Origin of the sequence: Butyricimonas sp. Marseille-P2440, from assembly GCF_900091675.1 — a bacterium.
In the GTDB taxonomy this organism is placed as follows: Bacteria; Bacteroidota; Bacteroidia; order Bacteroidales; family Marinifilaceae; genus Butyricimonas; species Butyricimonas synergistica.
In genome coordinates, this window is the sequence record NZ_LT594610.1 from 2035508 (window position 1) to 2093178 (window position 57671).

The 57671-nt window shown below is 46.4% G+C and carries 39 protein-coding genes (2 of these 39 running past the window's edge); 22 read left to right on the top strand and 17 right to left on the bottom strand.

The window, feature by feature from the left end; translation table 11 throughout:
- Together BN8899_RS19615 and BN8899_RS19620 are read left to right on the top strand one after the other, a co-directional pair.
- On the top strand, positions 1 to 940 hold the 3' portion of the coding sequence (locus tag BN8899_RS19615; protein ID WP_018339041.1) for a sensor histidine kinase. 167 nt of this gene lie to the left of the window's left edge; 940 of the gene's 1107 nt are visible here — the last part of the coding sequence; the start codon falls outside the window, past its left edge; it ends in the stop codon at positions 938 to 940.
- Complete coding sequence (locus tag BN8899_RS19620; protein WP_018339042.1) at positions 937 to 1662, top strand: LytR/AlgR family response regulator transcription factor; 726 nt, start codon at positions 937 to 939, stop codon at positions 1660 to 1662. Before BN8899_RS19615 ends, BN8899_RS19620 begins: the two co-directional genes overlap by 4 nt.
- A gap of 128 nt (positions 1663 to 1790) precedes the next feature.
- Here BN8899_RS19620 and BN8899_RS19625 read toward each other — a convergent pair whose 3' ends face one another.
- The 3 genes from BN8899_RS19625 to BN8899_RS19635 form a co-directional block, all read right to left on the bottom strand.
- A complete protein-coding gene (locus BN8899_RS19625) occupies positions 1791 to 2873 on the bottom strand; it encodes a trypsin-like peptidase domain-containing protein (RefSeq protein WP_018339043.1) in 1083 nt (360 codons plus the stop codon).
- A gap of 22 nt (positions 2874 to 2895) precedes the next feature.
- A complete protein-coding gene (locus BN8899_RS19630) occupies positions 2896 to 4230 on the bottom strand; it encodes a type III secretion system chaperone family protein (protein WP_065220611.1) in 1335 nt (444 codons plus the stop codon).
- Positions 4231 to 4348: 118 nt separating this feature from the next.
- Entirely contained in the window at positions 4349 to 6610 is a 2262-nt protein-coding gene (locus BN8899_RS19635; protein WP_065220612.1) for a monovalent cation:proton antiporter family protein, read from the bottom strand.
- Between the two features lie 315 nt (positions 6611 to 6925).
- Here BN8899_RS19635 and BN8899_RS19640 point away from each other — a divergent pair, with 315 nt between their 5' ends.
- The 3 genes from BN8899_RS19640 to BN8899_RS19655 all read left to right on the top strand — a co-directional run bounded on the left by BN8899_RS19640 (position 6926) and on the right by BN8899_RS19655 (position 9845).
- A complete protein-coding gene (locus tag BN8899_RS19640; protein WP_018339046.1) occupies positions 6926 to 7192 on the top strand; it encodes a GNAT family N-acetyltransferase in 267 nt (88 codons plus the stop codon).
- Positions 7193 to 7480: 288 nt separating this feature from the next.
- Positions 7481 to 8704, top strand: coding sequence for a sensor histidine kinase (locus BN8899_RS19645; protein ID WP_187376964.1), 1224 nt, complete (start codon positions 7481 to 7483; stop codon positions 8702 to 8704).
- A 220-nt stretch (positions 8705 to 8924) separates the two neighbouring features.
- Complete coding sequence (locus BN8899_RS19655; protein ID WP_082987182.1) at positions 8925 to 9845, top strand: DMT family transporter; 921 nt, start codon at positions 8925 to 8927, stop codon at positions 9843 to 9845.
- Positions 9846 to 9921: 76 nt separating this feature from the next.
- On the opposite strand, the gene BN8899_RS19660 is transcribed toward BN8899_RS19655, so the two are convergent.
- From BN8899_RS19660 to BN8899_RS19670, 3 genes are all read right to left on the bottom strand, one after another.
- Positions 9922 to 10194, bottom strand: coding sequence for a hypothetical protein (locus BN8899_RS19660; RefSeq protein WP_018339050.1), 273 nt, complete (start codon positions 10192 to 10194; stop codon positions 9922 to 9924).
- A gap of 107 nt (positions 10195 to 10301) precedes the next feature.
- Complete coding sequence (locus BN8899_RS19665; protein ID WP_018339051.1) at positions 10302 to 10640, bottom strand: putative signal transducing protein; 339 nt, start codon at positions 10638 to 10640, stop codon at positions 10302 to 10304.
- 78 nt (positions 10641 to 10718) lie between these two features.
- Positions 10719 to 11666: a transporter gene (locus BN8899_RS19670; protein ID WP_231932464.1), complete on the bottom strand. Its 948-nt coding sequence runs from the start codon at positions 11664 to 11666 to the stop codon at positions 10719 to 10721.
- A gap of 159 nt (positions 11667 to 11825) precedes the next feature.
- On the opposite strand from BN8899_RS19670, the gene BN8899_RS19675 reads away from it, so the two are divergent.
- The 6 genes from BN8899_RS19675 to BN8899_RS19700 all read left to right on the top strand — a co-directional run bounded on the left by BN8899_RS19675 (position 11826) and on the right by BN8899_RS19700 (position 20165).
- Positions 11826 to 14090, top strand: coding sequence for a sensor histidine kinase (locus tag BN8899_RS19675; RefSeq protein ID WP_065220615.1), 2265 nt, complete (start codon positions 11826 to 11828; stop codon positions 14088 to 14090).
- 41 nt (positions 14091 to 14131) lie between these two features.
- Positions 14132 to 15316, top strand: coding sequence for a class I SAM-dependent methyltransferase (locus BN8899_RS19680; RefSeq protein ID WP_065220616.1), 1185 nt, complete (start codon positions 14132 to 14134; stop codon positions 15314 to 15316).
- An 83-nt stretch (positions 15317 to 15399) separates the two neighbouring features.
- Complete coding sequence (locus tag BN8899_RS19685; RefSeq protein ID WP_065220617.1) at positions 15400 to 16599, top strand: MFS transporter; 1200 nt, start codon at positions 15400 to 15402, stop codon at positions 16597 to 16599.
- 109 nt (positions 16600 to 16708) lie between these two features.
- Positions 16709 to 18235: a putative glutamine/gamma-aminobutyrate antiporter GadC gene (gene gadC, locus BN8899_RS19690; protein WP_065220618.1), complete on the top strand. Its 1527-nt coding sequence runs from the start codon at positions 16709 to 16711 to the stop codon at positions 18233 to 18235.
- A 143-nt stretch (positions 18236 to 18378) separates the two neighbouring features.
- Entirely contained in the window at positions 18379 to 19341 is a 963-nt protein-coding gene (gene glsA, locus BN8899_RS19695) for a glutaminase A (RefSeq protein WP_065220619.1), read from the top strand.
- Between the two features lie 155 nt (positions 19342 to 19496).
- Complete coding sequence (locus BN8899_RS19700; protein WP_018339058.1) at positions 19497 to 20165, top strand: ion transporter; 669 nt, start codon at positions 19497 to 19499, stop codon at positions 20163 to 20165.
- Between the two features lie 229 nt (positions 20166 to 20394).
- On the opposite strand, the gene BN8899_RS19705 is transcribed toward BN8899_RS19700, so the two are convergent.
- Together BN8899_RS19705 and BN8899_RS19710 are read right to left on the bottom strand one after the other, a co-directional pair.
- Positions 20395 to 21792 carry a glutamate decarboxylase gene (locus BN8899_RS19705; RefSeq protein WP_018339059.1) on the bottom strand — a complete coding sequence of 466 codons (1398 nt, stop codon included), beginning with the start codon at positions 21790 to 21792 and terminating at the stop codon, positions 20395 to 20397.
- A gap of 180 nt (positions 21793 to 21972) precedes the next feature.
- A complete protein-coding gene (locus BN8899_RS19710) occupies positions 21973 to 22659 on the bottom strand; it encodes a pentapeptide repeat-containing protein (RefSeq protein WP_018339061.1) in 687 nt (228 codons plus the stop codon).
- 129 nt (positions 22660 to 22788) lie between these two features.
- Here BN8899_RS19710 and BN8899_RS19715 point away from each other — a divergent pair, with 129 nt between their 5' ends.
- From BN8899_RS19715 to BN8899_RS19725, 3 genes are all read left to right on the top strand, one after another.
- On the top strand, positions 22789 to 24435 hold the full coding sequence (locus BN8899_RS19715) for an AMP-binding protein (protein WP_018339062.1): 1647 nt from the start codon (positions 22789 to 22791) through the stop codon (positions 24433 to 24435).
- 194 nt (positions 24436 to 24629) lie between these two features.
- A complete protein-coding gene (locus BN8899_RS19720) occupies positions 24630 to 25211 on the top strand; it encodes a DUF4251 domain-containing protein (RefSeq protein ID WP_169503692.1) in 582 nt (193 codons plus the stop codon).
- A gap of 212 nt (positions 25212 to 25423) precedes the next feature.
- Positions 25424 to 27073 carry an AMP-binding protein gene (locus BN8899_RS19725; protein WP_018339064.1) on the top strand — a complete coding sequence of 550 codons (1650 nt, stop codon included), beginning with the start codon at positions 25424 to 25426 and terminating at the stop codon, positions 27071 to 27073.
- 9 nt (positions 27074 to 27082) lie between these two features.
- Here the strand turns inward: BN8899_RS19725 and BN8899_RS19730 are convergent, their stop codons facing one another.
- Positions 27083 to 28012: a calcium/sodium antiporter gene (locus BN8899_RS19730; protein WP_065220620.1), complete on the bottom strand. Its 930-nt coding sequence runs from the start codon at positions 28010 to 28012 to the stop codon at positions 27083 to 27085.
- 109 nt (positions 28013 to 28121) lie between these two features.
- Between BN8899_RS19730 and BN8899_RS19735 the strand changes: the two genes are divergently transcribed.
- Positions 28122 to 29384, top strand: a complete 1263-nt coding sequence (locus BN8899_RS19735) for an Nramp family divalent metal transporter (protein WP_065220621.1) — start codon at positions 28122 to 28124, stop codon at positions 29382 to 29384.
- A 5-nt stretch (positions 29385 to 29389) separates the two neighbouring features.
- On the opposite strand, the gene BN8899_RS19740 is transcribed toward BN8899_RS19735, so the two are convergent.
- The 8 genes from BN8899_RS19740 to BN8899_RS19775 form a co-directional block, all read right to left on the bottom strand.
- On the bottom strand, positions 29390 to 29947 hold the full coding sequence (locus tag BN8899_RS19740; protein ID WP_026207785.1) for an RNA polymerase sigma factor: 558 nt from the start codon (positions 29945 to 29947) through the stop codon (positions 29390 to 29392).
- 171 nt (positions 29948 to 30118) lie between these two features.
- Positions 30119 to 32794, bottom strand: coding sequence for a zinc-dependent metalloprotease (locus BN8899_RS19745; RefSeq protein ID WP_065220622.1), 2676 nt, complete (start codon positions 32792 to 32794; stop codon positions 30119 to 30121).
- A gap of 62 nt (positions 32795 to 32856) precedes the next feature.
- Positions 32857 to 33711, bottom strand: coding sequence for a putative zinc-binding metallopeptidase (locus tag BN8899_RS19750; protein ID WP_065220623.1), 855 nt, complete (start codon positions 33709 to 33711; stop codon positions 32857 to 32859).
- A gap of 19 nt (positions 33712 to 33730) precedes the next feature.
- Positions 33731 to 35116 (bottom strand): RagB/SusD family nutrient uptake outer membrane protein, encoded by a 1386-nt coding sequence (locus BN8899_RS19755; protein WP_187376965.1) that lies wholly within the window; start codon positions 35114 to 35116, stop codon positions 33731 to 33733.
- A 28-nt stretch (positions 35117 to 35144) separates the two neighbouring features.
- Entirely contained in the window at positions 35145 to 38771 is a 3627-nt protein-coding gene (locus BN8899_RS19760; protein WP_231932441.1) for a SusC/RagA family TonB-linked outer membrane protein, read from the bottom strand.
- An 82-nt stretch (positions 38772 to 38853) separates the two neighbouring features.
- A complete protein-coding gene (locus BN8899_RS19765) occupies positions 38854 to 39993 on the bottom strand; it encodes a FecR family protein (RefSeq protein ID WP_065220626.1) in 1140 nt (379 codons plus the stop codon).
- Positions 39994 to 40192: 199 nt separating this feature from the next.
- Positions 40193 to 41404: an ornithine--oxo-acid transaminase gene (gene rocD / locus BN8899_RS19770; RefSeq protein WP_065220829.1), complete on the bottom strand. Its 1212-nt coding sequence runs from the start codon at positions 41402 to 41404 to the stop codon at positions 40193 to 40195.
- A gap of 128 nt (positions 41405 to 41532) precedes the next feature.
- A complete protein-coding gene (locus tag BN8899_RS19775; RefSeq protein ID WP_065220627.1) occupies positions 41533 to 45969 on the bottom strand; it encodes a translocation/assembly module TamB domain-containing protein in 4437 nt (1478 codons plus the stop codon).
- A gap of 151 nt (positions 45970 to 46120) precedes the next feature.
- On the opposite strand from BN8899_RS19775, the gene tsaD reads away from it, so the two are divergent.
- The 7 genes from tsaD to BN8899_RS19815 all read left to right on the top strand — a co-directional run.
- A complete protein-coding gene (gene tsaD, locus BN8899_RS19780; protein WP_065220628.1) occupies positions 46121 to 47161 on the top strand; it encodes a tRNA (adenosine(37)-N6)-threonylcarbamoyltransferase complex transferase subunit TsaD in 1041 nt (346 codons plus the stop codon).
- A 21-nt stretch (positions 47162 to 47182) separates the two neighbouring features.
- Positions 47183 to 48115 (top strand): NAD(P)-dependent oxidoreductase, encoded by a 933-nt coding sequence (locus tag BN8899_RS19785; RefSeq protein WP_065220629.1) that lies wholly within the window; start codon positions 47183 to 47185, stop codon positions 48113 to 48115.
- Positions 48112 to 48741 carry a SagB/ThcOx family dehydrogenase gene (locus BN8899_RS19790; protein WP_065220630.1) on the top strand — a complete coding sequence of 210 codons (630 nt, stop codon included), beginning with the start codon at positions 48112 to 48114 and terminating at the stop codon, positions 48739 to 48741. Before BN8899_RS19785 ends, BN8899_RS19790 begins: the two co-directional genes overlap by 4 nt.
- Before the next feature lie 279 nt (positions 48742 to 49020).
- Positions 49021 to 49659, top strand: coding sequence for a DUF6266 family protein (locus BN8899_RS19795; RefSeq protein WP_018339080.1), 639 nt, complete (start codon positions 49021 to 49023; stop codon positions 49657 to 49659).
- Between the two features lie 606 nt (positions 49660 to 50265).
- Complete coding sequence (locus tag BN8899_RS19805) at positions 50266 to 53247, top strand: hypothetical protein (RefSeq protein WP_148375554.1); 2982 nt, start codon at positions 50266 to 50268, stop codon at positions 53245 to 53247.
- Between the two features lie 1067 nt (positions 53248 to 54314).
- The gene (locus BN8899_RS19810) at positions 54315 to 57041 is read left to right on the top strand and encodes a DUF6443 domain-containing protein (RefSeq protein ID WP_231932443.1); all 2727 of its coding nucleotides are present in this window, start codon (positions 54315 to 54317) and stop codon (positions 57039 to 57041) included.
- Positions 57042 to 57110: 69 nt separating this feature from the next.
- Positions 57111 to 57671: the 5' portion of a hypothetical protein gene (locus BN8899_RS19815; RefSeq protein WP_065220632.1), read on the top strand. 156 nt of this gene lie beyond the right edge of the window; 561 of the gene's 717 nt are visible here — the first part of the coding sequence; it begins with the start codon at positions 57111 to 57113; its stop codon lies beyond the right edge, outside the window.

Genomic DNA, 57671 nt, shown 5'->3' on the forward strand with positions numbered 1-57671 from the left:
CTGCATCAACAACTACGTGCTTATTCCCTACCTGCTGACCCGCAAGCGGATGTTGTGGTATTTTCTGATTACAGCTGGGATGGTTTTTGTGATCTTCACAACTCTACCTCACCCAAGACATCATAATAACCCTCCCCACCACACGTTCACGGCAAACACAACAACCGGAAAACGTGTCGACAGACCGGAAAACGTACAATTTCGGAAGAAAGGCAACGAGCCACCCCCGTTCAAAATCCCGTTCGGGAGGATACGATTCTTCAACGGCATACTGATAGTCATATTCGTTATCGGTATCAACATCGCCATCAAGTTGCTGTTCAAGAGCATACGTGACGAACGGCAAATGAAGGAACTAGAGAAGCAGAACCTGCAAACAGAATTAGAATATCTCAAGCACCAGATCAACCCGCATTTCTTCATGAACACACTGAACAATATTCATGCGCTCATTGATATCGACGCGGAAAAAGCGAAAGAAACGGTGATCGAGTTATCAAAGATCATGCGGTATATCCTTTACGATTCAAGCCAGCCATTGATCTCCTTGCAGAAAGAAATCACACTAATAAACAACTACATAGCCTTGATGCGAATCCGTTATACCGATTCCATCGACATTACCATGAGCGTGCCGGAACGTTTGCCGGATGTACAATTACCTCCTTTACTATTTATTACTTTCATAGAAAACGCCTTCAAGCACGGCATCAGTTACCGGCACGCATCATTCGTCCATGTGTCTATCGAGATACAGGAAAAGGAATTATCGTTCTACGTCATGAACAGCAGCAACAACACAACATCACACGACACAGGCATCGGGCTGGAAAACGTAACGAAACGCCTCAACCTGCTCTACGGCAACAAGTACACGCTATCCACCCGTGAGGAGGAAAACGTGTATAGTGTCACACTCGTTATTCCCCTGCAATCATGATCCGGTGTATCGCTATCGACGACGAACCTCTGGCACTGAGGAAACTCACAGATTACATCCGGAAGACGCCCTTCCTTGAACTCGTGCAGGATTGCCCCGACGCCTTGAGTGCCATGCAAGTGCTAGGAGAAAAGACGGTAGACCTGATGTTCGTCGACATTAATATGCCCGACCTGAACGGCATGGACTTCGTGAAATTACTTACCGACAAGCCCATGATCGTTTTCACCACGGCGTACTCCGAGTTCGCCATCGAAGGATTCAAAGTGGACGCCACGGACTACCTACTGAAACCATTCAGCTACAAGGATTTTTTGCAAGCCGCGGAAAAAGCCCGCAGTCGCTATAAGCTATTTCGTCAAGCCAAAGTTCCCGCCGGGGAAGAAACGGAAGCAACCCATCTGTTCGTGAAAGCGGACTACAAAATGGTACGAGTGGCAATCGATGACATCCTGTACATAGAAGGACAAAGCGAATACATCCGGATATACACCGACACGGGCAAACCACTAATGACCTACCTCAGCATGAAAGCCATCGAGGAACGCCTGCCCGCCAACCGCTTCATGCGGATACACCGTTCATACATCGTGAACCTCGGCAAAGTAAAAGAAGTTTCCCGTGACCGCATCGTATACAACGGAAGCATCTATATTCCCGTAGGCGACCAATACAAGAAGAAATTCCACGAGTACTTGAATTCCCATTCGCTGACGAGGTGAAATCCCCTTATTAGATTCTAGATTTGATGATTTTAGATTTAAAACAACCTCCTCCGGCATCCTCTGTATAGGGGGAGCCGGAGGAGGTTGTTTATATTAACTTCTAGCCAATCACTCGCCCAAAGCGATTAGATCGCATCTTTTTTAGCATACTCGGAGAACTCGCAGCCGAAGGTGTCGGACAGGTAGTTATCCAAATCGTCAGCCTTGAACGCCATATTCGTGAGATTCTTCTGAACTTCCTCGCCATACTCGGAGAAGACATCGGAGATGTGTACGCGGTAAGAGAGGTAAATCTGGTTACCGTCCAAGCCCAGCTGGTAAGGTTTCACGTCAGCGGAAAGCAAATAAGAAAGCACAGGTTCGAGGTTCTTCTTCGGCAACACGTTGATCGGCGAAGTGCAGAACAAGTACTGCCGCTGGTAAACGAACATACGAATCTCGGAACTTCCCTTGTGGAATACCCAGCTCTCGTAACCTACACGGGCGAGCACGGGGTTGATTCCCATTGCCTCGATCGCTTGCTCGCAGAAAACGGCAAGGTCAGTCAACGACCGTTCTTGGAACACGTTCTCCGGCAGTTTGTCACCGCACGAGGGGCAATATTCGTCCTCCTCGGAGATCAGCTCATCGCAACTGTCACATTGCACGTTAAACGTCGTGGTATCGAGTTCGCCGATTTGGTTGAGCAACTCGCGCAAAGATGCCGAAGGGATACCGAATCCCATATTATCGGCATTAGTGAGCTTGCTCGCGGTGATAGCCACCAGCTCGTTGCTGTCATTGAACATCGGTCCTCCGCTGTTACCGGGATTAACAGCCGCATCGGTCTGTATGTAATAACTGTCGTTTATCAACTGCCGGGGGGACGATACGGTACCCTCGGTCACCGTGAACGGCATCCCGAACGGATACCCCGCCACGTTGATTTTTTGCCCGATAGCAACCCCATCAAGCGCACCCAACGTGATCTCGGGAAGAGCCGAGAAATCCCCTTCTGCTTTCAACAAGGCAATGTCACGAGAGGGATTTACCAACACCACGCGAGCGTAAAACCTGTTCTTATCGTTATCTTGGAGGGCCACCTCGCGGAAACCTTCTACCACATGGTAATTGGTTACAAATAGATCATAGTTTTTCAGGTAAAAACAACTGCCTGATCCGCCGGCATGGTTTACTTTATAGACGGCATTAAATATATTCTGTTCCATAATGTCAAAATTTCATCCCTGTTTATTGATTGTTTCCCAACCCGGCTGCCAGCTCCTGCACTTGGCGCGTGTAATCTTCCATGCTGATCTGCCCTTGCATCATCTGCATCTGCAATGCCTGCACCTTGGCAAGGTATTCCTGCATACCGCCGCCCTGCATCATTTGTTGCATTGCCTGCTGCATATTCTGGGCAATTTGCGTCATGTCTACATTACCGAAGTCCATGTTATCATCGTCATCCGCATCAAGCTCGCCTTCCATAATGTTATCCATCGCCTCGTGGAGGATGGGAGCAGCCTCATCCCACGGCATAGCGGAAGTTTTCACCAGCGCACGTGTCACGACGGCGTTCACGTCATCCTGCACGTCGTTGTAGAAATACATCTCGTAGAACTTGTAGACAATCATAAGGCAGCACGTCATGTAATCGCGTGACTCGAACGCCTGCGTTGCCCGATCGTAAGTATTTTCGAAATTCTCCTGTATGTTCTTGAGGTTAGAACGGCGTTTCGGGGAGATAAAGGTTTCCACGAAATAAAGATCTTCCGCCAATTCCTCTTTCGTCATCGCCTGCAAGCGGGCAACCACGGATTTCCCGGCAATTACCACCTCGGGCAGCGGAATATCCTCACGATCCATCTCGGCAACCGCTTTGTTGAGGTCGTTGAGCAATTGTCCTTGCGGGTGGGCGTAATAAAGTATTTTTAAAAGAGTGGAATCGAGCACGTTCCATGCGAAACCGAACTTCCGGTCAGCCTCGAAGCCCTTCACGGCATCCATGCACTCGCGGCAACTCAACTGAATCACCTCGTACACGTTATCTAACGTTTCGGCATCGAAAGGAGTTACTTTAGGTTCATAAATTCGCTGCGCACCAAACTTGGTTTCGAACTCGTCATCATACTTGTCACCCGTGCGGCATATCTCTTCCAGCACGTAATACATCTTGTAAGGTTGTGCCAAAGCGAGCGGGCAACTGTACTCGAAATAAAGCCGCTCGTCATGTAACTCGATGCGTGCCAAATCCATATCGTTAAAGTTCAAGCCCGCCACTTGCCGAAGCAAAGGCACTCTTCCCTTTTCAGGTAAAGCGAGGAATGGCGCGGTGACGTACAACTGCCCGTCCTCTATCTTGATCGTTACCACGATAGAACCGTGCGGCACGTTGAACTCTGTCCCTGCCGGATTACCGTGTTTCTCCCGCAAATCCGGGTCCACGTAATCGAGGAGGGTATGGAATGCTTTCAAGTACTCCCCGTTCTCGAAGGCTTCCATGCTTTCGTCAAAGGCATCGACGTTAATCTTACTTTCCGTCGACGCTATCGTGGAAAGGTTGAATGTCAAGGTTTGTTTCATGACTTATAAGGAATTAAATAATTAATAACAATTCACGCGCCCATCCACGCCACATCACGTAGAGGCGGTTATAAAGGTGAGAAAAACAATCGAATATTAAAAGTGAAAAGTTGAAAAATTATTCACTACCCCGTATCATTCGCCGAATGTTATCCTTCTCTCCCACGACCCAAACGAGGTCACCATCCTGAAACACCGTATGTTTCGTCGGGTTCATAATCTCGTCGTCGTCCCGTTCAATACCCACGATCAAACAATTGTAGCGGTTACCCACGTTCGATTCGGCAAGGGTTTGTCCCCGGAAAGCGAAAGCCTCGTCCACAGTAAACGATTGCAAGGACACCTCCTCCGTCGTGATCCCGTCCTTGTTTTCCGCCTGTATCCGCTCCATGTCGGTCGAGAAATGCTGTATCTGCTCGTCCGTTCCCACGACCACCATCCGGTCTTGTGGATAAATCCGCTCCATCCTGTCGGGAATATTGATACGATGGTCGCCGCGAATAATCTCCACCACGCTCACCCCATAGCGCTCGCGGAAAGCAAGCTCGTCGAGAGGAAGCCCCGCGTAGGCGGAATTCGGAGAAACGGTGATTGCCGCCAAATGAATATCCTTGTCACTGAGATCACGGTGAAAACTCGATTTCAACGGATTTTTCCGCCGAGCCGCTTCCTCCCGCTGGTTCAAGTTCGTCATGAAACGCCGTTCCAGTTTCATGTAATGATTCAAATCCCGCCGGAAAAGCGTAATCAAAGCCACGATAGCCGCCGCAATGATAATCAGTACCCCATACTGGATATGGAAATAGCGAATCAACACCAGTGACACGAATAATATCGCCACGAATACCCGGAAAAGCACCAGCGGCACCAACCGTCCCCGGTTGTACTTGCTGTCGTTCCACAGGCTCATGAACAACTCCGGTGTGTTATTCTTGTTCGAAATCAAGGCGATCAGGAAAGGTGTCATCAACAACAACGTAACCACGGTAGTAACCACGTTATCGAGCACCACCGAATCCGGGAACTGTTCGATCATAAAAGGATGTATCACGTGCGTTGAAAGCAGAAATATTGCCGTCAACAATATACTATATATGGATACCCGTCCCAGGAAACTCTTCAGCAACCGTTTCCAGTCGCTCTCGTGATTGATCGTCTTCGCCCCCGAGGCGTAACGATCGAGGAAAAGGCACACCCGGTCGGGCAACACCCGGTACAGCCATCCGGCAAAAGGATCGGCAAGACGGATAAAATAAGGAGTCGTGAATGTCGTGATAACCGACACGGCAACGATAATCGGGTAAACAAAGTCATCAAGCACCTTCAGCGACACCCCCAGTGAGGCGATGATAAAAGCAAACTCCCCGATCTGCGCCAGGCTGAACCCAGACTTGACCGAAGTCTTCAACGTCTGTCCCGACAACAACACCCCGAGCGTCGAAAAGCAGGCTTTGCCCACGATAGTCACCAGCGTGATTACCGCCACTGGTAGGGCGTACTCCACGAGTACCGCCGGATCGACCAGCATCCCCACCGACACGAAAAAAATAGCCCCGAACAAATCTTTCACGGGCTTGATAATATGCTCGATATGTTCCGCCTCCACCGTTTCGGCAAGGATAGACCCCATGATGAATGCCCCGAGAGCCGCCGAGAATCCGGTTTCCGTCGCCAGCACCACCATACCGAGGCACAGCCCGAGAGCTATAATCAACAGCGTTTCGTCGTTCATCAGTCGCTTTACCTTCTTCAAAAACAGGGGAATAATGAATATTCCTATCAAGAACCAAAGCACAAGAAAGAAAACAACCTTCAACACGCTCATTGCCAGTTCCTCCCCGGCGAATTGCTGGCTGACCGCCATCGTGGAAAGCAATACCATCATCAATATCGCCACCAAATCCTCCACAACCAGCGTCCCGAAGACTATCCCCGTGAAACATTGACCACGCAGCCCCATATCATCAAACGCTTTTATAATAATAGTCGTCGACGACATAGAAAGCATTCCACCGAGGAAAATGCAGTTCATCGTTGACCACCCCATCGCGTACCCCACGAGATACCCGACGATCAGCATCGTCACCACCTCCGTGATTGCCGTGATAAACGCCGTCGATCCCACGTTCACCAGCTTTTTGAAACTGAACTCCAACCCCAGCGCAAAAAGCAGGAAGACTACCCCGATCTCCGCCCACGTGTTGATATTCCCGATGTCCCCCACCGTCGGAAATACCTGCACGTAAGGTCCCGCCAGCAACCCCGCCACAATATATCCCAGCACGAGGGGTTGCTTAAGCCATTTAAACAAAAGTGTAATAATCCCGGCGGATACTAAAATAAGTGCCAGGTCAGTAATCAAAGTCGGTAAATGAGACATGATCTATTCGTTTATGATTAGATTAATGAAGATTACAAATATATTCATAAAATAAATACGATAAAAGTACTTTCGACGTTACAAGAAACAATTGAAAATTAAATATGCAGAATTGCGGTTCATACACGGCATAAATTGTTGAAAAATCACGCAGGAATATAATGATAAACTCCCCCCTCCGGCTGACATTCGACAATTATAATTTCATATTCACCCTATATAGAGATCAGCCATGTAAAAAAAACGAACAAGATTGAAACTGCACATGGTAAAAAAACGTACACCAAGTAGAAATAAACTCAAAACACTCAAAATATGGAAATCACTCATAATGAACAAAAACATATGTTCGAAATTCAAGACGGCGGACAGGCAGCCGTTGTTGAATACAAGCCTTTTGATGGAGGCATCAACATTATCCACACGTTCGTGCCGAAATCCTTGCAAAGCAAAGGCTACGGGTCGGCACTCGTCAAACGTACCCTAGAATATGCAAAAGAAAAGAATTGGAAAGTGATTATCACTTGCCCCTTCGCCCGAGCCTACGTTGCCCGTCACAAAGAGTACGAGAGTGTGCTCTGAATCAAGTGTGTCGGGAATAACTTATCCCGAGCTCGGTTATGACTCAAAAACCGGATATAATAAATGTGCCGCATTGTCTCTGAATCACTGGCAATCAACACATAGAGTCACAAATCAAGCTACTATGGGACTTTTTCGTCAGAACGATTTCTTCAAAAAGATTGAAAATTTTAAAACGATCTTTTGGAACATCGGTAAATTATAACAAACTTTGTGGTGAATTTAGAAGCGTGTAGCATGAATGATTATATTATCATTACAATATTAATCGGCATTATTTTAATACTTATGAGCTTGTACTTACAAGCGAAGCAGGCAGTCTGCAAAAAAGGAAAAGAAGTAAAAGTATCAGGAGCATTATTTGATTTTATCCTGCAACACATCAAAGCGTATATTCTGGTAATCGACCGGGATTTTATTGTAGAAAGGACGAATTATTATACTATAACTAATACCCAAGACGATAAGCTGGAAAAACGGGTAGGCGAACTTCTCCGGTGCGTGAATTCTTTCCAAAAAGGATGCGGCAACGGGGAACTCTGTCAAACGTGCCCCATACGGGCTGCCATCACCGATGCTTTCCACGAGAAAAGAGATTTCACGAACTTGGAAGCCATTGTCAGCCTACGCATTTCCGAGAAAAAGTCGTTGAAATGCAACGTTTCCGTCTCGGGCTCCTACATGGACGTTAATCACCGTCCCCAAATGTTAATAACCATCCACGATATTACCGAGTTGAAACAAGCCCAAATCAGGCTACAAGACGCCCTGGACAAGACGGAACGCATCGAGAAATCGAAATTCTCGTTCCTTGAAAAACTAGGCAACGACATCAACGATCAGCTGAATTGCATCCTGGGATGGGCGAACCTCGTCAGCTCCGACAAGACGCTGACCGACAACCAGCGCAACGAGTACATGAATCTGATATACGAACATTCCGACCTGTTGTCGCATATGGCAAACGACGTGTTAAGGCTCGCCAAAATAGACGCACACAAGATAGACTTGCAAATGAGCACATTCTGCTTGTATGAATTCTGCCAAGACATTCTGCTGATACGCATGAACAATACCCACCCGAACGTGGAATTGTACATGGAGTGCGATACCCCTAAACTGCTCGTCTATACCGACCAGCAGAAACTCTTTCAAGTGATCGTCAACCTCTTGTCGAACGCACAAAAATTCACGAACCGGGGACACATCAGACTGGAATATTCCTTGAGCAAGGAACAGGACATGATAAACTTCGTTGTCGAAGATACCGGAAAGGGTATGCCGACAAGGATTCACGCCCACCTCTTCGAGCGATTCTACAAGGCAAACACCTTCACGGAAGGACCGGGACTCGGGTTAGCCATCTGTAAAGCTTACATCGAAGCCATGGGCGGCACCATCCAGTTTACCTCTGCCGAGGGACGCGGTACACGTTTCCATTTCTCCATCAAGAGGGAACCCATTCCCGCCGGAGATGCGGCTCTTGATATGTGTAAGGGACAAACGAATTAATCCGCAAGACTACGTTTTGTCATACTGAGCTTGTGAAAGATTTCCTGCAACAAAATTGTAAATCACGACAATTATCCCCGATCGATTTTAGATTTAATGATTGAGTCCTAGACGCAGGGAGATAGTTCAATCTAAAATCAAGAAATCTAAAATTATATAGAATCTCCAAATCAGTAAACCTTTTCTTCCTCGTTTCCGTTTACCCGAAAAATAGATGAAAATGGAAACAACCCGAAAACCGAAAGAGATCATAGGACATCTTATGGTCTTGTCCACGATAATCATATACAGTTTCAACACGAACTTCATGAAGATTCTCATGCCCACGTGGATAGGACCCCACGGGCTCGTGTTGCTCCGATGTGCAGTTATGGCGGCGGGATTCTGGTTGATCTCATGTTTTATCCCCATGAAAGGCAAAACCCAACCAACAAGGAAAGACATTTTGATGATGATGCTCGGGGGCGTACTCGGTATCGGGGGCAATCTACTACTCTATATCAACGGTTTGAACATGACCGGACCCGTCGACGCTTTCGTTATTCGTACCACACAACCGATCATCGTGATAGCCTTGGCTGTACTCCTGCTACACGCCTCTTTCAACTGGTACAAGGCAATCGGTATTGCCCTCGGGCTTGCCGGGACAATATACGTTTCCATCTCTCCCCATGCCGGAGCCGTCAAGGATTCAATCACGGGAGATGTTCTCATCTTCGTTTCGTCCGTGTTCAATGCCCTTTATCTCATCTTGATAAAACCTTATACTCAAAAATTCAACTCCGTCATTGTCATGCGGTGGATGAGTCTAGCGGCATTGATTATCACCCTGCCATTCGGTATCCATCAAGCCCTCACCGCACCGATATTCACTACCGCCGCACCGATACACGTGTGGCTCCAACTGGGCTTCGTGCTCGTGTTCGCCACCATGATTGCTTACTTCCTTAACCTGAAAGCACTCGTATACATCACTCCCTTCGTAGAAAGCGTGTACATCTACCTGCTCCCCATCACCGGAGCCACCGTTTCCATCCTCCTCGGGTTGCAGAAATTCTCGTGGCATGATCCAGTATCTCTTGTACTTATCATCGTCGGATTCATCCTGATAAACAAAAAGACTCGGACAGTTAAAAATTAAAAATTTAGTTATTGACGATTAAAATGATTTAGCAACAAAAAAATACCGGACTTTAACACTCCAACGAGATATGTGGCTATTTCAGATGCTTGATTTTCTCGTTCAACTCGTCCATTTGCAGGCGATGAGACTCCAAAGTTTCATGCATCTTTCTACGTGATTCGGGGTCATGCACGATTTCCGGGAACTCCACCAATAACGCCACAAGATTGGTCAAAGCGTTCGCTTCCTGCACGCTTGTGGTCAATATCTCTATATACAATTTTTTCTTTTCCTCGTCCGAGAACAACTCGTCCACTTCTTTTTTCAATTTCTCACTATCAATTTCCGGTAATTCCACTTCTTTCATAATTCCTTATCTTTTATATTTCCATTCCTTACCACAATCAAAACATTTGCGCAGGGTTCTGAACATCGGGAACACACCCCCTAATAAAGCATACACAGCTCTAATAATCACGTCCGGATCTTCTGCTTGCCGATATTTTCAGAATGACAAAACGGACAAGTATCAAGGCTTATCGCCATCACACGATCCACCAGCTGCACCTCATCCTCCGGTACCAAGTCTGCCGGATGAATATATCCGCCCTCCGACAAAAAAAGCACACCCGCTTCCCAATCCTGATCGCAGATCAGCAACTTGACACCTCCCGCCGAATGCAGCGCAAAGTTATACATTTGCACCAGCTCGTCTTCGATCATGGCATTTATCCCTAGCGACTCAAGATAAGCCTTTGCCATATGGGCATCTTGGGGATTGGTAAAAGTCCGTATTACATTCCAATTATCCATTATATCGTGTATTAATCCACAAAACGACAACATGGACGCAAGTTAGTATAATTTAACGAGAATACAAAACTTTAGATATTACAATCGCCCGTCCCCAACGCTATTTACAGCCTTTCTCTTCCGGTATAACTGATAGGCATTAATACTATTTTGCCATAGGACGTATGCCGCCGGACCAATAGAAGAAAGAGGCGACAGGTAAACTTGTGCCATCCAAATAGCTAGGATTGTATTCTTTTGTCCCAATCCCTGTCCTCCGGCAATCGTCTCTCCATATTTTTTCCCGATCCAGCGACCGAGAGCGAACTGCACGGCACAAAGCAACAGCGCAGCAAAAGCCATCAGAAATTCTTCACCGTAATTTTTGCTATCCTGCTGCATGATGAAGAATACCGTCCGCCCAGTGACAATCGTCAATGCCAGCGACCACAAGTAAAATGAAATACTTTGGCGGGCACGCAGCATCTTATGCACGGAAGGGACAAAATACTCTAGTACCCAAGCCCCGGCAAGAGGCAGCAACAACAAGGGTCCCACTTGACTGCAAATATGCCATACAGACTGACCAAACGATAAATCCCCCTGTGCTCCTACCAACGAGAATACAAGCGGTGCAACTACCGCCACGCACAAGTTACTCACCAGCGTATAGCTCGCCAGACAAGGCACGCTACCCCCGAGCATCCCTGTGATTACAGTTGCCGCTACCGCAGTGGGAGCCAACACGCATATTAGCATAGCTTCCGCCAACACCCGGTCGAAACAACAAATCGCCCCATACACAACAAGACTCCCGAAAACCTGTATCGCCAACATCCACGCGTGCAAACGGGTAAAACGCATCTCACGTATCGACAAACGACAACACGTAATCAACAACATGATCGATATCAAGTAAGGGGTCAAAAAAGCAAACAAGTTGAAAAAGGAGTAGAATATACCCCCGCCTAGCATCGCCAATGGCAACATCCATGTTTTTAATCGTTCCAGCACGTCAGTATTGATTTTTGTCCCGCAAAGGAACATCGAATTCACCAATAATCCAAAATTAATCCGTCCCTTTCTCCCACCCAGCAACGATTTTCATACCAAATCGTAGCAATATAGGATTATTTTGTTACTTTTGTAAACCAATTGATCGGCTATTTAGAATTTTAACTAGAGTCCCAAAAAACGTGTATGATTATGCCAACAACAGGTAACACCATAATCTCCAACTGTGAATTAGAATGCCTGCGAGAAAAAGCGCTTATTCTCCAAGAACTACAAAAGACCGCCAAAATAGGATGGTGGAAAGTGAACTTTGAAACACACCAGATCGTATGTTCGGATTATATTACAGACCTGCTCGCTCTCGAAAGCAACACACTCACAGTGGATCAGTTACTGGAATTGATTAACGAGAACTACCGCCAACGAGTGGTCGAAAATCTCGTGCACCTAAAAAAACTGAACTATTACGACGAGATTTTCCCCATCATGACCCGGTACGGGGAAATGTGGATACATTCCAGAATCGGGAACAAGGTGATAAGCCAAAATGGGACTATCATCGCTATCGGGTATTCCAAAATACTAGAAGAAGAAGAAGAAGAAAACATTTTCATGTCAGAGGAGAAAGAAGAAAGCCAGTTAAAGGAACTGATGCTGCGCCAGTACTCCCTGTCACAATCTTTATCCAATTTTTTGAAGACTCCGGATTCCGATCAAGTCATCACCGATACGCTAAAAGAAATACTAAGACAATTCGACGGAGACAGAACCTATATATTTAAATACAACAAAGCAAACGACACGCAAAGCTGTATCTACGAGGCAACACGCCCCAACGTGAAACCGGAAATAGACACGCTGCAAAACATGGATATTAACCGGAACGGGTGGTGGAGCACACAAATACTCAATAACATCTCGATCGTTATCAACCACCTTGACGAACTGCCTCCCGAGGCGGAACCCGACAAGCTAACGCTAGCACGCCAGAACATCGCTTCCCTGCTGATCGTTCCCCTCGCTTCAAGTGACGGCATCTGGGGATACATGGGAATAGACATCGTCGACCATCCCCGGATGTGGAGTCATATAGACAAAGAATGGTTCTTCGCAATCTCGAATATCATCAACATCTGCATCGAGCTGCGAGCCTCGGAAAAAGAAGCCCAAGAACAACGGGAACACCTGCAAAAGCTATATGACTATATGCCGATCGGGTACCTTCGCCTGCAAATGTTGTACGACGAGAAGGGGGAAGCCCGCGACTTCAAATACCTCGACTCCAACCCCGCGTTCAGCAAAATATCGGGCACTCCCCTGAACCATTTCACGGGAAAAACCGCAAAGGAATTCGGCATCAAAGATATAAACACCATACATAACCTGCATAAACTTTCCACAAGCAAAGAGATCAGGGAAAGTACCCGGGTCATGAAAGAAACGGGTGTACAATACCGTTTGATCCTCTACTCCCCGGGAGAAGGAGAAATTGTGGCTTTATTCACGGACATCACGGAACAGATGAAAGCGATCAAAGCCCTCCGCCACAGCGAAGAAATGCTCCGCAACATATACAAGAACATCCCCGTGGGTATCGAGATTTATGACAAGAACGGGGATCTTCTTGACTTGAACGAAGTCGAAAGCGAGATGTTCGGCTTCAACCGGAAAGAAGACGTGCTCGGGGTCAACTTGTTTGAAAACCCCAACCTCCCGCGGGAAAAACTAGAAGAACCGCGCCAAGGCAAAGAGATTATGTTCCCGCTTACCTACAAATTCTCGAATGTAGACAAGGTATATTACAACACGAAATACTCGGGGGACAAGAAACTAACCGTGAAGTGCACCTGTCTTTACGACACAAACCACAATATCGAAAACTACCTGCTTATCGTGATCGACAACACGGAGACATTCAAGACCTATCGCAAGATCGAAGCCGGGACATTCGACATCACCCTCGCCGATTTCGACGTCAACCAATTGTGCGAGGAAGTGGTTTACTCTCTTGTCATGAAACTATCATCGAACGTGACGCTCTCGTTTGAAGACCGCATCCCGCAATGTTTCCTCCATAGTGACAGGAACCGGATTTTTCAAATCCTGTCCAACTTTATCAATAACGCCATCAAATTCACGGAGAAAGGAAACATCCGCCTTGGGTATCGCATCACAGGCGAACAGATCAAATTCTACGTGGAGGACACGGGTATCGGAATCCCACCAGAGAACACCAAGCACATTTTTGAACGCTTCGTGAAACTCAACTCGTTCATACATGGCACGGGATTGGGGTTGCCTATATGCAAAAGCATTATCGAGAAACTAGACGGAAAAATTGGCGTGGAATCCACTGTTAGCAAAGGCTCATACTTCTGGTTCACCTTGCCGTATAACCCGGATCTGCAACTGACAACTCATGGATTTGACGAACAATCGTTGTTTATACTGGATTAATTTCCTTATTTTTGCACGAGTAAAAAACAACGCCCGACACGATGCCATTGTCTTCAGAAATACTCGACTTTGTCCGGGAACACCTTGACGATGACCCGAACAAACTGCAATTCCAGAAAAAGAACTACCCGGACAACCGGGTAGCCATTGCCGTGGAACAGATACGGGCACGCGAAAGAGTCAGAACCAAACTTCCCTCGTGGTACGCCAACACAGCCGTATTCTACCCCTCGGAACTGGCAACGGAGCAATGCTCCTCGGAACTCACGGCGAACTACAAAGCACGACTCATGACAGGTGACACACTCTGCGACCTCACGGGAGGGATGGGCGTCGATTCCTATTTTTTCTCCCGTGCCGCGAGCCACGTGACTTACGTCGAACAGAATCCCCTCTATTGCGAGGCGGCACGCTATAATTTCCAAATTCTAGGGACTGAAAATATCGAGGTTATCAACGAGGACGCCACACGAGTAGCGGGTACGCTGGCAGCGGAAACCTATTACATCGACCCTTCCCGGCGGACACGTGACAACCGACGCATCTTCGCCCTTGCCGACTACGAACCTAACGTACTGGAAATAAAAGAACAACTTCTAACCCGAGGCAAACGCTTGATCGTGAAAATGTCCCCCATGGAGGATATTACCGCCGTCGCTTCCCTCCTGCCCGAAACGACCGACATCCACGTGCTGTCCGTTAAAAATGAATGCAAGGAACTCCTGTTCGTGCTGGAAGCGACTCCCGCGAACAAAGCGATCACCGTTCATACCGTCAACTTTGCCTCCACCGGAACAGAACAATACTTCGCGTTCACGCCGGAAGAAGAAAAGGAAGCCCCCTCCCGCCTGACCGATACCGTGGGGAAATACCTCTACGAGCCCAACAGTTCTATACTGAAAAGCGGAGCATTCAAGCTCCCGGCTATCCATTACAATCTAAGCAAGCTACACCAGCATAGCCACCTGTACACGGGAGACACGCTTGTCAACGACTTCCCCGGCAGGATATTCCAAGTTCAAGAAGTCTTTGACTTCTCAAGCAAATGGCTCAAGCAGATCGCCAAGACCCTCCCGAAAGCCAACATTACCACCCGCAACTTTAAAATATCCGCGGATGAAATCCGTTCCCGCGGCAAGATCAAAGACGGCGGCAATACTTACCTGTTTGCAACAACGCTGAACAACGGCAAGGCGGTCATCATACAAGGAGAAAAACCTTATTGATTTAATTTTAAACTCTAAACTTCTTTCGTTTCTAACTTTTTTCTTGTCAAATCGTATAGGGACTAAAACTAAACGAAACCAAAATGAAAACACAGACAGGTCATGGCACGATCTCGCTCACCGCACTTCTTGCCATTTACTCTATTTCTATGGTCACTTCTCTTCCCGGGCTGGCGATCTCACCCATACTAGGCGATCTTCAACATATATTCAAAGGAGCAAGCGACCTGGAACTCCAAATGTTAGAATCTCTTCCCTCGTTTATTATCGTTCCTTTTATCTTGCTGGCAGGACGACTATCCTTGCACGTCAACAAGAAAAAGATACTCATTATAGGACTGGCTATTTTCTTCGGTTGTAGTATCATATACCCGTTCAGTAATTCTCTGTCATTATTACTCGTGGTCAGCGCCTTGCTTGGAGTGGGAGCAGGAATGATTATCCCCTTCTCCACTGGACTTATCGCGGATAATTTCACCAAACGATACCGCACAAGGCAACTAGGTATAGCCTCCTCGATCACGAATCTGACCCTCGTGTTGGCAACCTTCCTCGCCGGAGTACTCGCGGACATCAACTGGCACTACGCTTTTCTGGTGTACTGTCTGTCCGGAATCTCGCTCCTGTTTGCCTTCAAGCTCAAATCGACCCCACCACCAGTGACTCCCCTGAGAACCATAACCGCCACAACTACCTCTACAAAACATCAGTGGCCAGTTGCGCTTATGCTACTTTACTACTTTATTACCTTTCTCGTTGTAACCGTGCCATTTAACCTCTCGATTTACATGGAAACCTTAAAACACTATAAAGACCCGGACATATCCGGTACGCTCATATCCGTGTTTTTCCTTGCCATGACCATTCCAGGAGTCTTCATCAATAACATTATTTCGGGATTAAAAACAAACACTAATTTTATAGCCCTTTGCTGCATCACCCTCGGCTTCGTTTTATTCATACTGAAAGCCGGGCTGGTAATACTGACTATCGGCATCCTGCTCATCGGTTTGGGATACGGGTGCATGCAGCCAATCATATATGACAAGACGTCTGCCAGTACCGAAGAATCGCACGCGACTTACGCCCTAGCACTCGTTATGTCAATGAATTACGTGGCGTTAATTACCTACCCGTTTATCACACAATGGTTGCAGGATTTGTTCTCCACGGACGCTTCCTACTTCCCGTTCCTATTAAGCATGATACTGGGCGGGGCGTTCACCGTGTATGCCTATTTTAGAAGAAACAGTCCCGCACTCGGGATGCAAATGCAAAGTTAAATATCGCGAGGGGAATAACCTTCATTTGTTAACTCCCGTATTTACCGCATGCAAGAGTGCAGAATAGACTAACCATAATTTATATAATTCTAAACTAAATTAATTTAAGATGACAACAAATTCAAACACGAAAAGTACCGCGATGAAGCTCGGCGTAATGACCCTGGCGATCATGAACGTCGCCGCGGTAGTGAGTCTCCGTGGTCTTCCGGCAGAAGCCGTCTACGGATTGAGTTCCGCGTTCTACTACTTGTTCGCGGCTATTGTATTCTTGGTTCCCACGGCACTGGTTGCAGCCGAACTTGCCGCCATGTTCTCCCAAAAAGAAGGTGGAGTTTTCCGTTGGGTAGGTGAAGCTTACGGGAAACGGGTCGGCTTCCTCGCGATCTTCCTGCAATGGATCGAGAGCACAATTTGGTATCCTACCGTACTGACGTTCGGTGCCGTGTCTATCGCTTACATCGGTTTGGACACCTCGGAGGATGCACTTCTTGCCTCCAACAAAATCTTTACACTAGTAACCGTGTTGGCCATCTACTGGATCGCCACGTTTATCTCCCTGAAAGGATTGGGATGGGTAGGTAAAGTTTCCAAAATCGGAGCCATGGTCGGAACTATTATCCCGGCAGCGTTACTGATTATCTTCGGTATTATTTACATCTCCACCGGGGGACACAACAACATGGACATGAGCCAAGGTTTCTTCCCCGACTTAACCAACTTCGACAACCTCGTGCTCGCCTCGGGCATCTTCCTCTTCTACGCGGGTATGGAGATGATGGGTATCCACGTAATGGACGTGAAAGCCCCCGCCTCCAAGAACTACCCGAAAGCCATCTTTATCGGCGCGGGTATCACCGTTATTATCTTCGTGCTAGGTACATTTGCCCTCGGTTTGATTATCCCGGCAAAAGACATCAACCTGACACAGAGTTTGCTGGTCGGCTTCGACGGTTACTTGAAATACCTGCACATCAGCTGGGCTTCACCCGTGATCGCCATTGCCTTGATGTTCGGTGTGCTGGCTGGAGTATTGACATGGGTTGCCGGTCCTTCCAAAGGTATTTTCACCGTGGGCAAGGCCGGGTATTTGCCCCCGTTCTTCCAAAGGACCAACAAAATTGGTGTACAAAAGAACATTCTTTTTATCCAGGGAGCCGTCGTTACCATTCTGGCACTCTTGTTCGTGGTGATGCCTTCCGTGCAATCTTTCTACCAAATCCTGTCACAGTTGACCGTACTATTGTACCTCATCATGTACTTGCTAATGTTCTCCGCGGCAATCGTCCTTCGCTACAAGATGAAGAAAGCAGAGCGTCCCTTCGCCATCGGCAGGAAAAGCAATGCCGGGATATGGATCATCGGCGGGCTCGGTTTCTGCGGAGCCTTGTTGGCATTCGTTCTGAGCTTTATCCCGCCATCACAGATAGACGTGGGCAGCACCACCGTTTGGTTCTCCGTGCTTATCATCGGTTGCGTCGTGGTAGTAGCCACCCCGTTCATCATCTACGCTTCGCGTAAACCGTCCTGGAAAGACCCGAACGCGCAAATCGCACCTTTCCACTGGGAAGAACAACCGGTACAAGCCGCTCCCGCGCAAGCAACAACGACAAAAACAAACACAACAACAAAATAGTTTATAAAGTCCGCAAGGTCACGGGTGTCCTTCGGACAGTGTTTAACTGGCAGCTCCAGCTGCCGTGAGCAAAGCGCCCCGCAGGGGTCTATTGACCTTATAGACCTTACGGACTTTATAGACTCTAAATTAAAATTACAGGTATGAAGAAAACAATTACAACCAGTGACCTCAAGAACCTAGTAAACGAGGCACACGCGCAAGTGAAAGATTTGAAGGGAGGAAAGAACGCGAATTATATTCCATTCCTGGACAAAATCGATTCCAACCTGTTCGGCATATCCGTTTGCCTCCCCTCGGGAGAAGTCATCACGGCAGGCGACACGGACTACGTGTTCGGTATTGAATCCGTATCCAAAGTCTACACGGCAGTACTCGTGTTGCGCCAATACGGGGCACAAGCCGTTCTCGACCAGATCGGGGCTGACGCCACGGGATTGCCTTTCAACTCGATCATGGCAATCTTGCTGGAAAACGATCATCCCAGCACCCCGCTCGTGAACGCCGGGGCGATCTCCGCTGACAGTATGGTGAAACCTATCGGCAATAGCGACGCCAAATGGAAAGCCATCACCGACAATATGCGGGAATTAAGTGGCAGTGACCTCAAATTACTCGACGAACTTTACAAATCCGAGAGCGAAACAAACTTCAACAACCGTTCCATCGCATGGTTACTTAAAAACTTTAACCGGATATACGACGATCCGGATATGTCACTTGACCTTTACACGCGCCAATGTTCCATGGGGGTAACGGCAAAACAATTGTCTATCGCCGCCTGCACCATCGCCAACAACGGGTTGAACCCCGTGACGAAACAACAGGTATTCGAACCGTCACTTTCACCCAAAATCACGTCGTTGATCGCCACCGTGGGATTCTACGAGCACACGGGCGATTGGCTGTACACCAGCGGCGTCCCCGCGAAATCCGGGGTAGGTGGAGGCGTACTGGGTGTTGTTCCCGGTTTATTCGGCATTGCCGCTTTCGCGCCACCACTGGATGAAACCGGAAACTCCGTGAAAGCACAAGCGGCCATCAAATACATCGCCCAGAAATTAAATGTCAATGTATTCGGGGGCGACCAAGTGGAAATAAAATAGGTCTATAAGGTCTGTAAAGTCCATAAAGTCACGGGTGTCCTTCGGACTGTATTTAATGGCAACTCAAGCTGCCGTAGACAAAGCGCCCGCAGGGTCAAAGACTTTATGGACTTTATAGACTTTACGGACTTTATAGACTTATAAACTAAATCATCATGAAAAGAAGCAAGGTACTGGAAGAAATACTCAACGGTTTTGTTTTATTGGGTAGTATGGCTATCATCGTGGTTGCCTCCATTGAATTACTGAAAGGCAACGAAGCGCTGAGCGAATCATTTATATTAAAATTCCATCTCTGGATATGTTCCTTGTTCCTCGCCGACTTCTTCGTGAGATGGTACACGGACGGATGGACAGCCCGATTCTTCTGGAACAACCTGTTCTTCCTCATCGTATCCATCCCTTATTTGAACATCGTGTACAACCTTTCCACCAGCATATCCCACTCGACGTGGATCCTGCTACGCCTTATCCCGCTTGCCCGGGGTATATACGGGGTATCGCTTATCGTCGGCTGGATGACCCGCAGCAAGATCACGAATCTGCTTATCACCTACCTCACCATCCTGTTCACCACGATTTACTTTTGCAGCATCGTCTTCTACTACATGGAACATGATGTAAATCCTCCCGTGAAAACCTACTGGGATGCCTTCGACTGGGCACTCATGAACGTCACTACCGTCGGTTCCAACATCTTCGGCGTCACGAAAATCGGACAAATCCTCGCCGTCGTCCTCGCTGCCGCGGGCATGATCTTCTTCCCCATCTTCACCGCTTACGTCACCACGAAATTCCAGAACAAGCGGAAAGGAACTAACTAGCCAGGCTCCCGCCATCACCCCGCTATCATACCGCCCGTTTCAATACAACTTCAATACAAAACCTATACAAAAAAGCACGTTTTTGTATAGAATATGTATCTTCTGCCGTCATTTTGTATTGAAACAAGCGGGAATCCCGCGGGAAGATCACGAGTACATGACAAGATGATACCTAAAAAAGAGGTGTGCCGAAACACACCTCCTCAATTACATCATTGCAACAACGCTACTAGCGAGAGTGATTGAACCCTCTCGGTTTCTGCGGTTCTTTGTTTCTCCACGCGAGAGCGCTGTTAGTCGGTTCTTTCAAAGCGTCTAACTGTTTCACGCAACGACGAATGTCTTCCATCAACAAGTCGGCAAGGTCGATACCCGTACCCTGGCGGACAACGACACGCATGATAATCACGTCCTCCATTGCCTTCGGCATCGTGTAGGCGGGCACTTGCCATCCTTCCACGTGCAGGGCGTCGGATAAATCATACAGCGTCCAGTTGCGTTTCGGGTCTTCTTTCAGTTTCCATATAAACAACGGGTTCGGCATATCATTACTGAAGAACTCGAACAATCCTGTCTCTTGTAATTGTTTTTTCAAGTACAAGCACACGTTAAGGCAATTTTGTTGCACTTTCCTGTATCCCTCTTTACCCAGGCGCAAGAATTGATAGTATTGAGCCAGCACTTGGTTACCCGGACGGGAGAAGTTGATGGAAATACTCGGGATATTAGCCCCCAAATAGTTCACGGCAAAGTTCATCTCTTCCGGTAAGTATTGTTTGTCTTTCCAAACCACCCAGCCCACACCGGGATATACCATGCCGAACTTGTGCCCGGATGTACTGATAGAAAGTACCCATTTCAAACGGAAATCCCACAACGTGTCCGGGTCAATGAACGGGTGAATGAAACCTCCCGTGGCAGCGTCCACGTGGATACAGATTTCCCACCCCTTCTCTGCATTCAATTTATCCAACGCATCATTGATCTCCTTCACGTTATCATTCAGACCGGTGATAGTCACACCTTGAATAGGCACAACGCAAATCGTGTTCTCGTCACACATCTTCACTACATCCCGCGGGTCAAGCGTGATCTTGTCCATGGTCACGGGCACCATACGCATCTCTACATCCCAGTAGATAGCGAATTTCTCCCACACCACCTGCATACAGGTTGAAATGATGAAATTCGGTTTATCGGTGGGAAGACCTTTTGCCCGGCGTCTTTTCTGCCAACGTTTCAAGGCGGCGATACCACCCAACATACAAGCCTCGGAAGACCCCACGGTACTCGTACCCGTGCAATAGGGTTTCTCGGGAGAGTTCCACAATTTGGCGAGGATATTCACGCAACGGCGCTCGATCTCGGCGGTCTGCGGGTATTCCGTCTTATCAATCATGTTTTTATCCATGTTCTCGGTCATCACCTTCCGGGCGTAATCGTCCATCCACGTGGTCACGAAAGTAGCCAAATTCAAACGTGAGTTCCCGTCGAGCATTGCCTCGTCGTGAACCATTTGATAAGCCACTTCGCCCGGCATCATTCCCTCAGGCATCTCGTACTTAGGCGCAACCCGTGCCTCTTCATCTGTCCCAAAAACCGGTGTGATAGGATTTTCTGTCTTCATAATTTAATTAGTTTAGTTTATTTTATAACGAAAAATAAATCGTCGTTCTTTCCGACGTCGCTAATAATTACGTGACCGAATCCCGAAGGTTTCAACCTCTCACCACATTTAACAACACTTGCAATTTGCTGACACTTGCAATTGAAAATTGAAAATGAACTCCTTCCCCCTTCGGGTACTTCAATTTTCAATTATTTCATCCTTTACCACCAAACCTAGCAACCGGGAAAAATCCAACGCCTGCAATGACGTGACGACAACTCCCCGCAAATCTTCCGGGTTCAAGCGGATGCCTGCCAACTGGCAGGAACGAAAATCCATTCCCCGCAACGTGGCACGGGAAAACTCCGCTTCCGTGAGGTTACACGTATCGAAACACACCGGGGAGAATGTGCAATGCTCGAAACTCCCGCTCTGCATATCGCTATGCGCGAACGACACTTGCTTCATCCGGCTCATGGAAAAGTTCACGTACCGGGCATTGCAATGATGCACGAGCACGTGATTCAAGCTACATTCTCCCAGGTTCGTCCCCAACAACTTGCAAGCGACAAACTCTACACGGTAGAATGCTGCCTCGAAAAAAGACACATTTGACAAATCGCAATTCTCGAACCGCACGTCGCTCACCTGTGCCCCCCGGAAACTACAATTACTAAACGTCACCCCGTTAAACACGCAGTGATTCAATTCCAGATCGGCGACCTCCGCCCCGTCCACACACTCCTTCCGGAACACCCCATCGCACACCTCCTCATCCCTCAACAATTCCTCCAGCGTTTTCACGCTTTCCCTCACCCCCTGCACCACGGGAGGGACTATCTTCATCTCGTTGCTGCCCTTGCCTGCCTTCTGTCTCAATGCCATAACTTCTTTCGTCTAATCATCATATTACCGTTCCAAAGATAACATTTTTTCCATCGGACAGTCATAGTATCCCACAACTTTTACACCCGATTTTCAGTATAAACGATGATAACATTAACAGACCGAGTCATGGAACAAAGTTTTTTAAAACTAATAGAACACAGCATAAAAGAACATTGGCATCTGCCGTCACTCACGGACTACCAGGGAGCGGAACACAATTATAAAGACGTGGCACGCTGGATCGAGAAACTACATATCCTGTTTGAAAGAAGCGGCATCCAACCGGGCGACAAGATTGCCCTGTGCAGCCGTAACACTTCGAACTGGGGAATCGTTTTCCTCGCCACGCTGACATACGGCGCCGTTGCCGTTCCCATCCTGAACGAATTCCGCCCGGACACCATACACCATATTATCAACCACTCCGGGGCACGCCTGCTCTTCGTCGGCAAATCCGTGTGGGACAACATCGACCACGGGGAAATGCCCGGACTGGCGGGAATACTTGCCATAGCGGACTACTCGGTGATCTCTTCCGACAATGCGGCAATGGCGGAAACAGTACCCGTGCTGGAAGAATTATTCAAGCAGAAACACCCGGAAGGGCTTCAATTACGGGACGTGCACTACCGGGTGGAACATCCCGATGAACTGGCGATGATAAACTACACCTCCGGGACAACCAGCTCGCCCAAGGGCGTAATGCTGCCCTACCGCAGTATGTGGTCGAACCTCCGCTACGCTCTCGACCAGATGGGCTACACACCCGGCGAGAAACTCGTGTCCATCCTCACGATGGCACACATGTACGGGCTTGCCTTCGAATTCATCTACCCGTTCGCCAGCGGGATACACATCTATTTCCTGCAAAAGATGCCCTCCCCGAAGATACTAGGCGAAGTATTCGCGGATATCCGCCCGCACCTCATCGTGGCAGTGCCGTTAATTATCGAGAAAATCATCAAAAGCCGCGTACTCCCCCAGTTGGAACGATTCCACATCAAGCTCATGCTAAAAATACCCGTGCTGGGAGGCAAGATTCGCCACAAGATCAAACAACAAATCCTCGATGCTTTCGGCGGACGATTCAAACTCCTCGCTGTCGGGGGAGCGGCACTGAACAAAGAAGTCGAGGCATTCCTCCACTCCGTGAAATTTCCCTACACGGTGGGTTACGGAATGACGGAATGCGGTCCGGCAATCGCCTTCGACCACTGGCAGACCTTCCGCCCCACCTCTTGCGGCAAGGCTGTAGACCGCATGGAGATCAGGATCGAGTCCGACGACCCCTTCAACAAGGTGGGCGAAATACTCACGAAAGGCGCAAATGTCATGAAAGGCTATTTTAATAACCCCGAGGCGACGGGAACCGTCCTTTCCCCCGATGGATGGCTCCACACCGGGGACCTCGGCGTGCTGGACAAAGATGGTTACCTCTATATCAAGGGGCGCAGCAAAAGCCTTATCCTAGGTCCCAGCGGGCAGAATATCTACCCGGAAGAGATCGAAGATATACTGAACGCGCAACCCTACGTGGCGGAGTCGCTCGTGATCGAGAAAGACGGGAAACTCACCGCCCTTGTCTACCCTGACGCCGAAGCGATGAAGCAGAATAAAATCACGAAAGAAGCCCTCCACAAGATCGTCAACGAAACCCGCAAAACAGTAAACCAGCAACTCCCGGCATACAGCCAGATTGTCCGCGTACAGATACACGAGGAAGAGTTCGAGAAGACCCCGAAGCGGAGCATAAAACGGTTCCTTTACCAATAAGCCCGCAAGGGACAACCGCTTTTCACGACCTTATCACCCCTCGAACAGGGCAACATGACATCTTAATCCATTCAAAATTTGCATTTTATTCTTATTTTTATTATCTTGTCATGGAAATTGCACCACGCGGGAAGTGGTACGCAATTTGTTACACATACAACAAGAGTTATATTCACACGAAAAACAACAAGAACATGAAAACACTGAAAACAATCCTTCCGATAGGAATACTTTTATTCTTCTGCCTGTCCGCGGTAGCGGAGAAAAAGCAGAAGACGGATACTGCCGCCCTAGGCAAGATAGAGCGATTAATGAAAAGCCGGATATTCTACGTCGAAGTGGACGAGGCTTACCCCAGCGGCAATAGCAGCGTAACAATCAACTCCAAGTACGGGCAAAAACGCATCGGTGGAGAAGGTTACGTTTCCCTAGCGACAAACCAAGGACAAATCTTCTTCCTTGATACGATTGCCACAGGACGCCTGCCGTTCTTCGGACGGGCATACTCGGTGCCTTACGGTGAAGGAGGCGGGGTAGAATTCGAGAAAGCCAAAATATACGATGAGTCGTTCAAGGTAATCAAAAAGCGGAAAAAGAACTATATCGAGTACAAATTCAACGTGAGAAACCGCAACGACGTCTTCAACTTCTACATCGAGGTGTACGCTAACGGCAAATGCTCGGTCAACGTGACTAGCAACAACCGTGCCTCCATCTCTTACGGCGGTAAACTCACCCCGATTCCGGAAGACAAGAAAAAAGCAATGGGTTTATAAAGTTATAAAGTTCATAAAGTTTATAAAGTTACGGACATCCTCCGGACCATACTTACAATCGGTTCATACTCCCGTAAATCAAGCATCCGCAAGGTCTACAAACTTTATAAACTTTATGAACCTTACAAACTTTACAAACTTATCCCCTTCTCCCCGTTACCGACTTCCCGAAATTATTCGTACCTTTGACATTTGTTTGAAAGTTACCTAAAATGGAAGAAAGTTTTATCTATTATATTGAGAGTAGTATCAAAGAAAATTGGGACCGTCCGGCGTTGACAGACTACCAGGGAGTAAATTGTAACTACAAAGACGTTGCCCGAAAGATTGAGAAACTACATATCTTGTTCGAGCATGCGGGCATCAAAAAAGGAGACAAAATCGCGCTATGCGGCAGAAACTCCACGAACTGGGGAATAGCGTTCCTCGCCACACTCACTTACGGGGCGGTTGCCGTTCCCATCCTCAACGAATTTAAACCGGATAACATCCACAACATCGTGAACCACTCGGAAGCACGCTTGCTTTTCGTGGGAAGCGTCGTGTGGGAAGGTTTGAACGAATCGTCCATGGAAGCATTGGAAGGCATCCTTAGCATGGAAGACTACTCGGCTATCGTGTCACGAAGCCATTCGTTGACAAGCGCCCGGGAGCGACTGAATGAATTATTCGGGAAAAAATTCCCCGACCGTTTCCGCCCGGAAGACGTTACTTACGAGTACGACAAACCGGAAGAATTGGCAATCATCAACTACACGTCGGGAACCACCAGTTTCTCGAAAGGGGTTATGCTCCCTTACCGCAGCCTATGGTCAAACCTTGCGTTCGCTTTCGGGGTATTCGGGAAGATGCCCGGGGAACAGGTGATTTCCATGTTACCCATGGCACATATGTACGGGCTCGCCTTCGAGTTTATCTACGAATTTGCCAGCGGGGCACACGTGTTCTTCCTGACACGTACTCCCTCGCCGAAGATCATAGCGGACGCTTTCTCGACCATTCGCCCGAACCTGATTATTTCCGTGCCTCTGATCATCGAGAAGATCATCCGGAAGAAGGTTCTACCTTCACTGGAAAAACCACTAATCAAGCTGATGCTAAACTTACCGCTTCTCGACAAGAAGGTTAAAAATGCCATCCGCCAGAAAGTAATCGATGCCTTCGGGGGTAACTTCAAGGAACTGATCGTCGGGGGTGCCGCACTGAACAAGGAAGTGGAAGAATTCCTCCGTTCTATTAACTTCCCTTACACGGTGGGCTACGGGATGACCGAATGCGGTCCGATCCTCTCCTATGCGGGTTGGGAAACGTTCAAAAAGGGATCTTGCGGACGTGCCGTGCCTCGCATGGAGTTGAAGATAGATTCTCCCGACCCGGCACATATCGTGGGTGAAATCCTTGCCAAAGGCGATAACGTGATGCTCGGGTACTACAAGAACGAGTCGGCAACACATGCCGCATTCACTCCCGACGGGTGGTTGCGCACGGGCGACCTCGGGCTGATAGACGAGGAAGGCAACCTCTTTATCAAGGGACGTTCCAAAAACATGATTCTGGGTCCCAGCGGGCAAAACATCTATCCGGAAGAGATCGAAGACCAACTGAACAATCTCCCTTACGTCTGCGAATCGATCGTCGTGGAAAAAGACGGTAAACTGACCGCATTAATCTATCCGGACTTCGAAGCAATCAATGCCGACAATAAAAACTCGGACGAGGCGATTACCGCTATCATGGAAGAGAACAAAAAACAAGTCAACGAAACTCTCCCGGCGTACAGTCAGATCGCCAGCGTGAAAATATACAACGAAGAATTCGAGAAGACACCGAAAAAAAGCATCAAGAGGTTCTTGTATCAATAGCAAGAACCTCTAAACTATCAAATATGCCGTGTACCCCACGTAAATCAAGAATAAAACAATCCCTTCCGGACGTGCTATCCGGAAGCCCGTGCGCATAAAAGGCAAAAGCAGTAAGGACGAACCCAGCATCACTCCCATATCCAGCCAGTTGATCTGGTTCGTTTCCACGGGGGAAATCGTCGCCGTCAGTCCCAGCACGGCAAGCAAATTGAATATATTAGACCCAACCACGTTACCGATCGCAATATCTGTCCGTTTCTTGATTGCCGCCACGACGGAGGTTGCCAATTCCGGCATACTCGTTCCTGCCGCCACGATGGTCAAACCGATCACTGCCTCGCTCCATCCCAACGCTTTGGCAATAACCACGGCATTGTCCACCAGCAAACCGGAACCCCACACGAGCAATCCTAATCCCGCGATAACAAACACGACATCAAGCATCCAACTCTTGGTAGGCTTCATCTCCTCGCCATCTTCTACAACCTCACCCCGCTTTGCCTTATAAACACAATAAACCATATAGATACAAATCCCGACAAAAAACAAAACACCCGCCCACCGGGGAAATTCCCCAGCGCGGAAAATAATAATAAACAAGACCGTCGCCAATAGCATCACCGGCATATCGAAACGTATCAACCGCGGATTCACTCGTAAAGGATAAATCATCGCCGAGATACCCAATATTGCACAGACATTGAACACGTTCGACCCCATCACGTTTCCCACGGCTATCCCCGGATTCCCGTCCAAGGCAGACTGCACGCTCACTAACAATTCCGGCGCACTTGTCCCAAACGCTACGACGGTCAACCCCACGACCAGGGGTGAAATTCCAAAACGCACGGCAAGCGAGGAACTTCCTTTCACCAAAAAATCCGCCCCGAAATAAAGTACCACGAGCGAAAGTATCACGAGAAAAATCGGTATCAGCATGAAAACTAAAAGTTAAAAGTTAAAAACTAAAAGTTCACGATCACGAGAACAATTATTCATCGTTATTCGTACTTTTGAAGTTTCAAAAATAAGAATAAAATATCACGATATGCTAAAGCATTTCAAAGAATTACTCAACACGGCAAAACACTCCCCGAAACTGGGCGGGTTGGAAATATTCAAGTATATCGGACCGGGACTGCTCGTCACCATTGGCTTTATCGATCCGGGCAACTGGGCGTCCAACCTTGCCGCCGGAGCCGAGTTCGGATATGCCCTGCTGTGGATGGTGACCCTCTCGACCATCATGTTGATCGTCCTGCAACACAACGTGGCTCACTTGGGTATCGCCTCTGGGTTGTGCCTTTCGGAAGCCGCCAGCGAATACCTGAAACCCCGCTACGCTAAAGGCATTCTTTATTCCGCCATGCTCGCTTCCGTATCCACCTCGCTCGCCGAGATACTGGGAGGCGCCATTGCCCTGCAAATGTTGTTCAACATTCCCATACGTGCCGGTTCGCTGCTCGTGATGATTTTCGTGGTGATTATGCTCTTCACGAATACTTACCGGGTAATCGAGAAATGGATTATCGCTTTCGTATCGATCATCGGCTTGTCGTTCATATACGAACTCTCGCTAGTCAATATTGATTGGAACGAAGCGCTCCCCGCTTGGGTAACCCCCGCTTTCCCGGAGGGCTCTATGGTTGTTATCATGAGTGTACTCGGTGCCGTGGTGATGCCCCACAATCTTTTTCTGCACTCGGAAATCATTCAGAGCCGACAATGGAACATTCAAGACGATAAAATCATCAAAAAGCAATTGCGTTACGAGTATGCCGACACGATACTCTCCATGGTGATCGGTTGGGCAATCAACAGTGCCATGATCCTGCTTGCCGCCGCCACGTTCTTCAAAAGCGGTACTCCCGTCACGGAACTCGAGCAAGCCAATTCGCTGCTGACCCCGCTATTAGGCAACAACGCCGCCGTGGTCTTTGCCGTGGCACTCCTGTTCGCCGGGATTTCCTCGACCATCACTTCCGGCATGGCGGCAGGTTCTATCTTTGCCGGCATCTACAAGGAACCTTACGATATCAAGGACAACCACTCCAAGATCGGCGTACTGTCGTCCCTCGTTCTTGCCTTTGCCCTGATCATGCTCATATCGAACCCGTTCCAAGGCTTGATTTATTCGCAAATGGCACTCAGCGTGCAACTGCCCATCACGATCTTCACGCAGGTTCACCTCACCTCGTCGTCCAAAGTCATGGGTAAATATAAAAATTCCGCGTACACCAAATGGTTGCTATATGTCATCGGGGCGATCGTCACACTCCTCAACATCATGCTACTGGTAAGTTTCTTTTAAGTCATTCAGAGCAGGTACAACAACACGGAATCTTTCAACTTTTCACGCAGAAACTTAAAACTACGACTCTTCTGCGTTTTTACCGTGTGGATCGTTATTCCCAACTTTTTAGCGATCTCCGGACCTGTAAACCCCTGTATGCTCAATTCCATGATCTCCCCGGCACCCTCCGGCAATTCTTTAATATAGTTATAAAGTTGCCGCAACAACTCATCCCTCACGGTGCTGGCAAAGACTTCGTCGGAAAACTCTTCTTCCGTTTCCAGCACGATCTTCCGCTCTATCCCTTTACGGATTTGCAGATTTCTCAAATAAATCAACGCATTATTATAACACGCCCGATAAAGATAAGAAGTCAATTCCTTCATGTCCTGGAATTGCCTGGAAGATTTCCAGACCGCCACTAAAACTTCCTGCACGATATCCTGTGCCTGATCTTTATCCCGTATGATTCCATTTACATATGAACAGAGTACCGAATAATACTTGGCGTAAAACTCTTCCCATGCTCGTATATTCTTTTTATTAATGCCTTCCAGTAAAGAACCAAAATCAAACGACATAGACAGAATTTTTAAGATCACAACAAAGATACGGATAAAATCAATATCTTCCATTACGATCTCCACCAATATAAACCACGAAAACGAAGGCGTGCCTTCATTCGATATTATAAAGTAGAAGTGTGTCGAAACACACCTCCACTTCAACATAGAACGTTAAATTCTAAACTTTTACTTTCCAGTCGATGGTAAACTCGTGTCCAAGCTGGTCAGAATATACTCGTAAAGTCCCCTGTCCGCAGGATCAGCTGTTGCAATCTTACTCTTTACCAAAGCGTAAATCTTTTTTAACATGGGAACGATCTCGTTTTGCATATTTGCCAGAAACATCGAATTTATATCCCCTTGGAAAGGAAATTCATTTTCTCCAAAACGATTCTTTAGTATCGAGCAAGCCACGGTTCCTTTACCTTCACGATTTTCTATCTCTTTCAACTTGTTATAAACCATATCACTCATTCTTATATCACCTATTCCATAGGCACGAATCTCTTCTAACGAGGGGTACAACATCTTGGAGAAGCACGGGTCGCTTTGTGCCGAAGTGACACCCACCATATTGTTACGTACGACACGATAAAACATATTCACGTGCATGACCGTCCACTTTTGCATAATTTGCTCCTCTTCCGACAACTTCTTTCCCTGCCGAGTAGAAGCAAATATTCCCGTGTACAGATCATCATAATATTCCCGAAGCGAGTAAGCCTTCTGGTCCCCAGCGATATGTGACGACCGTATCACATTCGATGTGTAAGCCCTTTGTAATAATGTCATAAAATGTCCACAAAACTCAGTTGAAATATTCTCGTGTAAACCGAACTTGCCAGTCAATTCGGGAGCGTTAATCCAACCACAATCACGTAATTGCCCGATCAACCAAGCTACAGCTCTCTTTTGCACCTCTCGGTCTACCGGTTTAACAGCCTCCCCCTTCGTACCATCTTTCACCTGTGTCAATTGAATCCCGCCAATTTGGTAAGCCACGTTCGTCAAGTAACGCATATATTGCATAACTATATTCCCGTAAATCTCTTTCCGATACCTGAAATCCGGGTCATCCGTGATCCACTCGTCGAGATGTGCCAAAATGTATTTCAAATTCTTAATACCGTATTCACTGGCTTTTAAAGGATCATCCCCCAAATCTTCCTCAAGGGACGAAGGGTCGCACCGAATTATAATCTGCTGCCGACCGTAACGGTAAAAAGGATCGCCCGCCTTCTCGTCTATCCACCGCTCGGCGATTGCCGCCTCTTCCCACTTATCTTTTGCATCGGGAATCGGGGAATAGAGCCACTTGATAACATACTCGTCGTACACACCCAACTCGGGAGGTGTCAACTTCACACCCCGGTCACCCGGTTGCGCCACGTAATTGTAACGGGCATAATCCATGATAGAAGCCGTTGTCCCGTATTTTTGGGTAAAGGAAGCGGAACGCAACGAATCAACCGGAATTGCTGCAGAACCAGCCATATTGTGCATCAGTCCCAGCGTGTGCCCGATCTCGTGCGCCACAACGTAAGTCATCGACTCATCAAAAATCTCTTTCGGCATCTTCTTTGTTCTCACCCGGGGGTCGATTTGCGCTGTCTGCACGAAACGCCAGTTATTAATCAACTTGACGATATCATTGTAAATAATCACGGAAGCATTGATAATCTCTCCAGTTATCGGGTCTACCCAAGAGGGTCCCATGGCGTTCGCTACCGCCGTGGGAGAGTAACGCACGCAAGAATACTTCAGGTTATCCGGGTCAAAAGTCGTATCGGCTACCGGGAAATCCCGTACCTGCACCGCATTCTTGAACCCGATCTTTTCGAAAGCCTTATTCCAAGTCAAAATACCAGCTTTGATAGGTGCTTTCCATTCCTCCGGGAAAGCATCGTCCACGTACCACACGATTGGCTTCACGGGTTCCACTAACTCACCCCTTTTCCATGCTTCCATGTTCTTGGGCTCCAAACGCCAGCGGTTGGCAAGATAATAAGGGCGTAACCCATCCTCTTTCTGCGACAACTCGAATTTTGAGATAGCAATCTCCCCGTATTTATCATTCATGGTTGGGAACACACCGACCCGGGAATCCTGTATCCTTGGCTTCATCTTATCCTCCGGCAACAGAAGCATCGAAATATTGGAACGCACGGCTATCTTTCCAAGCTGTGCCATAAACATTCCCATACCTAATTCCAACGAAACCCGTTGATTTATCTCCACGGAAACATTATCATCAAAAACTTTTATTTTCCCGAAATAAGGCTTCTCGTTCTCCACTAAAGAAAAATTTCCCAATAGCCCTCCTCCTTGCGGAGAGAGATCCAGATTATTGTACAACAAATCCGTCACCTCGAACACGATAGCCGTACTATCGTCATTATAAGCCTTCACGGGGAAACGCTTGTAAAAATCCGACATATAATTCTGTTCCAAGGCTTTCTTCGCCCAAGGCTCGTCAGTCCCTAACGTAACTGCCCGGTTCGGAATATTGAACAACACGGAAGAATCCTGCAACTCAATTTTCAAATGCAAGGGATTCATGTATTTATATCCCACGTTCACAGCCATTGCGTCTGAAGAAGCCGAGATCGTTCCGCCCAACAGGACTTCCCGCCCCAAGTTCTGCAAAGGATACTCGAAATAGATTTTTTCACCCACTCTATGGATGGTCATTAGACCGCCCTTCACTTCCACTCTTCCCGGCTCCTTGAGAAATTCCGCGTATTTACTTAAAGGCTGCGGACTTTCCGCTTTCTTGTCCTTTTTCCTGCTGCCCGTTCCATTCGTGGCAAGGCAAGGGAATCCCAGTGCTACTAAAAGTAGCATCACATACAATCTTTTCATCTTAAACATTTTTAAATTAAACAATGATTATTGCCGCACAAGAGCGACATTTATTTTGTACATTAATAATTTCCAATCTCTCGTAAATCAATTTTGTAATTTTCCAAAATATATTCCCGCAAAATATCGTACTTCTGTTGCACCAGCGGGTATTCCAAATCCGATGCCCACTCCTCCGAAGTCCGGCTGACCATGCTATCAATAAAATAGCGCAAATCTTCACTGCTATCCAGCCTACCCGTTTCCCAATTCACCCGTCCACACCACTCAGTACCATCACTCTTCGCGACAAAACCTCTGGCTCGGGCATAATCAGGTGAATCGGGATCATCAACGTCCGCCGCATAGGAATAATCACTCACCTCGTAAAACTCATCCGGAATGACAATCACACCCCGATTAATCCAATCTCTTAGCAACTCGCTCTGAAGTGCAGATTTAAACTCAGTCCTCACTTCTTCCGGCATATCAACCAATACATCCGAACAATAACCAACCGCAATCTGTCCTTGAGCTATACGAGTATAAATAGACTTTCCATTAACCTCCAATGTTCCTGTCAGGAATACCTTCCGGGGCATATACCGTTTATGAAATTCCTCCGGATAGAACTTAAACCAGATTTCATTTAGCAAATCCAGCATATTCCCCGCATACTGCGGATCGGGAGCCGTATAGGAATAACTCAAACTTCCACCTCCCTGCCGCCAATTGAAATCAGCCTCCGTGTACTCGTACAGGAAATAAGTCCCATACTTGTCGAATAAACTCACGATACGGTCGTCCGCCGGGGATTTGCCTTGCGGCAACACGTACCCCTGTTCCAAAAGTTCAACTTCCCCGAGCTTCTCATCCTCGGCACAAGCACCCGCTAAAAGGGTGGCCAATAATATCAAGTATAGTTTTATCTCTTTCATACTCTTTCAATTATTAAATTTATTCAATGACACCTTTTCTTGCCGGGGCATAGGCCGATGGGTTCTGTTTCAACAGGACATTGTTACCTATTGCTGATTCGGGAATCGGTATGGTATAAAGCGGATCTTTTTCCTCCAATGTATAAATGACCCACGGCTCGTTCTCGGTCACTTTATATTTGTGTGATATAGAAGGCATCCCGTAGCGACGCAAGTCAAACCATCTAAGCTCGTCAAAGCAGAGTTCCCGGCGGCGCTCTTGTCGAATTTCTTCCAAAAGGGCAACCCCGTCCGCGATAGCCAAATCCTCAAACCCCTCTATCCGGTGGCGGCACAACATATTCAAATCCTCCAAAGCCTCCGTTTGCTTTTTCAACTGCACATAAGCCTCCGCCCGGTTCAAATAAGCTTCCGAAATCCTGATCGTGTTTACAGGAGCACCCCATTCCATAATCGTTTTCTTCGAGCACGTACCCCATGGAAACCATAAATCCAAACGCCGGTCATCTCCCGTGAACGTCGACATCAAATCCTCGGACGGAATATACCCATAGGGTATCTCAATCCAAGCATTATAAAGCCACTCCACCTCGGAATGCTTGTAACTTGCCATCTCAAACTCGGAATACATCTGTATCTTCGTGTAATCCGTCAATCCCTCTCCGGTTTTTATCGCCTCTGTGGCAGCATCTACCGCCTCCTGCCATTTCTCCATGTACAAGAATACCCGGGACAACAGTACTTGTGCCGTCGAAATATTAATCCGGTAACTTCCTCTCCTTTTCGGGTATTTCTCGAACAACTCGATGGAAGCTTTCAAGTCCTTAACAATTTGCTGATACACATCATCCACCGTACTCCGGGCAATCCCATTTTCCAACAAATCAGCAGCTAACTTCAAAGGTACTCCTTCTGCATTTTTATTGTAATTATAAGGTTCACAGAATATATTAACCAGCATAAAATAATAATACCCGCGTAACGCGTAAGCCTCTGCTTTTACCTGATCCCTCTCCTCCGGATCACCTATTGCATCGTCAATTCCATCCAAGGTAGCATTTACTCCCGCAAGCTTTTTGTAAGACATCGTATATGCATCTACCGCATAGGACTCACCTCCCCACATATCCGGTTGCCACGTATAATGACCGTAATACTGTGTTGCAAAAGAATTCTCCTCGTCACCCCAATAAGATGACGGATCCAGTTCCAAGTCGTCGTCAAAATAATAAAGCGCATCATAAGCAATATCCACGTACCCGGATCCCAGCAATAACTGGCTAAAATCAGACACGGTCGTCACGATCACCTCGTCCTGTGACTTTTCTTTCAGAAAATCAGAACAAGCCGCCAATAAAAACACACCGACCCATGCTATATTCTTTATAAACTTAAATCTTTTCATGATCTTATCGTTTTCCATTTTACAACAACTAAAATATCACTTGCAATGACAACGAGGTCACGCGGCGTGCCGGCCAGTTCCGGGTTTCGGGATCCAAACCGTCCCATTTCTTATCCGAAACCCACATAAACGGGTTCGTCATACTTGCTTTTATCTGCATCCGTTGGATGTAAGCCCGTTTCAACCATTCCGGATTCATCTCGTATGACAGGGAGAGGGAACGGCAACGAATAAAATCCGTGTTGGCAACCCGCACGTCGGACAAATTATACATCTCGTACAAATTTTTATGACCGTAACCACCGCGCTCTACCGCAGGCAATACTATCTGTTCATTACCCGCTCCCGGAAGAGAAGGAATATTTGTGTAAACTTCATCTCCAGCCTTCTTCCAACGATCGAGTAGTTTCCTCGATACATTCTGCTCCGGTTTAGGCAACCCGGAACCATTCGAGAAAGAAGAGGCGTATAATTCCGGCAATCGGTCATGCCCTCCCCATTGCACTGCAAACAAGGCATACAACGAAAGTCGTTTGTATTTAAACAGCATATTGAAACCTCCCGAAAAATCCGGCACCAGTTTCCCGGACTTTACTAAATATGCCGTCGGGTCAATACCATTTTCCACATCCATATTTTTAAATACCGGTATTCCGTTTTCCGGATTCAACTTATCGAACCCGAAAGAATAAAACGTGGAAAAAGGACTTCCTTCTATTACGGCGGAACCGTTCAGGTAACTATCAATAGTATTCCAGCGTTCATTCTTGTTCACCTTATTACGGGTCACGGATGTATTCACCGAAAGCTGCCACGTGAAATTTTCCGTCCGGATAGGAACCACGTCGATCACGAAATCATACCCGCGATTTTTCATCGAAGTACCGGACACCACGCCACCAGCTGTTCCATTCTCAATAGCCACATCACGGACTGCAAGCACATCGCTCAACTTTTCAAAATAATTAGCCGTGAAATTCAACCTCCCGTCAAACAACGAACCTTCAATTCCGATATTGTAAGTCTTCGTCTTTTCCCAGCCTAAATTCGGGTAGGGCAACGAACTTACAATCAAAACATAATCCTTGTAAGACGCATCAAAACCCCCGTCCCTTGCCGTCAGGTAAGGCGAAACCGAAGAAACCGCATTTCCCTGGTAACCATAAGAACCGTACAAATCCAAATTATTAATCCAAAGCTGCCCCAGCAGAAAATTCTCGTTCCCTAACCTCCATTTAGCCCCGACCGACCAAGTCGGTTCAAAACGTTTATTCTTGTCTTGCGCGAAACGGTTGGAAGCATCCAGACGAGCGCTAAAATTCATCACGTAACGATCAGCATAAGAATAAACCGCCAACATATATTCACTGAGTTTATTATCCACACGATTAATCACTTGCGTCCCTCCATTCACGTAAACACTATTATCCAAACGTTCCCCCTGGCTATTTTCAAAAAAGGAAGGAGGCGTAGTAAATGTCTCTCCCCGATTTGGTAAATAACCGTAACGCTTTAACGTATTTCCCTTTGTCTTGAGAGTATTGGTTTCAATCCCCACTTGCAACGTCATTCGGTGCTTTACCCCGAATAAATGGTCATATACCAAACCATTCCGAACCATAATAGATGTATTGTTCGTCAGGTCCGTTTCCAGCAGTCCCCCGTTAGGCAGAGGAGTCTGTTTTGTCATATCATCCGTCGAGGCTACCGAACCGAACTCGTATCCCCGGATCTGCGTGATATAGAACGAGCGTTCGTCAGCATACTTTTTCGAATCGGCAGAAGAAGAAGTATAAGATACCAATCCCTGGTATTCCAACCCCGGCAGAATCCGCCATTTCAAATCGATTGTCGTTCCCCACGTTCTCGTGCTATTCTTACTTCCTGTATTTTCCAACTCGTTCAGTATATTATAATTATACCTGCCGCTCATTTGATAAGTCCCTTCTGTCCTTGCCCCCTCTTTCTCGTGATAATAATAAGAACCGTCCTCGTTATACGCCGGAATCACCCTTGTCGTGTTGTACGCGTAATTGAAAGGATCCACCCCATAAGCGAAACCCCGCACATCCCGTATTGTCCCTTTCAGCAACATATTAATCATCAAACGTTCCCCGAAATTCACGGTTGTGTTGGACGTTGCCGTGAACGTCGTCATATTATTTCCTTTGGCTTCTCCCTTTTCTTCCGAATACCCGAAAGAAGTTCGGTTCTGAATCCTCTCCGAACCACCGCTGATACTCACGTTATGCGAGTGATTGAACGAATTGCGGAACAACAGTTTGAACCAATCTGTGTTCTGTTTAGCCATCTTCATGTATTCCCGACTCATCTCCTCCTCCGTGATCTCCTTATTCAACCACTTTTGGAGCAAACCGGCATAACCGACAGGCAAAACCGTGGAAGGATACACTCGCCGCTCATCATATATTTCCTTCGAGAACTGCATCATCTCTTGGGAATTCATCAAATCGTACAACCCGTAGCGAGGTCTTTGCCCGATAGAGAAACTACCACTGTAATTCACGTTCATCTTTCCCGCTCTCGCCTTCTTCGTGGTAATCACAATCACACCGTTCGCCGCCTTGGAACCGTAAATAGCCGTGGCGGAAGCGTCTTTCAACACCGTGATCGTCTCTATATCATTCGGGTTCAACCACGAGATGGCATTACCCGCCAATTGCTTGATGTCATCCGCATCCACGGAAAACTTCGTGTTGTCCTCCGAGTTAAAAGGCTGCGGGTCTTGCTGAATCACCCCGTCGACCACCCAAACAGGTTCCTGGCTCCCGAGCAAGGTGGAAGTTCCCCGTACCCGAATCTTCGAGGTTGCGCCGACCTGCCCCGTCGTGTTCCACACCAGCATACCGGGTACAACTCCCTGCAACATCTGGTCGATAGAGGAAACTCCCGCCATCAGAACATTCTCCGCCTTTACCGTCGTGGAGGCTCCCGTGTAATTTCCTTTCGACATATTACCATAACCCGTCACGACCACTTCGTTCACTGTTTTCACGTCCTCCTTCATCACGACGTCGAGCGTTTTCTGCCCCGAGTACTTGATTTCCCGGGAAATCATTCCGACAAAAGAAAAGATCACGAAGACATTCTCACCCTCCGGCACCATAATCGTGTACTTCCCGTCCATATCGGTAGCGGTGCCCATGACGACCGATGTGCCGACAGCATTATCCGTTTTCTGCCTCACCAAAACAGTAACACCCGGTAACGGCACACCTTGTTCATCTTTAACGATTCCCTTCAACACGCTTTGCTGCTTCGTGACAACTTGTCCCCTACCGGGACGGATCAGTACCGTGTTATTATCAAACTCGTACACGAGATTGGCTTTCTTCAACACGGTGTCCAACACGTTCTTCAACTCCATCTTTTCCACCTTGATCGTGATTTCTCCCGCGGTGGCAACCAAAGACGAGTTGTACATGAAATTGATGTTTGTCTGTTTTTTCACCGTCTGAACGAACTCGTCAAGGTTCACGCCCTTCAGATCCAGCGTCACCGGATTCGTCTGGGCATACACGCCCAGATTCAGCACAAGCAGGAAAACAAAGACGACACCACACTTCATAATCCTTGAATTGTTCCCGTACCTACCCATTAGGTCAAGAAACTTGATTACTCGATTTTTTTTCATACTTTTGTATTGTTTATTTAAAACATGGACTTAAAGGGGAATAGGTTTAAAACCTGAGAAATTTGCGACCTATCCCTCTTTTTTATTTATATAAAATAATCACATCTTCCTTTATTTCATAATGCACATCGTTTAACTTCTCCAACAATCGCAGGAACGTATTGATATTATCGTACCGTTCAAGGCTTCCCGTGTATTCCAACTCCTTCACGTCCTCGTCTTTAAACACCGCCTTTATCCCGTACCAGCGTTCCAGCACATGCATGATATTCCCCAACGATTTATTCTTGAAGACAAACTTCCCGTCTTTCCATCCCACAAACTCCTCCACGTCGACGGCACGCACCTCTACCACCCCGGACAAAAGTACTATCGCCTGCTCTCCCGGCGACAGGATCACGCTTTCCTTATTCTTCGACGTGAAACTCACCTTGCCGGAAACCAACGTCGTGTACCCGATCTCCCCCCGGTAAGCGGTAACGCCGAAAGACGTACCAAGCACCGTAATATCTCCCGTTTCCACGCCCACGATAAAAGGCAAGGAATCTTTCTTCACTCTAAAATACCCTTCCCCGCTTAACTCCACCTTCCGTTCCTTTCCCATGAAAGCAACCGGATACTTTAATTCAGACCCCGCATTCAACCATACTTCCGTCCCGTCGTTCAACACCACGTGGCATTCCCCCCCGATAGGAACTTTCAATTCATTGTTGAGTTCTTTTTCCACCGTGTTCACGGAAGTATAAGAAAGTTGTCCATTCTCGTACTTCACCACATTCCCGTCGTTTTCCATGATCGCGACAGGTTCTTTCCCAATCACCACTGTCCGTCCGTCTGCCAGTTTCAATACCGCCGCAGTTTCCCCCGGCGGAACAATTTCCCGGTTGACTGCAACCTGCCCCCCAGTTGAAAGCTTCAAGTTCTCCCGGATCATGAACCCCAGAATCAACACAGCCGCCACGGATGCCCCCCATGCCATCCAACGCCGGAAACGACTCCGGTACACCTGTTTCTTCAATGCCTCGAAAGCAGGCTTATACTCGTAACTCTCGAATTCCTTGAACTTCCCGGTCACAAAAGCCTCGTCGAGCAACTCTTCGTGCGCTTTCCGTAAAGAAGCATCCTGCAACAAGACATCCATTTCTTGCCGTTCCTCATCGGAAAGAGTATTCCCCAAAGACTTCTTAAATAGTTCTATTACCTTATATAAATCCCGCTTCATACTTATTTCATGTTATTACCACATCAATACTATTTTCATCACGCATCCGGTTTAATAAATGATCTTTCAATGGTATAATACATGAACTTGCCAAGAGTATGACAAAAAAAAGAAAAAAAATCTCTACAAAATAAAAAAGAAGGTAGCTATCCAATAAACTTGTTAGCTACCTCCCTTCTAATATTCTGTTTATCGCAAACTATTCAAACTCTTTTAAAGTCTTCTCGATAATTCCGACAGCTTCCAGCAATTGTTCTTCATTAATTACCAGAGGCGGGGCAAAACGGATAATATGGTCATGCGTCGGTTTTGCCAACAAACCGTTATCACGAAGTTTCAGGCAAACATCCCAAGCGGTCTTGCCATTTTTCGGGGCAATAACCACGGCATTCAACAAACCTTTACCGCGTACCAGCGCCACCATGTCCGACTTGATTTGTCCTACACGGTCACGGAATATCTTACCCAGCTTCTCGGCATTCTCGGCAAGCTTCTCGTCTTTCACCACCTGCAAAGCAGCCATAGACACCCGGCAAGCGATCGGATTGCCGCCATAGGTGGAACCGTGCTCTCCCGGCTTGATCGTCATCATAATCTCGTCGTCAGCCAACACGCAGGAAACAGGCATCAAACCGCCGGAAATAGCCTTGCCGAGGATCAGCACGTCGGGACGCACGCCCTCGTGGTCGCACGCCAACATCTTACCCGTGCGGGCAATACCGGTCTGTACCTCGTCAGCCATAAACAACACGTTGTGAGCCTTACACAATTCATAAGCTTTCTTCAAATACCCTTCATGCGGCACGTAAACCCCAGCTTCTCCTTGGATAGGCTCCAACAGGAATCCAGCCACGTTCGGATCTTTCAACGCCTCTTCCAAAGCGGGAATATCATCGTAAGGGATGCGAACGAATCCGGGCGTAAACGGTCCGAAACCGGCATACGAAGAAGGATCGTTAGACAACGTCACGATCGTGATCGTACGACCGTGGAAATTATTCTCGCAAACAATAATCTTTGCCTGGTCGGCAGGAATACCCTTCACGTCATATCCCCAGCGGCGGCATAACTTCAAAGCCGTCTCGTCCGCTTCGGCACCGCTATTCATGGGCAGCACCTTATCATAGCCGAAATATTTCGTGATATATTCCTCCCACTCTCCCAACACGTTGTTGTAAAAGGCGCGGGAAGTCAGCGCCAGCGTCTTCGCCTGCTCGGTCATCGCATTGACGATCTTCGGGTGGCTGTGTCCCTGGTTCACGGCAGAATAAGCCGACAGAAAATCAAAATAACGTTTCCCGTTGACATCCCACACGTAGATTCCTTCCCCTTTTTCCAACACCACGGGTAGCGGGTGATAATTGTGGGCGCCATATTTCGCCTCACGATCCATGTACTCTTGTTCGGTCATTTTTTTCATGATATCATTTTAGTTAGGTTCGACGTTTTCACGTAACGAGCACAATTTCATGAAAAAAAATCAAAAAAACAATGATAAACAATTGAAAATTAAAAGTTGAAAATTGAAAATGATAACGATCATTTATTATCAGACACTTGCGCAGAAGAATTTGTTTGCTTTTTCCGTTTAAAAATTGCCATGTACTTACGGAAGAGTTCCCGGAAGGTATCAAAGGTTTCCTGGTAAGAAACACCGATACCTTGCAACGTCTCGGTCGCGTTGTACGTGATCTTTTCATTCGTGTGGGAATAAGCCTTTAACTTCAACGTTCCCTGGCGGTTCAATTTCACGTCCACGTCAAAATCACCCGTGATAGAAGTATTCGAATTCGTTTTTGCCCTTTCCACCATGTTACCGTTCGCTGAAATCGTCACCCGGTTGTCCCAGATTTGGGTGGATAACGCCAATTCAAACTCGTTCGTCGTCACCTGGTCACCGGGACGATACGAGAAACCGATATCAAAATTGTTACTGATCTGCGATAACCAGCGCGATACCTGATTCGAAAGCAACTCGCTCGCCGTCGTGACTCCCATCTGGTACCCCGTGTTGCGCTCCTCCTGCTCGGCATCCTTTTCCAAATAATCCGGCGTATAAAATTTATTCAACAACAACAGCGAGAACATCTGCTTATTTATCTCGTCTTGACTGGAAAAAAGGCTTTGCATCAAACTGCGCATCTGCACGTCGAGGGAAGGGAAATTAATCCCGAACTGCACGTTCGGGTTCATCAGGTTATCCCCCAACTTCAACACGCATTCCACGGGTACTTTCGTGTTCTTGTCCATAGTCGTGCTCGTTCCCGCCAACAGGTCGTTCAACGAAGTCCTCAGATTGTAAATCGCATTCGCGTCAATCGTCGCGTTGTAAGGCGAACCATTCCACTTGATCGTTCCCCCCGGGGTCAACACGAACTTCTTATTAATCAAATTACTCAACGTGAACAGGTAATCCCCCTTCTCCACCTTATACTCCCCGAACATATCCAGCTCGTTATCCTTCCCCAGCGTGAAACGAAGATTACCGCTGCCCACGGTTTTCAAAATATCACCGATCGTGGGGTCAAATATGATTTGCACCTCCAGGTTATCATTCACCTCAATGTTCGCATTCAAATCAAAATTGGAAATCAAAGAAGATTTATCCTCGAGAGCGGCAGGTCGATCCCCCGGCTGGCGATTATTTATAAACCGCAAAAAACTGCCATCCTCCTCGGTCAGAGCAGAAGTCAAGGGTATATACAACACCGAATGAGGTTCCGGCTTCAAATTTATGGACAAAGCAGAATTCCCCGACGTGTTATACATTCGGGTTTGTCCCGTGATATACAACTGCCCGTAAAACATTTCGTTTTGAGATTGCTTCGTGTCCAATATCCGGAAATCATTAAATTTCAGATTCACGTCATACCGGTTTTCCCTCAAATCATAGAACCCGGAACAAACAGAAGAATGCCCCTTGGCATCGTAAATCCTAAAGTTATCGAGCATCACCCGGTTATTCTTTACCGGCAGGCTATCATGAATCATAAAAGTCGTGTTAAGAGCGCTCAACGTCAACGCCACGGAATCCATCGCCAGAAAACCATTGATAGCTGCCGCCTGACTTGTTCCCTTCATCTCCAACTCGCCGGATAGCGCCCCCTCCCCGCTTTTCAACAGTTCCGGAAAATAACGGGTAAGGTAATTCACGTCAATTCCCGCGAGCACGAGATTCATATCCAAACTATCCGTGGAAGGCTTGTAATGCCCGAACACGCTAAACGGAGCCTGATCATTCTTCATCTGGTTGATAACACTCACCTGCAAAGCACTTGTCGGCGCATCCCATTGCGACACCATATTCAACGTCCCCAGCGTATCCCGGTTAATTCCCCAGTTCTCGACCTCCACGTTCGCGTAAATCAAGCGGTTATTATACACGTCCTGCACGCTGGCCTTTCCGTTTACCAACCCGAAAAGTTTCACGTCATTGTCAAAAAGGATACTATTAAATTCCGCCAGATTGAAATTATGAAATACCATGGAAAGCGAATCCTTTTCATTCTCGCTCACCCGCCCTCTCAGGGAGAAACTTTGTTCCCCCCGGCTGATCTCGAAATTATTCACGAATATATCATTCCCCTCCTTCAATATCATGGAACGTCCCACGCGCCACACGCTATCCGCCATCACGATCGTGCTGGGCTGAATAAACACTTGCGCCAGATAACGCTCCCCGTATTTCAACAACCGCAGGTCGGCAACCAATGAACCGCAATACGTTTCTTTTCCCCAGTTGCTCCAAGTCAGACAATTGTTGACATGGTTCACGTTCGCGCTCATCGTGTTGCGCACGTTATACAACCGTCCGAAGTCCATGTATTTCAACTCGTCCGCGGCATAAGAGCATTTTAAGTCCCGACCGTTACCCGTTAACCCCAACTTGGAATTACGCACCTTCAAATCCCCGAAAGAGATCGTGTCTGCCTCCAGCATCAAATTCGCCCGGCAATCGGCATAGCTATATTCACATGACAAAACGACCCCGCTGGATAATTTCAATTGAGGATAAGCCACCTTCAACAACGGATTCACGTTATTCAAGCGTACCTCGGCAATCAAACTGGTTCCTTCCGGCAGAGGCTTATCCACGGCATAACGGTATGCCGGCAAATAAGTCACGACAAAACTATTCCACAAATCCATTAATCCCAACGAACGGAAAAAACCTTCCATCGTGACCTCTCCCATCTCCGACTGCACGCGGGAATAACTGTATTCCCCCAGCACGGTATTAGTCAGCCTCACGGAATCCGTGACAAATGCCCCTCTCGTGTTCTCGTATTTCAAGCTTGGCACGATAGCCTCGAACCAATTGTTATCTTCCTGCATTTTCAAGTTACCGGAAAAATCGAATTCAAACGATTCCTTCTCCCCGCACAGTGAAGGTCCCCACGTGTCCCATTGCCTGACATTCACGTGCCCCCGGGCATCCGCCACCTGAAGCGAATCTCCCATGACATAGTTCAACTCGAAATCCGCCTGCACGCTGTCATTTTTAACGGACGATAATAAATAAAGATGCTCGTCCTCCATCCCCACCGACACCCGGGCACCCCGCAAGCGACCGTCAAACACGTCGAGGAATCCCAACACGCTCGACATCCCGAAACGGGAAGTAGAATCCCCCAGCACCCCGTTAAAATTACCGAAGAACGACCCGTTCTTCAAGAAGGATTGCCCCGTCAGGAAACCGAAATTCACACGGGACAGGGTAAGCCGTCCCCCGTAATGATAATCCCCCGTGCTATCCACGGCATAATTGAACACCACCCCGCCTTCCATCCCCGGTGTAACGCTTCGGGTATTCAACACGAAATCCTCGATCTTTCCCTTGAAATTTCCGTCAAAAGTAAAATAATCATACTTGTGCAGCATCCGCGGGATCTTCACGTAATGGTTCTCCAGCCAAGGCATAAAAATCGCTTCCACCTCGGGAGGTGAAATCCTCGTGTCCGTGAAATCGATATTAAAATCCGTCTCGAAAAATCTCGGCAACCCCTTGGAAGTGAACGAGCCATGAAGCACACTCTTTTCCCCGAAATATACCTCCAAATCCTTCCCTTGCAAATTACTTATCGTGTTAAACACCACCCCGCTCCCGTACACCGTGTTGTTCATCCCCAGCAACTTGCCGTTGAAATAAGCAATATCGTCGAAATGTACCCTCGAACCGGTAAACACGTATCGTTGCTGCATCTTCGTGGTAAAATTACGCCAGTAATCCCTGTCCGGGACCCAATTATATTCCAGCGTATCCAGATGCGCCTCGCTACGCCCGGTCTGTATCAAAGTATTCGTGACCAATAATCTATTGTTCGTCGCCACCACCTTTCCCCCCATATTCACCACCTCGAAGCCCGACTTTTCCTTGAAGTTCAAGCCAGTAACCGTTGCCTCGTAGCGTCCCTCTTTCGAGAACTTAATCCCGGAAATCATCACGTTCAGATCCCGGCAATCCACGTCCGTCCAATTAATCCCGTAATCCACGGGCTCGTAATCACTCTCGATATAACGGAAACGGCTGTTAAACAGCGACACCCTCGTCAGGTTCACCTTCCAACTCAAAGGAGAGGCTGGCACCGTGTCCTTCACCGACGCCGACAGCGAATTTATCAATTCCTCCACGTTCGTGAGGCTCTCGCTCCCGTCCTGCTTGCGCTCTATCCACAAATTGAACGTGGCATTCTCGAACGTCGCCTCGGTAATCGTGAATTTCCGTTTCACGAAACTCACCGAATCCACGCGCATCACGAGCCGCTCGCAGAACATAAGCGTATCCTGCCGGCAATCCTTCACGAACACGTCACCCAGAATCAACGACTCGATCGGACGAAACTCCACCCTCCCGATCGTGATCGTCGTCCCCGTCCGTTCCTCCAGAATCCGGGTAAAATAATCCACTAGCCTCGTCTGAACAAACGGAGTCATCAAGGCAAAATAAGACGCGAATGCCAAAAGCACAAGCACCATGACACACCGGGACAATATGGAGATTATTTTTTTTATACTTTCATCATTTAGTTTGCACGCAAATTTAGTAATATTGCAGGAATATTTTCAATTGAAAATGGAAAATTGAAAATTAATCACTCAATCTAAAATCATTAAATCTAAAATAGATATGGGCGTTGTTATTCTAGGAATTGAATCATCTTGCGACGACACCTCCGCCGCGATACTAAAAGACGGGGTGGTACTCTCGAACGTGATAGCCAGTCAAAAAGTGCACGAGGCTTACGGCGGAGTCGTACCGGAACTGGCATCGAGGGCACACCAGCAAAACATTATCCCGGTCGTGGCTCAAGCCTTGAAAATAGCGAGTGTCACTGCCGATGAGGTCAACGCCATCGCCTTCACCCGCGGTCCCGGCTTGCTGGGTTCCCTGCTCGTGGGCACTTCCTTCGCCAAAGGATTCGCCATAGCAAAAGGGATCCCCATGATTGAAGTCAATCACCTGCAAGCCCACATTCTGGCAAACTTTATCAAGGAACCGGGCGTGGAAGCCCGCCACCCGGAATTCCCGTTCCTGACCCTGCTCGTGTCGGGAGGCAATTCACAGATCATCGTGGTGCGTGACTACCTCGACATGGAAGTCATCGGGCAAACCATCGACGACGCCGCTGGCGAAGCCTACGACAAATGTGCCAAGGTAATGGGACTCTCCTACCCGGGAGGACCCGTCATCGACCGCCTGGCAAAAGAAGGCAACCCGGAACGGTTCACCTTCAACAAACCCCATATCCCCGGTCTGGATTACAGTTTCAGCGGGCTGAAAACCTCGTTCCTGTATTTCATCCGTGACGAGATGAAAAACGACCCGGACTTCATTCCCCATAACCTGAACGACCTTTGCGCCTCTTTGCAGAAAACCATCGTCGACATTCTCATGGCAAAACTGAAAAAGGCAGCCAAGCAAACCGGGATAAAACAAATCGCCATCGGCGGCGGCGTTTCCGCGAACTCGGGATTGCAAAAAGCCGTGTATGACGAAGGCGCCCGGCTCGGCTGGGAGGTATTTATCCCCCGCCTCGGCTTCTCCCTCGACAATGCCGGCATGGTTGCCGTCACGGGGTATTACAAATACCTCGCCTCCCGATTCATCGGGTTGGAAACCCCGGCTGACGCGAGAATGAGCCTGAAAGATTCCGCGATTGCAGATTAAATAATATCTAAAATATGAAATATGAAAATACTTGTTACTTACAACATTCCCCGCGAATCATTCGCGAAACTAGGAAAAGAGCATACCGTAACGATGCCCGAAGGTGAATACTTCACCACCGAAGAGTTAATCAAACTGGTACCCGACTATGACGTCATCCTCGGGATTTTCACCCGTCCCATCGACAACACGGTCATCGAGGCGGGCAAAAACTTGAAATTAATCAGCAACTTCGGCGTGGGCTACAACAACATCGACACCAAATTCGCCCGTTCAAAAGGCGTTGCCGTGTGCAACACCCCGAAAGCCGTGTGCTTTCCGACCGCGGAAATGGCAATGGGACTCATGTTGAGTGCCGCCCGCCGCATCACCGAGTGTGACAAACGCATCCGGGTGGAAAAAGAAAGCATGTGGGGCGTGATGAAAAACCTCGGCTTCACGCTGGAAGGACGCACCCTCGGCATCATCGGCATGGGCAACATCGGGAAGACCGTGGCAAAACTGGCAGAGGCTTTCCGCATGAAGGTGATCTATTACAACCGCCGGAGCACCGTGGAAGGATACGAGAAAGTAGACCTCGACACCCTGTTGAAAAGATCGGACTTCATCTCCATCCACACCCCGCTGACGGACGAAACCCGCCACATGATCGGGAAACGGGAAATCGAACTGATGAAACCGACCGCCATCCTCGTGAACACAGCCCGGGGAGCCGTCATCAATGAAAAAGAATTAGCCGCTTGCTTGCAAAATAAAACGATAGCCGGGGCAGCCCTGGACGTTTTCGAAGACGAACCACACGTGACGGAAATGCTCTACGGGTTGGATAACGTGATCCTCGTCCCGCACAACGCCACGGGCACTATCGACACGCGCATTGCCACCGGGCAGGAAGCCGTCGATAACATCCTGAACTTCTTTAACGGTACACCAACTAACGTTGTAAACGAATGAAAACAATTATTACCATGCTAGTGCTTACATTCATGGGAAGCACCGTGAACGCTCAAAACATCAAGTTACCCACCCCCCGGAAGACGGGAGGGAAATCGCTCATGGAATGTTTGAACGAACGGCAAACTTCACGTGATTTCGACACGAAAAAATTATCCCCGCAAGACCTTTCCGATCTGGTCTGGGCGGCAAACGGCATCAACCGCCCGGAAAGCGGCAAACGCACTGTCCCCACCGCCACGAACTGGCAGGAAATGGTGCTTTACGTTGCCACCACCGACGGAATCTACCGCTACAACGCGGAGAAACACGAGCTGGAACTCGTGAAAAAAGGCGATCACCGCGAGAAATGCGGTCCGCAACCCTTCATGACAGTTGCTCCCGTGTGCTTTATTTACGTTGCCGACCACAACAAAGAAGGGCGTATTTCCAACCCTGAACAGAAAAAGACCTACTCGCACCACCATGCCGGGTACATGGCTCAAAGCGTGTATCTCGTTTGCGCCGCCAAGAACATGGCAACCGTGACGATCGGCTCCGTGGACAGGGAGACGCTTGCCAAAGTGATCGGTCTGCCCCAGAACAATCTCGTGATCTACACCCAACCCATCGGGTACAAGAAGTAAACGGCACGTTCATCGGACTCATCGAGGCAGCCTAAAAGGATTTAGGCTGCCTCGATTCTTTTACCCGGCAAAGCGAACCGCCCAATCCGAGTCTTCTCCCAGTATTCTAGTACATTTCCCTAATCGCTACCCTATTATTATTCTACTGTTATTCTATTGTCATACTATTTAAATAGAATAACAATAGGATTTAAATAAAATAATTACTATCTTGCACCTAGAGAAAGCTGGGAGATGACCTAGAGAAACCAGCCTGTATTAACAATAAAAACAAATATCATGGCCATTATCGAAAGTAACCTGGGAAACATCGAGGGCAAAATAGGCAACAATTTGTTCGCTTACACGCGAATGGGTAAAACCATCCTGCGTAAGTCCCCCGGTAAACGCAAAAAAAGCTCAGAAGGACAAAAAACTTGCATGAACAACTTTTCCTTGATGAGCATGACTTATTCTTACGTGAAGCGCGTGTTGCAACTACCCATTTGGAAACTAGCAGGAAAGGAATACGGGAAAACAGCAAACAATTACTTCTCGCACGTGAACAAAGGCATATTCGACAAAAACGGGGAGGTGCGCGACCACGACGAACTTGTCCTGTCGGAAGGCTCCCTGTTAAATCCCTCAGGGATGACGATAGAGCACACGGGGGAATCGACCTACAAAATAAGCTGGATCCCGGAAAACGAAAACACGACCGGAGCGGCAGATGACCAACTCATGGTACTCGTGTACACGGAAAACGTACCCCGTTATTTCAGCATTCGATGGGCAGACAACACGACCGGCACCCGTGCCGAGGGAACGGGAACCTTCACGATTCCCCCGACCATGGGCAAGGAAGACCTGCACGTGTACTGTTTCTTCGGCTCGTCCGACGGCAACGCTTACTCGAGAAGTAAACATTTCCGGATTTAAGGCGGGAGGCACATCACGAATTACCCTTAGAAACGGACATGAACAAAACTGAACGAACATGCAATACATCACACACAAACACATGTATTTTAGCATATTACCAAAAACAGATAGTCCAAATGTTAAAATCAAGAGAAAAAATAGACACCACATAGTTGAAATTTTAAGAAAATATTAAGACAAATTACTACAAATGTGATACAATTTGTCTGAAATTTTTAGTATATATTTATCCCACTGTCTTTATATGTAGAAAGAGGTAAAGTGGTGGGAATTTATAAAGATCAGCCGAGAAGTTGGTATTTTTTGAGGAATTGTATTTATTCATTAAATTCTAGTTGCAATGGAAACAATTCAAAAATTACAAAGACGAGGACGGCGTGATCTAAAAAACGGATCTTTTGCGGCGTTTTCTTTGCCGAACTTATTAAAGTTAGCGGCTATTTTCTTTCACCCTAAGTATGTTACGTTATTTAATTGGACTTCTTTGATTTTTAAAACAAAAAACAGAGAGGCTCGACATCAACTGATGTTTCTCCTGTAAAAAAGACTGCATTTAAGAGTCTTTAATTACCAAGAGTATTTTAATAATCTAAAGAATTAATCATGAAAAAAATGGCGTGCAAAAAGTTTTTTGTTGGGGTGTTACTTGTTATCATGTTTGGAACATCCCAATCCTTTGGGCAAGATATGAATTTTACCTTCCCATCACCCGAATCATCTTTACTGGTTCGCGGTGTAATGAATCCCGTCAATTTGAATACGGGAGTTGTTAATGTTCAAGTCCCTCTATTCTCGATTCAAGAAGGAGGGTTAAATTTACCTGTTTATTTAAGTTACCAGACTTCCGGAATCAAACTTCATGATATTGCCACGTGGGTGGGACTCGGTTGGAATTTGTCAGCCGGAGGCAAAGTAACCCGCATTGTCAAGAAAAGACCTGATGAAACGGGATTCTGTAAAACTTCTTCCCCGGACGGGGCTGCTGCGGCAGTCTTATCATCCTGGACAGACAAAGCTTATGATTCACGACAAGACGGTGATTTTGATTCGGAACCGGACGTGTTCTTTTATGAATTTCCAGGAGCCGCAGGTATGTTTATCATGGACCCGGAGGGAAACGCTCATACGATTCCCTACTCGAATATAAAAATAGAATGGGTAGACAAGAGTTATTTTAACATTACCGACGCAAACGGTATCGTTTATAAATTTGGTCAAAACACCAAAGAGGAAACAACAACGACAATTATTTTTGAAGGAGAAAGAGAATCTAGACCATCCTACGTTTCAACGTGGCACTTAGAGAGTATTACAGGAGTAATGTATGAAAAAATTACTTTTACTTATGAAGAAGGCGATGCCTATGAATTTTCTAATTATAATGAGAAATATTCGGTTGAAGTATCTTGTACAAATCCAAGCAATCCAACCATTTCAAGCGAGATTAAAGAATCTATAGAAATCGTGACAAAAATAAAACCACAATATTTGAAAAATATTTCATGGAAAGGGGGACATTTAGAGTTTCTGTCATCTAAAGAACGTGCTGATATAAGAAATACCCGGAGATTGAATAGTATAAAATATTTTGCATATAACGGTTCATTTATAAAGTCTTCAAATTTCACGTATCATAATACAACTTCCTCTAATAATAGATTGATGTTGTCGGAGGCATATGACAGTACGGCTATGGGTATTCGATTAATATCTAGATTTGATTATTCGTCTTATACCCTAGCGCCAAGAGATAGTAAAGATTATGACCATTGGGGATATTATAATGGTGCACGTAATCAAACCAATAGACCAACTATAAATTATTTACCGTCAATTCACGCCCCGATTCCGGGGGCAAATAGAAGTCCGGTATTAGGTTATGCCTCTGATGGAATTTTAAAAAGAATATATAATAATTTAGGAGGATACACGGAGTATGAATACGAATTGAATGATGCTGTTATAAGTGGTTCTCCCGTGTCTATTGGCGGCTTGAGGATAAAATCGATAAAAGAAGTTTCGACATCAAAAGATTCTTTGATTACCAAATACTATTATAAAAAATGTAATGCACAGGGCACAATGACAAACGAGTCAAGCGGGACTATTTTTTCCGGGGGAAATTATTGCACGTGGATTCAAGGCGGTGGTGGAACGTACACTTATTTGTTAGAATCTCAAATGGTTTGTGATATATTTGATATGAATGGAAGTCCGGTCTGTTATTCTACTGTAATCGTTGAAAATCCTAACGGTTCAAGAGCCGTGTACGATTATACGTCCAACGCTTCCGCTGCAGATGTGCCCTCGAAAGTATATTATATCCCTCCTAGTTCTTCATATGTTCAAGATAATTATCTTGCAGTGTTTATAAATTCTTCTCGCTTTTGGCGCAGAGGATTAATGACGAAACAAAGATCGTATGATAAAGATCATAATTTAATGAACGAGGTGAATTATTATTATTCTTTCGGCAATAATTTAAAAGGAGAAGTCAAAGGATATCAAACTTATACCTCAAGATTCGTGACGAGCAAAAAAATCATAAAAACGAAACATTTATGCGAATACGTGTGGCAATCAGAGCCTGTATTTTTAAAAACGATATATTCCAAAGGTTCAGATGTTATATACACAACGACTCAATACAAATACAACGAGGATTACCTTGTCCCCGTGGAAATCATCCAAAGTCAAACCCGTCCTAGCACAACAATCAGAACAACTATAACATATCCGTTTAATTATCCTACAACGACGACTAGCGGGGATGCGATAAACCAGGGTATAGGCTGGATGAATTACAGACACATGATTAATTACCCGATCGAAACGATCACGTACAAGAATAATCTTGTGGTCACTGGAGAATTGAACGAGTACGAGGGAGCTTTAACTTTTGTTTGGCCAAAATACACGAGGCGTTTAAAAATATCAGAACCACAATCAACTTATACTTCATATACACGCTTATCGGGTGCTATGGTATGTGATCCGAACTATGAAATTGTTTCGGTAAATGAAGTGTACAGTCTTGTAGCGTGTGCCCCGACGCAACATCGATCCGGTTTATATTCAAAGCCCGAATCAGTTATTTACGGGTATAACAATACGGTACCCATAGCGACTGTCGTTAATGCAACCGTGAAACAAGTATACCATACTAGTTTTGAGGATGTAGAAGGAGCTCTTGTTTGTAATAAAGCAAAAACCGGAGAAAAGGTTTTTAGAGGTACATTCAATATTCCTCTAAATAATTTGGACCCCGGTCAATACGTTTTGAGTTATTGGAAGAGTTCGGATCAAGGAGTGAATTGGAATAAGGTTGTCATTTCAATAACAGTCAACGCCAGTTCTTCATCTTATTCTATCGGTGATGGAACTAATTATATAGATGAAGTACGGATACATCCCGCAATGGCAAGAATGACAACGATGACCTACAAACCCGGGATCGGGAAGATTTCTGATACAGATGAAAATGGGTTTACCACTTATTATGAATATGATGATTTTGGAAGGATTGCAAAAATCATGGATAATGATCGTCAGGTGTTAAAGAAATATCTGTATGCTATTGATTGATTACAAAATAATAATGTATCCATGTCATATAAAATAAGTATCGTAATATGAAAAAGATTATAATATTATCTATATTTTCATTGTATATTAATTGTGTTTTAGCGCAATTAAGTATTCCTAATATTGATTTTAGAGTAGAAGAAAACCCAAGAAGAACTGTGGTCGGAGAGGGTGGATATGTTTCTTTTAGATATGAGTTAAAAAATTCAATGACAAGAGGGCAATTAATAGAATTAATCGAAAAAAAATTAAAAGATAGTAGCTACAATTGGTTAACTCTTTCATTTTATAATGATTACGAAATAGGTTTAGATGTTCAAGAGAATAATACAGGAGAAACAAGAAGGTTTATTTTTCTTTCAACATATAATAATAGTGCAATAGTTATAACACAAGTCTCACAAGCAACTAATGTTCAAGTTTTTAATGTTATAGGTGGAGGAAAAACAATACCAACAATGGAACAGGAAATTATTTTGGATGGTTCAGAAGAAAATATAAAATACAATCTATATCAAGGAAATGTCAAAATTTCTACTCAAACAGGGACAGGGAAAAGCTTGATTTTTACAGGTAACTTTAGTGGAAATTATTATATACGAGCAGAAAAAGATGGATTAGAAAGAAGTATGAATGGGATAGCACAATTTAAGTATTTTAATCTTGTTTTAGAAGATAATATATCATTTAAGGATAGAAATTTAACAATTCATCCAGAAGGCGGTGTTATTAGTATACCATTTATTTTTCATCGAAATTACGAGGATTGTTGGGCGGATTTAAGAGCTATTGTTAAAGCATGTAATGATGGAAAAATAAAAAGTTGGAATAGGGAGCATTGGTTGTATTTATCAATTGAAATTGATAAGAGTAGGGGGACGATTCATATTGTAGCTTCTCCGAATGTATCACAATTAGAACGTATAAGCAATTTATATCTAGGACCATTGAATGAATTAGAAATTACTCAAACGATAGGTGGAAATATTGAGATATTTAATGTTTATGGAAATGGAAATATAAACCAAGGAGAAAGTACTTCAATTTATTTAAGTGGTTCTCAGCATATGAAATATTATTTATATCGGGATGAAATGAGAGTTTCTCAGGCAATAGTAGGTTCTGGTCATGTTTTGGCATTTCGAAATCAAACAATTCCCGGAAATTATACTATTAAAGCAGAATGTGATGGGCAAACATTTGACATGAACGGTTCGGTGCTTGTTCGGGACATAAATATTAATCCGCCCCACGTGAGAGAAGAGGCTAAGACCGGGGATGGTTCTATGGTAAGTGATATTACATATTACGATGGAAATGCTCGTCCGGTACAACAAGTAAGCGTGGGAGCGTCCCCGGGAGGAAAGGATATTGTAAATCCGATAATTCGGGATGGTGTCGGACGAGAAGCAGTTAGTTATTTACCCTACGTGATAAACGGAAATGGTAATTATCGTCCACAAGCAGTGGCTGAACAGAACTCTTTTTTCACGAGTCTTTATGAAAACAATCCGGTTGCTTACACGAGCAGGAGATTCGATAACGGACCAAACGACAGAGTGGTTGAACAAAGTGCCCCCGGGTATTCTTGGCGTCTTGACGGGGGACACACAACACGTTTTTCATACAGGAAAAATACAGCCTCTGATAACGTGAAACATTACGTTTTGGAAGGGACTTCCGTGAGGCTTGATACAGAATGTTGGCCCGCGGAAAGCCTTTCCGTGAAGGAAGTAACCGGGACGCAAGGTGATGTGATGTTAGAGTATAGCGACGTCCAAGGTAATTTAGTTGCTAAAGAATCGAGACTAACAAGTGGCAAACGTCTTTTCACCCATGAGATTCGGGATATGCAGGGACGATTGCGTTACGTGATCCCTCCTCTTCAAGATTCCCTGTTCACGAGTGGAACTAAATCGTTATCAGAATTGTCAAAGTATTGTTATTACACGGAATACGACGAATACGGTCGAGTGTATAAACAATACAATCCGGGAGGCGGATACATGCTTAATCTTTATGACAAGAGGGGGCGGTTAGTATTTGTTCAAGACGAGAAACAAAGAGAAAACGGGAAATGGAGTTTTACCAAATACGATGAACTTGACAGACCTGTTATATCCGGCGTTTGCACGGGAACGGAAACGGGACATAAGGCAGGCCTACAATCCCAGACTGTTTTTGGAGAGCAACGGGGAACCGTGTTACACGGGTACACGAATCAAACGTACCCGACATCCGTTTCAACGAACGATTGTTACATTATTACTTACTATGATGATTACAACTGGTCGGGACAAACCGCGGTGGCTTACTCGTCGGCAGATGCCATAGGTGCAACCAGAAGTAACGATGTTCTGGGATTAGTGACAGGTACAAAAAACAAAGTACTTGGGATAACCACCAACCAATGGCTGGTGTCTGCCGAGTATTATGACAAAAAGTATCGTTCGATTCAAAGCGTTTCTCAACTTTACCCCTCCGGAACAGAAATTACCTCAAACGCACACGACTTCGTGGGACAGGTTACACGGGTAAAGGTGAAACAAACCATCGGTTCTTCCGTAGCCGAGTACAACAAGTATTTCACGTATGACCAACGAGGTCGCATGTTGAAGATTGAACAACAGATCACGGGAGATAACACGAATGGTCGCATTACTCTGGTAGAGAATGTTTACGATGAATTGGGACGTGTATCTTCCTGCAAACTGCATAACGGCAAGGAAATTCAATCACACGAGTATAACGTGAACGGTAGCGTGGCAAGTGTATCCTCGCCGGCTTTCAGTTACACGTTGAATTACGATCAGGTAAACGTGAGCGGGGCTTCGGCTCGCTATGACGGGAATATAAACGCCATGACCTGGAAAAACGGGAATGGAACGGAGAAGGCATACGTGTATTCTTATGACCCGTTGGGACAGTTGGAATCAGCTTCTTACAAAGAGAAGAGCGGGTCTAGTTGGTCAAATACGCCCGGGAAATACAATGTTAGCGGACTCACGTATGACCTGAACGGAAACATGAAGAGTATCCGTCGTAATAATAGCAACGGTTCTGTCTTGCACGCGATAAACTATACTTACGGCACTACAAATAACGGGAACGCCATTAGCCAAATCACCCTTAATAACACGTCATCGGGGACTTACGTGTATGATAAAAATGGTAATATGACAACCGATGGGTACAGGGGCATCACGATAACTTACAATGATTTGGATTTACCGTCAGAAATAAGTAAAGGACAAACAAAAATTTCGTACATTTACAGTGCTAGAGGTGAGAAGTTAGCACAAGAGGTGGCAACATCATCGGGGAGTTCTTTGACTTATTATCGTGGGGGAATGGTGTATAATGGAAATGCTTTGGATTATATATTGCATCCGGCAGGAGTAACACGCAAAGTAAGTAGCGGCTACGTTTATGATTATTATTTGACAGACCATCTTGGTAGTACCAGGGTTGTCCTCGAAGCGAGTGGCAACACGCTTGTGCCTATACAGACGACAGAATATTACCCGTTTGGCTTGGCTTTCGCGAACAACAACCTGGATAAAAACAAGTACTTATTCAGCGGGAAAGAAATACAAAACGTGACTTTCGGCAACGAGATGTTGGGAATGTATGATTTCGGTTCCAGGTTTTACGATCCTCTATTGAGCAGATGGTTTTGCCAGGATCCAGCATCGCAATTAGCTAGTCCTTACGGGTATTGCGCAAATAATCCGATTGCATTGGTTGATCCTGATGGAGAATTCATTTTTGGGTATTTATCTGGTTGGTTCTGAGGACTCTTCAAAGGTAAAAATCCATTTAAAGAAGGTTTCAAAGCTGCTAGAAATGAAGCTAAAATCACATTGGGATTATTCAGATCAGGAGGAGACCAGAATTTCTTTCAATCAGCATGGGAAGTTGTTTCTCGTTTCACGTGGCAATTGCCTCAGACGTTAGTTGGGTATGGCTATGCAAATTACTTGAATTATACTTCTGATACCAAGATTGATTATTACGGGGGAACAACAACAATTAGTACTCCCGCGATGAAAAATGCAGTTACACTTGGTAACTATATAGCAGGAAATCCAGACCTTGAAGCAGATCCATCGAACTATTTATTCCAGCACGAGTTTGGGCACTATTTACAAAGTAAAAAGTATGGACCTGCTTATTTGACTGCTTTTGCAATTCCAAGTGGATTGAGCGTGGCTAAAGGTAACGATCATAAATTATTTCGTGTCGAGCAAGATGCAAATGCACGGGCGATTAAGTATTTTAATAAAAGAGGTGTGCTTGATTGGAAATTTGAAAAAAATCAAATTGGTGATAATCCCTACCTGTGGGATATGTCAAATATATACGAGAATGCTTCTACACGAAAATTCACAGATGAATTTAGTAGTATGCTTAACTCTGTGATG

What these genes read in the sequence shown, in the direction of transcription:
- rocD (WP_065220829.1), bottom strand. Translation starts at nt 41,404, where the DNA reads ATGACCGAACAAGAGTACATGGATCGTGAGGCGAAATATGGCGCCCAC.
- BN8899_RS19725 (WP_018339064.1), top strand. Translation starts at nt 25,424, where the DNA reads ATGGAAGAAAGTTTTATCTATTATATTGAGAGTAGTATCAAAGAAAAT.
- gadC (WP_065220618.1), top strand. Translation starts at nt 16,709, where the DNA reads ATGACAACAAATTCAAACACGAAAAGTACCGCGATGAAGCTCGGCGTA.
- BN8899_RS19750 (WP_065220623.1), bottom strand. Translation starts at nt 33,711, where the DNA reads ATGAAAGAGATAAAACTATACTTGATATTATTGGCCACCCTTTTAGCG.
- BN8899_RS19670 (WP_231932464.1), bottom strand. Translation starts at nt 11,666, where the DNA reads ATGTTCCTTTGCGGGACAAAAATCAATACTGACGTGCTGGAACGATTA.
- BN8899_RS19620 (WP_018339042.1), top strand. Translation starts at nt 937, where the DNA reads ATGATCCGGTGTATCGCTATCGACGACGAACCTCTGGCACTGAGGAAA.
- tsaD (WP_065220628.1), top strand. Translation starts at nt 46,121, where the DNA reads ATGGGCGTTGTTATTCTAGGAATTGAATCATCTTGCGACGACACCTCC.
- BN8899_RS19730 (WP_065220620.1), bottom strand. Translation starts at nt 28,012, where the DNA reads ATGCTGATACCGATTTTTCTCGTGATACTTTCGCTCGTGGTACTTTAT.
- BN8899_RS19755 (WP_187376965.1), bottom strand. Translation starts at nt 35,116, where the DNA reads ATGAAAAGATTTAAGTTTATAAAGAATATAGCATGGGTCGGTGTGTTT.
- BN8899_RS19665 (WP_018339051.1), bottom strand. Translation starts at nt 10,640, where the DNA reads ATGGATAATTGGAATGTAATACGGACTTTTACCAATCCCCAAGATGCC.
- BN8899_RS19735 (WP_065220621.1), top strand. Translation starts at nt 28,122, where the DNA reads ATGCTAAAGCATTTCAAAGAATTACTCAACACGGCAAAACACTCCCCG.
- BN8899_RS19805 (WP_148375554.1), top strand. Translation starts at nt 50,266, where the DNA reads ATGAAAAAAATGGCGTGCAAAAAGTTTTTTGTTGGGGTGTTACTTGTT.
- BN8899_RS19765 (WP_065220626.1), bottom strand. Translation starts at nt 39,993, where the DNA reads ATGAAGCGGGATTTATATAAGGTAATAGAACTATTTAAGAAGTCTTTG.
- BN8899_RS19660 (WP_018339050.1), bottom strand. Translation starts at nt 10,194, where the DNA reads ATGAAAGAAGTGGAATTACCGGAAATTGATAGTGAGAAATTGAAAAAA.
- BN8899_RS19740 (WP_026207785.1), bottom strand. Translation starts at nt 29,947, where the DNA reads ATGTCGTTTGATTTTGGTTCTTTACTGGAAGGCATTAATAAAAAGAAT.
- BN8899_RS19625 (WP_018339043.1), bottom strand. Translation starts at nt 2,873, where the DNA reads ATGGAACAGAATATATTTAATGCCGTCTATAAAGTAAACCATGCCGGC.
- BN8899_RS19715 (WP_018339062.1), top strand. Translation starts at nt 22,789, where the DNA reads ATGGAACAAAGTTTTTTAAAACTAATAGAACACAGCATAAAAGAACAT.
- BN8899_RS19640 (WP_018339046.1), top strand. Translation starts at nt 6,926, where the DNA reads ATGGAAATCACTCATAATGAACAAAAACATATGTTCGAAATTCAAGAC.
- BN8899_RS19655 (WP_082987182.1), top strand. Translation starts at nt 8,925, where the DNA reads ATGGAAACAACCCGAAAACCGAAAGAGATCATAGGACATCTTATGGTC.
- BN8899_RS19720 (WP_169503692.1), top strand. Translation starts at nt 24,630, where the DNA reads ATGAAAACACTGAAAACAATCCTTCCGATAGGAATACTTTTATTCTTC.
- BN8899_RS19795 (WP_018339080.1), top strand. Translation starts at nt 49,021, where the DNA reads ATGGCCATTATCGAAAGTAACCTGGGAAACATCGAGGGCAAAATAGGC.
- BN8899_RS19680 (WP_065220616.1), top strand. Translation starts at nt 14,132, where the DNA reads ATGCCATTGTCTTCAGAAATACTCGACTTTGTCCGGGAACACCTTGAC.
- BN8899_RS19685 (WP_065220617.1), top strand. Translation starts at nt 15,400, where the DNA reads ATGAAAACACAGACAGGTCATGGCACGATCTCGCTCACCGCACTTCTT.
- BN8899_RS19630 (WP_065220611.1), bottom strand. Translation starts at nt 4,230, where the DNA reads ATGAAACAAACCTTGACATTCAACCTTTCCACGATAGCGTCGACGGAA.
- glsA (WP_065220619.1), top strand. Translation starts at nt 18,379, where the DNA reads ATGAAGAAAACAATTACAACCAGTGACCTCAAGAACCTAGTAAACGAG.
- BN8899_RS19705 (WP_018339059.1), bottom strand. Translation starts at nt 21,792, where the DNA reads ATGAAGACAGAAAATCCTATCACACCGGTTTTTGGGACAGATGAAGAG.
- BN8899_RS19675 (WP_065220615.1), top strand. Translation starts at nt 11,826, where the DNA reads ATGCCAACAACAGGTAACACCATAATCTCCAACTGTGAATTAGAATGC.
- BN8899_RS19645 (WP_187376964.1), top strand. Translation starts at nt 7,481, where the DNA reads ATGAGCTTGTACTTACAAGCGAAGCAGGCAGTCTGCAAAAAAGGAAAA.
- BN8899_RS19785 (WP_065220629.1), top strand. Translation starts at nt 47,183, where the DNA reads ATGAAAATACTTGTTACTTACAACATTCCCCGCGAATCATTCGCGAAA.
- BN8899_RS19710 (WP_018339061.1), bottom strand. Translation starts at nt 22,659, where the DNA reads ATGGCATTGAGACAGAAGGCAGGCAAGGGCAGCAACGAGATGAAGATA.
- BN8899_RS19810 (WP_231932443.1), top strand. Translation starts at nt 54,315, where the DNA reads ATGAAATATTATTTATATCGGGATGAAATGAGAGTTTCTCAGGCAATA.
- BN8899_RS19760 (WP_231932441.1), bottom strand. Translation starts at nt 38,771, where the DNA reads ATGAAAAAAAATCGAGTAATCAAGTTTCTTGACCTAATGGGTAGGTAC.
- BN8899_RS19700 (WP_018339058.1), top strand. Translation starts at nt 19,497, where the DNA reads ATGAAAAGAAGCAAGGTACTGGAAGAAATACTCAACGGTTTTGTTTTA.
- BN8899_RS19635 (WP_065220612.1), bottom strand. Translation starts at nt 6,610, where the DNA reads ATGTCTCATTTACCGACTTTGATTACTGACCTGGCACTTATTTTAGTA.
- BN8899_RS19790 (WP_065220630.1), top strand. Translation starts at nt 48,112, where the DNA reads ATGAAAACAATTATTACCATGCTAGTGCTTACATTCATGGGAAGCACC.
- BN8899_RS19775 (WP_065220627.1), bottom strand. Translation starts at nt 45,969, where the DNA reads ATGGTGCTTGTGCTTTTGGCATTCGCGTCTTATTTTGCCTTGATGACT.
- BN8899_RS19745 (WP_065220622.1), bottom strand. Translation starts at nt 32,794, where the DNA reads ATGAAAAGATTGTATGTGATGCTACTTTTAGTAGCACTGGGATTCCCT.